The organism is Paenibacillus sp. NPDC101420, assembly GCF_050277435.1.
Lineage (GTDB): Bacteria > Bacillota > Bacilli > Paenibacillales > Paenibacillaceae > Paenibacillus_AQ.
The window spans coordinates 450071-507741 of the sequence record NZ_JBNNSE010000004.1; the positions used below are offsets into that span (position 1 = coordinate 450071).

At 44.9% G+C, this 57671-nt stretch carries 56 protein-coding genes and 1 pseudogene (2 of these 57 running past the window's edge); 45 read left to right on the forward strand and 12 right to left on the reverse strand.

All coding sequences use genetic code 11. From position 1 onward, the window contains the following. The 7 genes from ACQKMP_RS19905 to ACQKMP_RS19935 form a co-directional block, all read left to right on the forward strand. A protein-coding gene (locus tag ACQKMP_RS19905) for a MerR family transcriptional regulator (protein WP_042184564.1) crosses the window boundary here: on the forward strand, positions 1-5 show its 3' portion. The gene continues 388 nt to the left of window position 1, outside the view; the window shows 5 of its 393 coding nt (coding positions 389-393); its start codon lies beyond the left edge, outside the window; its stop codon occupies positions 3-5. A 38-nt stretch (positions 6-43) separates the two neighbouring features. Continuing rightward, positions 44-370 carry a thioredoxin family protein gene (locus tag ACQKMP_RS19910; RefSeq protein ID WP_427470572.1) on the forward strand — a complete coding sequence of 109 codons (327 nt, stop codon included), beginning with the start codon at positions 44-46 and terminating at the stop codon, positions 368-370. 214 nt (positions 371-584) lie between these two features. Then, on the forward strand, positions 585-1460 hold the full coding sequence (gene sigJ / locus ACQKMP_RS19915; protein WP_076285911.1) for an RNA polymerase sigma factor SigJ: 876 nt from the start codon (positions 585-587) through the stop codon (positions 1458-1460). 85 nt (positions 1461-1545) lie between these two features. Further along, the gene (locus ACQKMP_RS19920; RefSeq protein ID WP_427470574.1) at positions 1546-1983 is read left to right on the forward strand and encodes a carboxymuconolactone decarboxylase family protein; all 438 of its coding nucleotides are present in this window, start codon (positions 1546-1548) and stop codon (positions 1981-1983) included. 181 nt (positions 1984-2164) lie between these two features. Beyond that, entirely contained in the window at positions 2165-3907 is a 1743-nt protein-coding gene (locus ACQKMP_RS19925; RefSeq protein ID WP_042184572.1) for a spore germination protein, read from the forward strand. A 27-nt stretch (positions 3908-3934) separates the two neighbouring features. After that, positions 3935-5026, forward strand: coding sequence for a GerAB/ArcD/ProY family transporter (locus ACQKMP_RS19930; RefSeq protein ID WP_042184574.1), 1092 nt, complete (start codon positions 3935-3937; stop codon positions 5024-5026). Continuing rightward, the gene (locus ACQKMP_RS19935) at positions 5023-6234 is read left to right on the forward strand and encodes a Ger(x)C family spore germination protein (RefSeq protein WP_339244568.1); all 1212 of its coding nucleotides are present in this window, start codon (positions 5023-5025) and stop codon (positions 6232-6234) included. The genes ACQKMP_RS19930 and ACQKMP_RS19935 overlap by 4 nt, the downstream gene beginning before the upstream one ends. 22 nt (positions 6235-6256) lie before the next feature. Here ACQKMP_RS19935 and ACQKMP_RS19940 read toward each other — a convergent pair whose 3' ends face one another. Continuing rightward, entirely contained in the window at positions 6257-7141 is an 885-nt protein-coding gene (locus ACQKMP_RS19940) for a CHAD domain-containing protein (RefSeq protein WP_339244571.1), read from the reverse strand. Between the two features lie 178 nt (positions 7142-7319). Here ACQKMP_RS19940 and ACQKMP_RS19945 point away from each other — a divergent pair, with 178 nt between their 5' ends. Next, entirely contained in the window at positions 7320-8249 is a 930-nt protein-coding gene (locus ACQKMP_RS19945) for a lipoate--protein ligase family protein (protein ID WP_427470577.1), read from the forward strand. A gap of 72 nt (positions 8250-8321) precedes the next feature. Here the strand turns inward: ACQKMP_RS19945 and ACQKMP_RS19950 are convergent, their stop codons facing one another. Next, the gene (locus ACQKMP_RS19950; RefSeq protein ID WP_042184580.1) at positions 8322-9101 is read right to left on the reverse strand and encodes a carbon-nitrogen family hydrolase; all 780 of its coding nucleotides are present in this window, start codon (positions 9099-9101) and stop codon (positions 8322-8324) included. A 163-nt stretch (positions 9102-9264) separates the two neighbouring features. On the opposite strand from ACQKMP_RS19950, the gene ACQKMP_RS19955 reads away from it, so the two are divergent. The 8 genes from ACQKMP_RS19955 to ACQKMP_RS19990 all read left to right on the forward strand — a co-directional run bounded on the left by ACQKMP_RS19955 (position 9265) and on the right by ACQKMP_RS19990 (position 16083). Further along, entirely contained in the window at positions 9265-9693 is a 429-nt protein-coding gene (locus tag ACQKMP_RS19955) for a MarR family winged helix-turn-helix transcriptional regulator (RefSeq protein ID WP_042184581.1), read from the forward strand. Between the two features lie 36 nt (positions 9694-9729). Next, positions 9730-10371: a nitroreductase family protein gene (locus ACQKMP_RS19960; RefSeq protein WP_042184583.1), complete on the forward strand. Its 642-nt coding sequence runs from the start codon at positions 9730-9732 to the stop codon at positions 10369-10371. 27 nt (positions 10372-10398) lie between these two features. Then, positions 10399-10692: a putative quinol monooxygenase gene (locus ACQKMP_RS19965; RefSeq protein WP_042184585.1), complete on the forward strand. Its 294-nt coding sequence runs from the start codon at positions 10399-10401 to the stop codon at positions 10690-10692. Between the two features lie 173 nt (positions 10693-10865). Then, a complete protein-coding gene (locus ACQKMP_RS19970) occupies positions 10866-12434 on the forward strand; it encodes a phospholipase D-like domain-containing protein (RefSeq protein ID WP_427470580.1) in 1569 nt (522 codons plus the stop codon). Positions 12435-12495: 61 nt separating this feature from the next. Continuing rightward, complete coding sequence (locus ACQKMP_RS19975) at positions 12496-12873, forward strand: hypothetical protein (protein ID WP_427470582.1); 378 nt, start codon at positions 12496-12498, stop codon at positions 12871-12873. 72 nt (positions 12874-12945) lie between these two features. Beyond that, positions 12946-13272, forward strand: coding sequence for an ArsR/SmtB family transcription factor (locus ACQKMP_RS19980; RefSeq protein ID WP_042123860.1), 327 nt, complete (start codon positions 12946-12948; stop codon positions 13270-13272). A 99-nt stretch (positions 13273-13371) separates the two neighbouring features. Continuing rightward, a complete protein-coding gene (locus ACQKMP_RS19985; protein WP_076285901.1) occupies positions 13372-15150 on the forward strand; it encodes a SulP family inorganic anion transporter in 1779 nt (592 codons plus the stop codon). A gap of 231 nt (positions 15151-15381) precedes the next feature. Then, positions 15382-16083, forward strand: coding sequence for a DUF1361 domain-containing protein (locus ACQKMP_RS19990; RefSeq protein ID WP_076285900.1), 702 nt, complete (start codon positions 15382-15384; stop codon positions 16081-16083). On the opposite strand, the gene ACQKMP_RS19995 is transcribed toward ACQKMP_RS19990, so the two are convergent. Continuing rightward, on the reverse strand, positions 16080-16397 hold the full coding sequence (locus ACQKMP_RS19995; RefSeq protein WP_042184593.1) for an MGMT family protein: 318 nt from the start codon (positions 16395-16397) through the stop codon (positions 16080-16082). The two genes, ACQKMP_RS19990 and ACQKMP_RS19995, sit on opposite strands and share 4 nt — an antisense overlap. A 219-nt stretch (positions 16398-16616) precedes the next feature. Between ACQKMP_RS19995 and ACQKMP_RS20000 the strand changes: the two genes are divergently transcribed. The 10 genes from ACQKMP_RS20000 to galU all read left to right on the forward strand — a co-directional run bounded on the left by ACQKMP_RS20000 (position 16617) and on the right by galU (position 27504). Then, positions 16617-18167, forward strand: a complete 1551-nt coding sequence (locus tag ACQKMP_RS20000; RefSeq protein ID WP_427470585.1) for a spore germination protein — start codon at positions 16617-16619, stop codon at positions 18165-18167. After that, complete coding sequence (locus ACQKMP_RS20005; RefSeq protein WP_427470587.1) at positions 18164-19318, forward strand: Ger(x)C family spore germination protein; 1155 nt, start codon at positions 18164-18166, stop codon at positions 19316-19318. Before ACQKMP_RS20000 ends, ACQKMP_RS20005 begins: the two co-directional genes overlap by 4 nt. Before the next feature lie 239 nt (positions 19319-19557). Continuing rightward, positions 19558-20664, forward strand: coding sequence for an endospore germination permease (locus ACQKMP_RS20010; protein ID WP_339244589.1), 1107 nt, complete (start codon positions 19558-19560; stop codon positions 20662-20664). 126 nt (positions 20665-20790) lie between these two features. Continuing rightward, positions 20791-21417, forward strand: a complete 627-nt coding sequence (locus ACQKMP_RS20015; RefSeq protein ID WP_339244592.1) for a hypothetical protein — start codon at positions 20791-20793, stop codon at positions 21415-21417. A 19-nt stretch (positions 21418-21436) separates the two neighbouring features. Then, a complete protein-coding gene (locus ACQKMP_RS20020) occupies positions 21437-21733 on the forward strand; it encodes an antibiotic biosynthesis monooxygenase family protein (protein ID WP_427470589.1) in 297 nt (98 codons plus the stop codon). A gap of 14 nt (positions 21734-21747) precedes the next feature. Beyond that, positions 21748-22566, forward strand: coding sequence for a phosphotransferase family protein (locus tag ACQKMP_RS20025; RefSeq protein WP_427470591.1), 819 nt, complete (start codon positions 21748-21750; stop codon positions 22564-22566). A 28-nt stretch (positions 22567-22594) separates the two neighbouring features. Continuing rightward, positions 22595-23140: a DUF1697 domain-containing protein gene (locus ACQKMP_RS20030; RefSeq protein ID WP_427470593.1), complete on the forward strand. Its 546-nt coding sequence runs from the start codon at positions 22595-22597 to the stop codon at positions 23138-23140. Between the two features lie 219 nt (positions 23141-23359). Continuing rightward, on the forward strand, positions 23360-25513 hold the full coding sequence (locus ACQKMP_RS20035) for a glycosyltransferase family 39 protein (RefSeq protein WP_427470595.1): 2154 nt from the start codon (positions 23360-23362) through the stop codon (positions 25511-25513). 78 nt (positions 25514-25591) lie between these two features. Further along, positions 25592-26572 carry a glycosyltransferase family 2 protein gene (locus ACQKMP_RS20040; RefSeq protein ID WP_042184612.1) on the forward strand — a complete coding sequence of 327 codons (981 nt, stop codon included), beginning with the start codon at positions 25592-25594 and terminating at the stop codon, positions 26570-26572. A gap of 20 nt (positions 26573-26592) precedes the next feature. After that, the gene (galU, locus tag ACQKMP_RS20045; protein ID WP_427470597.1) at positions 26593-27504 is read left to right on the forward strand and encodes a UTP--glucose-1-phosphate uridylyltransferase GalU; all 912 of its coding nucleotides are present in this window, start codon (positions 26593-26595) and stop codon (positions 27502-27504) included. A gap of 374 nt (positions 27505-27878) precedes the next feature. Here the strand turns inward: galU and ACQKMP_RS20050 are convergent, their stop codons facing one another. The 3 genes from ACQKMP_RS20050 to ACQKMP_RS20060 form a co-directional block, all read right to left on the reverse strand. Then, the gene (locus ACQKMP_RS20050) at positions 27879-28445 is read right to left on the reverse strand and encodes an FAD-dependent oxidoreductase (protein WP_042184618.1); all 567 of its coding nucleotides are present in this window, start codon (positions 28443-28445) and stop codon (positions 27879-27881) included. Positions 28446-28592: 147 nt separating this feature from the next. Continuing rightward, entirely contained in the window at positions 28593-30176 is a 1584-nt protein-coding gene (locus ACQKMP_RS20055; RefSeq protein ID WP_427470599.1) for a sensor histidine kinase, read from the reverse strand. Next, positions 30173-30856, reverse strand: coding sequence for a response regulator transcription factor (locus tag ACQKMP_RS20060; protein WP_076116779.1), 684 nt, complete (start codon positions 30854-30856; stop codon positions 30173-30175). Before ACQKMP_RS20060 ends, ACQKMP_RS20055 begins: the two co-directional genes overlap by 4 nt. Positions 30857-31319: 463 nt before the next feature. Here ACQKMP_RS20060 and ACQKMP_RS20065 point away from each other — a divergent pair, with 463 nt between their 5' ends. The 3 genes from ACQKMP_RS20065 (at position 31320) to ACQKMP_RS20075 (ending at position 36239) form a co-directional block, all read left to right on the forward strand. Next, the gene (locus tag ACQKMP_RS20065; RefSeq protein WP_042184623.1) at positions 31320-32483 is read left to right on the forward strand and encodes a glucose-1-phosphate adenylyltransferase; all 1164 of its coding nucleotides are present in this window, start codon (positions 31320-31322) and stop codon (positions 32481-32483) included. Positions 32484-32605: 122 nt separating this feature from the next. Beyond that, complete coding sequence (gene glgD / locus ACQKMP_RS20070) at positions 32606-33709, forward strand: glucose-1-phosphate adenylyltransferase subunit GlgD (protein ID WP_042184625.1); 1104 nt, start codon at positions 32606-32608, stop codon at positions 33707-33709. A 97-nt stretch (positions 33710-33806) separates the two neighbouring features. Next, positions 33807-36239 carry a glycogen/starch/alpha-glucan phosphorylase gene (locus ACQKMP_RS20075; RefSeq protein WP_427470602.1) on the forward strand — a complete coding sequence of 811 codons (2433 nt, stop codon included), beginning with the start codon at positions 33807-33809 and terminating at the stop codon, positions 36237-36239. A gap of 88 nt (positions 36240-36327) precedes the next feature. Here the strand turns inward: ACQKMP_RS20075 and ACQKMP_RS20080 are convergent, their stop codons facing one another. Further along, positions 36328-36807 (reverse strand): GAF domain-containing protein, encoded by a 480-nt coding sequence (locus ACQKMP_RS20080; RefSeq protein WP_042184630.1) that lies wholly within the window; start codon positions 36805-36807, stop codon positions 36328-36330. 227 nt (positions 36808-37034) lie between these two features. On the opposite strand from ACQKMP_RS20080, the gene ACQKMP_RS20085 reads away from it, so the two are divergent. The 3 genes from ACQKMP_RS20085 (at position 37035) to ACQKMP_RS20095 (ending at position 39594) form a co-directional block, all read left to right on the forward strand. Next, entirely contained in the window at positions 37035-37316 is a 282-nt protein-coding gene (locus tag ACQKMP_RS20085) for a hypothetical protein (protein ID WP_427470604.1), read from the forward strand. Between the two features lie 184 nt (positions 37317-37500). Then, a complete protein-coding gene (locus ACQKMP_RS20090) occupies positions 37501-38061 on the forward strand; it encodes a GNAT family N-acetyltransferase (RefSeq protein ID WP_427470606.1) in 561 nt (186 codons plus the stop codon). A 24-nt stretch (positions 38062-38085) separates the two neighbouring features. After that, on the forward strand, positions 38086-39594 hold the full coding sequence (locus tag ACQKMP_RS20095) for an MDR family MFS transporter (RefSeq protein WP_042184634.1): 1509 nt from the start codon (positions 38086-38088) through the stop codon (positions 39592-39594). A gap of 114 nt (positions 39595-39708) precedes the next feature. Here the strand turns inward: ACQKMP_RS20095 and ACQKMP_RS20100 are convergent, their stop codons facing one another. Continuing rightward, the gene (locus ACQKMP_RS20100; RefSeq protein ID WP_042123913.1) at positions 39709-40176 is read right to left on the reverse strand and encodes a MarR family winged helix-turn-helix transcriptional regulator; all 468 of its coding nucleotides are present in this window, start codon (positions 40174-40176) and stop codon (positions 39709-39711) included. Between the two features lie 343 nt (positions 40177-40519). On the opposite strand from ACQKMP_RS20100, the gene ACQKMP_RS20105 reads away from it, so the two are divergent. The 3 genes from ACQKMP_RS20105 (at position 40520) to ACQKMP_RS20115 (ending at position 44064) form a co-directional block, all read left to right on the forward strand. Next, positions 40520-41863 carry an MFS transporter gene (locus tag ACQKMP_RS20105; RefSeq protein WP_427470608.1) on the forward strand — a complete coding sequence of 448 codons (1344 nt, stop codon included), beginning with the start codon at positions 40520-40522 and terminating at the stop codon, positions 41861-41863. A 201-nt stretch (positions 41864-42064) separates the two neighbouring features. Continuing rightward, the gene (locus ACQKMP_RS20110; protein ID WP_042184638.1) at positions 42065-42805 is read left to right on the forward strand and encodes an ABC transporter ATP-binding protein; all 741 of its coding nucleotides are present in this window, start codon (positions 42065-42067) and stop codon (positions 42803-42805) included. Further along, positions 42784-44064 (forward strand): ABC transporter permease, encoded by a 1281-nt coding sequence (locus ACQKMP_RS20115; protein ID WP_427470610.1) that lies wholly within the window; start codon positions 42784-42786, stop codon positions 44062-44064. Before ACQKMP_RS20110 ends, ACQKMP_RS20115 begins: the two co-directional genes overlap by 22 nt. 68 nt (positions 44065-44132) lie before the next feature. On the opposite strand, the gene ACQKMP_RS20120 is transcribed toward ACQKMP_RS20115, so the two are convergent. After that, positions 44133-45401, reverse strand: a complete 1269-nt coding sequence (locus ACQKMP_RS20120) for an NAD(P)/FAD-dependent oxidoreductase (RefSeq protein ID WP_427470612.1) — start codon at positions 45399-45401, stop codon at positions 44133-44135. Between the two features lie 277 nt (positions 45402-45678). Here ACQKMP_RS20120 and ACQKMP_RS20125 point away from each other — a divergent pair, with 277 nt between their 5' ends. From ACQKMP_RS20125 to nadE, 3 genes are all read left to right on the forward strand, one after another. After that, a complete protein-coding gene (locus ACQKMP_RS20125) occupies positions 45679-47301 on the forward strand; it encodes a two-component system sensor histidine kinase NtrB (RefSeq protein ID WP_339244620.1) in 1623 nt (540 codons plus the stop codon). Positions 47302-47417: 116 nt separating this feature from the next. Continuing rightward, the gene (locus ACQKMP_RS20130) at positions 47418-47852 is read left to right on the forward strand and encodes a BrxA/BrxB family bacilliredoxin (protein WP_042184644.1); all 435 of its coding nucleotides are present in this window, start codon (positions 47418-47420) and stop codon (positions 47850-47852) included. 168 nt (positions 47853-48020) lie between these two features. Beyond that, on the forward strand, positions 48021-48830 hold the full coding sequence (nadE, locus tag ACQKMP_RS20135; protein WP_042184646.1) for an ammonia-dependent NAD(+) synthetase: 810 nt from the start codon (positions 48021-48023) through the stop codon (positions 48828-48830). Positions 48831-48916: 86 nt separating this feature from the next. Here the strand turns inward: nadE and ACQKMP_RS20140 are convergent, their stop codons facing one another. After that, positions 48917-49738, reverse strand: coding sequence for an alpha/beta hydrolase (locus tag ACQKMP_RS20140; RefSeq protein ID WP_042184648.1), 822 nt, complete (start codon positions 49736-49738; stop codon positions 48917-48919). 207 nt (positions 49739-49945) lie between these two features. On the opposite strand from ACQKMP_RS20140, the gene acpS reads away from it, so the two are divergent. Both acpS and mutY read left to right on the forward strand, forming a co-directional pair. Then, positions 49946-50347 carry a holo-ACP synthase gene (gene acpS / locus ACQKMP_RS20145; protein WP_339244623.1) on the forward strand — a complete coding sequence of 134 codons (402 nt, stop codon included), beginning with the start codon at positions 49946-49948 and terminating at the stop codon, positions 50345-50347. 37 nt (positions 50348-50384) lie between these two features. Next, on the forward strand, positions 50385-51767 hold the full coding sequence (gene mutY / locus ACQKMP_RS20150) for an A/G-specific adenine glycosylase (RefSeq protein WP_427470616.1): 1383 nt from the start codon (positions 50385-50387) through the stop codon (positions 51765-51767). A 409-nt stretch (positions 51768-52176) separates the two neighbouring features. On the opposite strand, the gene ACQKMP_RS20155 is transcribed toward mutY, so the two are convergent. Further along, positions 52177-52785 (reverse strand): superoxide dismutase, encoded by a 609-nt coding sequence (locus ACQKMP_RS20155; protein WP_042184652.1) that lies wholly within the window; start codon positions 52783-52785, stop codon positions 52177-52179. 479 nt (positions 52786-53264) lie between these two features. On the opposite strand from ACQKMP_RS20155, the gene ACQKMP_RS20160 reads away from it, so the two are divergent. The 5 genes and pseudogenes from ACQKMP_RS20160 (at position 53265) to folE (ending at position 56737) form a co-directional block, all read left to right on the forward strand. Beyond that, a complete protein-coding gene (locus ACQKMP_RS20160) occupies positions 53265-53684 on the forward strand; it encodes a GNAT family N-acetyltransferase (RefSeq protein ID WP_036676822.1) in 420 nt (139 codons plus the stop codon). Positions 53685-53874: 190 nt separating this feature from the next. After that, a complete protein-coding gene (gene lepB, locus ACQKMP_RS20165) occupies positions 53875-54483 on the forward strand; it encodes a signal peptidase I (RefSeq protein ID WP_042184655.1) in 609 nt (202 codons plus the stop codon). Positions 54484-54519: 36 nt separating this feature from the next. Then, positions 54520-55710 (forward strand): annotated as a pseudogene (gene queG, locus ACQKMP_RS20170) (tRNA epoxyqueuosine(34) reductase QueG); the annotation flags it as partial. Between the two features lie 136 nt (positions 55711-55846). After that, positions 55847-56098, forward strand: a complete 252-nt coding sequence (locus tag ACQKMP_RS20175) for a YneF family protein (protein WP_042123938.1) — start codon at positions 55847-55849, stop codon at positions 56096-56098. Positions 56099-56143: 45 nt separating this feature from the next. Next, positions 56144-56737: a GTP cyclohydrolase I FolE gene (folE, locus tag ACQKMP_RS20180; RefSeq protein ID WP_427470619.1), complete on the forward strand. Its 594-nt coding sequence runs from the start codon at positions 56144-56146 to the stop codon at positions 56735-56737. 121 nt (positions 56738-56858) lie between these two features. On the opposite strand, the gene ACQKMP_RS20185 is transcribed toward folE, so the two are convergent. Continuing rightward, positions 56859-57671, reverse strand: partial view of a Fe-Mn family superoxide dismutase gene (locus ACQKMP_RS20185; RefSeq protein ID WP_094877189.1) — the 3' portion only. It continues 366 nt past the right edge of the window; the window shows 813 of its 1179 coding nt (coding positions 367-1179); its start codon lies off the right edge, out of view; the stop codon is at positions 56859-56861.

Here is a 57671-nt window from a genome sequence, read left to right on the forward strand (position 1 = left end):
AGTAGGTACTGCTGGAGTTGAAAACTATGAGGAGGAATGACAAATGGCTATTACAAATGCAGATAGCGCTGATCGGGTACGAGCAGAGATTCGCGGTGGTGGAACGGTATTGGTAGATTACGGTGCGCCATGGTGTCCCCCTTGCAAGGTGCTGCTGCCTCTTTTGGAAGATCTTCATCAGGAATATGGAGACGATGTCTCTATTGTGAAGGTGAATTGTGACGAGTTGCCGGATCTGGCTGGTGAAGCTGGTGTTATGGGGATGCCTACAGTCATTGTATATAAAGATGGGCAGCCAATGGAAAAGTTGGTTGGCTTACGTCCGATAGCAGCCTACCAAGGGATATTGAACAAGGTTATTCTAGCATAGCGAATTGGAATTTAGTTGTATTTTGATGCTATATTAATTTCAAGCTGAGAAGGCATTAAGAAGCCTCATCCGGATATTTCCTGCGTGCACTCGATAGGCTAGACGTGAAGCCCTAGGAGAGCGTCTATATTGTTGATCATCCGCTGATCGATGTAGACGCCGCGGTGAGCCGTGATGGTATGAAAGGCACAGCTTTGGAAGGAGTCTAGCCCGTATGGATTTTCAGGTCGCATATACCAACTATCACTCTCTGCTGAAAGCAATCGCTTACCGTATGACCGGCTCTATAGCAGATGCAGAGGACCTCGTTCAAGACGTATTCATCGAGTACAGCAAGCTACAAACAATAGATATCACCCATCCGAAAGCTTACTTAATCCGTATGACAACAAATCGTTGCATCAACTATATGCAATCCGCCCGTATAAGGAGAGAGCAATATGTCGGCACATGGCTGCCGGAGCCACTCGTCAGCTTTACGAATGGAGGCGGAGATAATCCTGCTGATCTCTTCGATCACGATGAAAATGTATCCTACGCCCTGCTCGTCATGCTGGAACATTTGTCGGCTGTCGAGAGAGCCGTCTTCATCTTGCGCCAATCCTTCGCTTTCGAATATAGCGAACTTGCCGATGTATTAGGAAAATCAGAAGCCAACTGTCGAAAAATATTTAGCCGCGCTAATGATAAGCTGCATCAACAATCGCCAGTTCTGCCAGGCAACACGGCTCAGGCAACACCTCTTGCGACAGCATTCCTCGCAGCTGCGCGAGGCGGCAACGTCGATGCGCTTGTCAGCCTGCTGACCGAGGACGCGCTGCTTACGTCGGACGGCGGCGGTAAAGTTCGCGCAGCGATCTTCACTATTACGGGCAGGGATCGTGTTCAAGCTTTCATTGGAGGCGTCATTACGAAGGGCTTCCTCGGAGATTCGCAAAGGATGGTGCTACTTAACGGCCAGCTGGGCATCGTCATCTATCGGGATGGCCGACCGCTTAAAGCGATCAGCTTCCAGCTTGATGCGGCCGGGGAGCGGATCGAGCATATTTATATCGTACTCAATCCCGATAAATTACAACGAATGGGGTAACCTGTCACAAACGGAGCTTTTGCATTGTCTTATTAGTGAAACAATCAAAAGATAACCGGTCTACAGCCGGAGAGGAGCTATCCCCATGGAACAAAGAATGGATCTGGCCGGTGAAATTCCAGCCGCATACAAAGCGATGATGGGTCTTGAAGCGTTCGTACAATCGACAGGCGTGGAAAAGTCGTTATTGGAGTTAATCAAAATCAGAGCGTCACAAATTAATGGCTGCGCCTTCTGCATCGATATGCATACGAAGGATGCCCGCAAGGCAGGCGAGTCGGAACAGCGCATCTACATGCTGAACGCATGGCGTGAAGCGCCGTTCTACAGCGACGAGGAGCGTGTAGTGCTTGCGCTGACCGAGTCGGTTACACTCGTGACACAAGGACATGTACCGGACGATGTCTATTCGGAAGCGGAGCGCCATTTCGATACTAAGCGACTTGGCGAGATCATCATGGCAATTGTTACAATCAATGCATGGAATCGCATCGCGATCACCACTCGCATGATGCCGCAATAAACTTTAATTACGTCAGCCGAACGTCCAAGGCTAGCATCCGACACTTTACAGATACAATAGAGGTATAAGAACATATGAAGTTTAACTTAGGGAGACCCCATACTATGGGGTCTTTTTTGTATGCATGAATTATCCATCTTCGGTAAAAAATACGGTCACAGCTATAAAGGAGGTGTTAGGGGTGTGGAATGAGGTAATAGAATTAATTCCAAGTTGGGGTGTGGTTTTCCAAGGGATTATGATTTTCTGTGTCCCTTTCTTCCTGCTTCGTACAATAAGCTGGGCTAAAGCTAAAGAAGACAGGATAACGACTAGAGCGGAAAAAGCTACTGGCAGCAAAGGTGGAGGTGTTTCTTCCGTAGAAAACTCTGGAGAAACAGGCATTTTAGAAGGGCCGGTGAAGCAGTCCAGCTCGAATGTAGTAACTAAGGATAAGGGGAAGAGAATAACTTATAGTGGCCATTTTGAGGATGATTTGCAGAAATTCAGAGAGATCAGCGCCGATATGCATGATGTGAATGTAAGGGAGTTGCGAATCGGAAGCATTAAGACAAGGGCAGCACTTTTGTACGTAGACGGTCTAACGGACAAAGACAAAATGGATCAGAATATTTTAAAACCGTTAATGAATGCATATCAGCCGTTTATGAACATGAATAACAAAGCGGAAGCGAAAGATCTACAAGATATTCTCATCCACGAGATCCTGCTTATCTCGGAAGTTGAGCTTACGGATAATGCATACCTCTCCCTTCAGAAGGTGTTATTTGGATCTGCCGTACTGCTCGTGGAGGGGATATCAGAAGTTTTTGTGCTTAGTAGTCCAAAGGGGGCTACAAGAGGGATTCAAGAGCCAGAATCTGAAGCAGTCTTACGGGGCTCACGGAGCGGATTTAATGAGACTTTAAGCGACAACACGGCAATGCTGCGTAGACACGGGCAGAGTACGGAGCTAGCGATGATTTCTTTTACTCTAGGAAAGAGAATGCAGAAGGAACTCATCTTAACCTATATCAAGGATATTGCGAATGATGAGCTTGTAGAAGAGGTTAAACGAAGAATTAAAACGATAGATATAGATGATGTTCAAGAATCTGGTTATGTCGAACAATTGATTGAAGATAATAGTTATAGTCCCTTCCAGCAGATTCAGAATACAGAAAGACCGGACCGCGTAATGGCAGCACTCCTGGAAGGAAGAGTAGCTATCTTAATTGATGGTACTCCCTTCGCGTTGATTATGCCGGTTACCTTCGGGATGTTACTGCAATCTCCAGAGGATTATAACGATCGCTGGATGGTAGGGTCGCTGCTACGTCTGTTACGTTTTTTTGCGGCAACGATATCACTGTTTGCGCCGGCACTATATATCTCCTTTCTCTCGTTCCAACCCGGATTGATTCCAACGAAGCTGGCCATTTCCATTATTGCCTCCAGGCAAGGCGTTCCCTTCACTGTATTAATCGAAGCATTGATTATGGAAACCTCGATTGAAATTTTACGGGAGGCTGGACTTCGTTTGCCTAAACCTATCGGTCCGGCGATGGGGATTGTCGGCGGTTTGATTATCGGCCAGGCCGCGGTAGAAGCAGGAATCGTGAGTCCAATCCTAGTCATTGTAGTATCAATTACTGCTGTTTCTTCCTTCTCTATGCCAATGTATAGTGCTGGGATGACGCTTCGTATGCTCCGGTTTGCGGCTATGTTTTTTGCAGCAATCTTTGGATTATACGGAGTGGTACTTTTTTTTCTTTTGCTTAGTAGTCATTTAATTAAGCTGAAGAGTTTTGGTGTTCCCTATCTTGGTCTGGCAGTCCCGAATAGAACATTCAATTGGAAAGATTTTATATTCCGTATGCCTTTGCAATTTTTAACCGGGCGGCCTACATTGTTGAAACCCAAGGACCCTTTGCGTAAAGGGTGAAAAGTCTAGGTGAAGGAGGAAGAGAACATGAGCGCCGAGGTAAAGGATCGAATAACTGCTGTTCAAGCGACGATCATTCTAGCCAATTATACGATTGCGGCAGGGGTACTTACGCTTCCTCGGACCATTGTAGAGGCCAGTGGTAGTCCAGATGTATGGATAAGTATTTTTTTAGGGGGATTAATCTCCTTTCTGTTAGGCTTGATCATTGTGAAACTTAGTCAAAGGTTTCCAGGCCAAACTTTTTTTCAATATATCGGGAAGATCATCGGCAAACCACTCGGAGTGGTTCTCTCAATAGGAGTCATTGGGTATTTTCTCAGTATTGCCGGCTTTGAGATACGTTCGGTGCAGGAAGTGACCTCTTTTTTTCTACTGGAAGGAACACCTCCTTGGGCGATAGTGGCTGCTTTTATATGGATCGCCTTCTATTTATGCAGAGGAGGAATTAATGCGATCACTAGCATGTGCAGACTTATTGTTCCGATTACCTGGACAGTGTTTCTGGGGGTTTGTCTGCTAAGTTTCGAAGTTTTTGACCTCAATAATCTACTTCCAGTACTGGGAGAGGGAATGGAACCCGTATGGAAAGGGATCAGGCCAACCATTCTGACCTTTACAGCTGGTGAAGCGATGCTGTTCGTTGTTGCTTTTATGGACAAGCCCCAAAAAGCAGTAAAGGTAATTATAGCCGGAACCTGTATATCGACGATATTTTATGTCCTGGCAGTTGTAGCAACCATAGGTGCCTTTTCTATAGATGGAGTTCTCACAAGAACCTGGCCGTTTCTCGATCTTGTACGTAGCTTTGAGGTGAACTATCTCATCTTTGAAAGGTTTGAGTCGTTGTTGCTGGTGATCTGGATTATGCAGATCTTTTGTACCTTTTGTGTTGCGATTTATGCAGCGGCGTTAGGTTTGTCTCAAATCATTCATAGAAGCTTCAAAAGCTGTTTATTGGCATTACTTCCGGTTGTTTATATAGTTTCTAGGATTCCTCCTAATGTGAATGCTTTGTTTGCTTTAGGATCAGGCATTGGTGATTGTATGCTTATTTTATTCGGAGTGCTTCCTTTACCATTATTAATCATCACATACTTCCGGAGGGCTGCTTCATGAAAAAATGGAGGTTGTGGATCGTACTCACTGTACTATGTTCTCTGTTATCAGGCTGCTGGAGCAGCGTACCGATCGAGGAATTAAACATGCAGATTGGTGTTGCACTAGACAGTGCGGAGGAGTCAGGAGGCGAGGGAGTAGCTAATCCGGAAGGTGGGAGCCATAAGAAGCCTGAAAAAATAATAAGTACCTATCAATTTACGATTCCACAAGGATCGGGAGGCGCCGTCATGAAGTCTTCTGCCAGTTCCTCTTCCTCCTCCTTTAAGAATTACTATAATATGAGTGAAACTAGCGATTCTATCTTTGAAGCGATGCGGCAGCTTTCACTGCGTACTAGACGCACTCCGATTGGTCATCATTTAAAGGTTATTGTGATTAGTGAAAAACTCGCGCGTTCCAATAACCTTACTAAAATCATAGATTTCTTTACGCGGGATAATGATATTCGTCCGAGTGTTATGTTATTTGTCAGCAAGGGAATGGCCAAGGATGTATTGGAAAATGCGCTGCCGGGTCAGACTCCTGCCTTTGTACTTGAAGGGATATTCAATAACAGAGACCGGAATATGGGGATATGGGAGCCGGTATCTCTGGCTAAAGTAGTTGGCCCGTTGCAAGGAAAGAAAAGCTTCTTATTGCAAAATGTTATCCCTATTGATCAGGAGACAAAGCTATCGGGAGCAGGTGTAATCAACGGGGAAACGGGGAAGCTTGTTGGGTTTTTGGATGAGTCGGAGCTGGAAGGGATGGCTTGGTTGACCGGAAGGGGGCTAGGGGGAGTGCTTAAGACGTATAATCCGGATACCAATGACCTCTTAACCTATGAGGTTAAAACCATGCATAGCAAGATCAAAGCCAATGTGAATAATGGTCAGATCTCTTTTAACGTGAAAATAACATCTACAGGTAGATATGCTGAGGTCTTTGCCGAGAAATCGAAGAAATTACACGACGGAATTGTAAAGAAGGATAAAGCCTTGCTGCAGAAGCGTGTCCTAGAAATGGTGCAAACTACTGTAACAAAGATGCAGAAGGAGCTGCATACCGAAGCTGCCGGTTTCGGCACCAGTCTACATAATCAGCATCCAGCCGTATGGCGGAGCGTCAAGGATAACTGGGACGAAACCTTCAGCCAAATTCCGATTACCTATGAAGTAAATGTGAATATAGAAGAATATGGCGCATCAGATACAACAGCTGAATAGAGACATTGTAAAAGGTTCAGAGTTACTTCATTTGATGTGTGAGCGGTATGACATCATTTTGGTGCAGCGCAACGAGTACTTCGGTTTTTAATTGCTCAGTAAAGTTATTCCATGTTTTTTTGCCGACATTCAGCTCTTCCCGCCCAATAGCATTTAGTGTTTCCAGCCAAAGGCGTTTATCGTTTATCAGCCCGAGCTGATCTTGGATCTGCTTATATATTTCCTCATGGGCATGAAATTTTTGATTTAACGCAAAAGAGGCTGCACTAGCGGTATATCGCAGTTCCTTAGCAGCCATCCTCAGCTCATGCAGTGAGTCGAAGGCTGCTTCTGATTCGGCATCTTGTCCACGAAATATAGCCTTGCAAGCTTTTTTCTTCTGCTCGTAAGCTACCTCAAGTTCGCGAATGACAACGTTGGCATCTTTTTTCGCTACCAGGGCCTCAAGCTGTTCACTAAGGAAGGCTTTCCACTTCTCATCCAGATCTTCATTGATTAGCTTAGGCAGCTCATCGGCCAGCTTCTTACGATAAGTTTTGCGCTTGTCCTTTTGATGGTCGATCACTGCCTTCAACAACTCTGCGGTCTTTATATCGCCGTTTTCCTTGGCTTGTTTGCGTTTAGTCTTGAACGATTCAATCAGAACGTCTGCATCTCTGACCTTGCCTAATCTCTTTTGGGCTCTTTCAAATAGAGGGTATAGTCCTAGAGTATGACCAGGGTCGAGAATGGATAGCAGTGTTAACAGCTTGCGGCAGTTCACTCTTGCTTGGTGAATGTCCTCGTCATCGAATTTGCTAAGTGCATCATGGCAGTAATCCCAGAAATCAATATACAGCAGGTTAAGTGCCTGTTCCCATTGTCTTGTCTTGGTTAACTGTCGTTCCTTCATCACTTCCACTGTCATGCGGCATCACTCCTTAACGTTGTGTATAGCATGAACCTAAGGCTACCCCCTATTCGAGCTGGGGTATGTTCGTATACTATAAGGATAGCGTTATCATAACCTCATTTCAATTCTGATTTCGCACTAGCGAGGCAGATTGATTACAATATTACGGATAATACGGGAAAGAGGGGAATCGGTGGATACTCGGGAATACGATGCAATGATCAATGGATCTGTTGATAGAAGTAAAGAAGTCATCGGACTTCCTGCAGAAATGGGACTTTTCCAGCATCTAATCTTAAAGGATGACAGGATAGATGAGAAAGCAGGGGGCATCGGGGAGATGTTGATCCCGTTCGCCTTTGAAGAGACCCTTTGTAGGGATGTCGGAGCGGGACTTGTTCCTCCTAGTCTGCACCTATGGAGTCATTCCGGTGGTGTTGTGCTCGGCCTACGGGACAGCAAGCTTCCGTACGCGGCTCAAGCGATGGCTAAGTTGGAGCAGCAAGGAATTCGTACAGCGGTAAGACATTCCGGTGGTGCTGCGGTGCCTCTGGATGATGGAATTGTTAATGTTTCGCTAGTTCTCCCCAAAGGACGCGGAAAGCTGGACTTTCATGATGACTTTAGGCTTCTGGCTTCTCTGATCACTGAGGCAGTTGCTATGAGTCATCCACAGGCTGCAGCTCAAATTGAGGCTGGTGAAATTGTTGGTTCTTACTGCCCGGGAGACTTCGATTTGGCGATCGGTGGGCGGAAATTTTGCGGCATTGCTCAGCGCAGACAAAATAATGCCTATTTCGTACATGCATTTGTAGTGGTTTCAGGTTCGGGACAGGAACGTGGTGAACTCATTCATAAATTCTATGAGCAAGCCTCTGGAGGAGACTCAGCATTATCTTATCCGCGGGTTCGTCCAGAGACGATCGCTGGGCTTGGCGAACTAGGCGGACCGAATGCGACTGAAGTATTTGCCGAAGGCATTAGACAAGCATTAGCCCACCGTGGAGTGGTGCTTAAATCCTCTGACAGGCTACAGCAGGAGACCGGATATTTCCTAGACTATGAAGATCCGCGTGTTCTGGATGCTGCGCGAGTCCTGCATGAACGTTATGCCCAAGGATAAATGGATATTGCGCATCGTTAAGAAAGGACGAAACAGAAGTCTGGCGAGAGGCCAGCATCTGTTACGTCCTTTTTAATCATATAAGTCCGGACGTCTGTCTGAAAAAATCGGGATTTGTGCTCGAATTTCACGCACCATATGTAAATCGATATCCCCCGTTAGGATTTCTTCCCCTTCAGAAGCTTCACATAAAATATCTCCCCAAGGATCAATTATCATAGAATGCCCAGCAAAGGTATTGTTAGGATCGCTTCCTGCACGGTTACAGGCTACTACATAACATTGGTTCTCGATCGCTCGGCTGATCAGTAGTGCACGCCAATGTGACAGCCTGGATAATGGCCATTCTGCACTGATAAACAAGATTTCTGCACCTTGTGCGGTATGAGCACGAACCCACTCTGGAAATCGGATATCATAACAGATTAATCCGGCACATAACGTGCCCTCCAATGTGAAGAGGCCTTTGTCTTCTCCAGGCTGCAAATATAGATGTTCATCCATTAGCTGAAACAAATGTAGCTTACTGTATTCGCCAACGAGTTCTCCAGTTCGATTAAATACAAACATACGATTAGTTACACCGGAGGCGTTCCTGCTAGCGACTGAACCAGCGACGATATTGATGTTGTATTGTCTGGCTAATCTGGAGATGAATTCCTTGGTAATTTCCCCTTCTGGATCACCAATATCCTCTAGTCGGGTCAGATCATAGCCAGTGGTCCAAAGCTCAGGGAGAATAAGACAGTCGGGGACTGTGGCGGCAGCTACACTAATTTTATTTGCTACAGCAGCATAATTCATATCGGGTTTGCCAAATGCTATATCCAGCTGAATCAGGGAGATTCTCATAGGATTCCTCCTTTTTGTTCAAGACTATAGCACCATAAGAGGATAAGCAATGTTGATTTTTAAAAAATGATTTGATATATTAGTTGACGGGTCAATGATTATCGGTTAGTATAATTTTATACAAAACAATTGTGAACAATTAAATTTATTAAGGAGGTATATTTTGACGGAGCACTATCCTGAGGAAGACCGCATATTTGAACTGCTGCAGGCATTAAACAAGGGAATCTGTCCGAAATTCGAACGATGTGCTGGCATTAGTCCCACACGGCTTCGCCTCCTGCATGAACTATTCCAGGTGGATGAAGTCAGCCAAATTACGCTGCAAAAGGGCATGGATATAGATGCGGCCGCCGTCACTCGGCACTTGAAAGGGATGGAAGAGAGTGGTACGATCACTCGCCGCAACAACCCAGCAGATAACAGGGTTACATTGGTCTCATTAACGGATCAAGGGCGGGAAAGAATGATTCAATATGGCGAAGAGAAGAGACGATTTGTCGCTACTCTGCTTACTGGATTTAACGATCAGGAGCGAAAAGTGCTCATAGATATGCTTAATCGTCTGCAATCTAATATCAATCTGTTGTAACTACCAAAATCACACACTCAAAGGAGAAATACACATATGAACGCTACACAAACACAAACCAATGATTTTAAAGAAATTATTACGGGTCGCCGCTCTATCCGCAAATATGATCCATCCGTTAAGATCAGCAAAGAAGAGATGACTCAGATTCTTACGGAAGCGACTCTTGCACCTTCTTCTGTAAATATGCAGCCTTGGCGGTTTCTTGTTATTGAAAGTGACGAAGCAAAAGCTACTTTAGCTCCTCTTGCTCGCTTTAATGGCGTACAAGTTGAAACCTCTGCAGCTATGATTGCCATCTTCGGTGATTTGAACAATTTCGACTATGCAGAGGAGATTTATGGCACAGCTGTTGAACGTGGACTAATGCCTGCTGAAGTAAAAGAAAACCAATTAACTAGATTATCTGCTCACTTTGCTACCTTGCCACGTGAAGTTAACAAAGATACTGTGCTTATTGATGGTGCTCTTGTTGCAATGCAATTGATGCTGGTTGCCCGTGCACATGGATACGATACAAACCCAATCGGCGGTTATGAAAAAGATCAAATCGCAGAAGCGTTTGGCATGGAAAAAGATCGTTATGTTCCTGTAATGTTGCTTTCCATCGGTAAGGCTGTTGATGCAGGTTACCCATCTGTCCGTTTGCCTATCGATAAAATTGCTGAGTGGAAATAATACTTTATACCTTAGGAGGAAAATACAATGATCATTATCCATGCAGTACTTAAAGTGAATCCAGAACGTCGCGAGCAGTTTTTAGCGGAGTCCAAAACACTTCTCACAGCTACTCACGCTGAAGAAGGAAATCTCTCTTACGAGCTGTATGAGAATGCTGGAGAAGCAAACTCATTTATTATGGTGGAGACTTGGCGCGACGCTGAAGCCGTATCCAGCCACAATACGAGCGCTCATTTTACTGCGTTCTCAGCTAAAGCTGGTGAATTCTTGGCTGCGCCACTAGACGTAAAAGTATTTAGCGCAGAGCAAGTGAAATAAGTTATCTCGATTCTTAGTGAATCCTGGTTGATCTTAAACAGGGATGTTCCATAGCCATAATGGCTGCGGGGCATTCCTGTTTTTTATGTTCCCCGTTTATAAGGAGGAGTTCAAGGGTATCTATCCTTACCTTGATACATGTGCAATCACAATAAAGATAGGGGATCTTACATATGGAAACACAGAAAAATATGATCGATATGGTGAACTATTATTTATCAGGCGGTTCACTTGCCCGCATTATGGGCGAAGCAGGAGAAGAGGCGGAGCACAGGCTGATGGGGATCGATCTGGAGGCGGCTAGAGCATACCGACAGTCCATTGGCGGAGTCATTACGGAGGGTCAGCAGCTATTTCAGGTTCCTGGCTTTAGCCCAAGATTGCTGGGGCAACTTACTGAAGTATTAGACAGATTAGATTCAGACAAGCTAAAAGCTCTGGCCCCACAAACCACATGGAATAACCAAGTAGATCCTTACGTGAATGGACCCGAGTGCCTAGGGATGATACTAGAAGAAATAAAGAAGGCACAGCATTATATTCACCTGTCCGTGATGCTCTTCTTTAATGACCGTTCAGGCAATCTGGTTGCAGATGAATTATTTCACGCCCTTAAACGGGGGGTGAAGGTACGGATCATGGTCAATTACGTGCTGACAGCTTTAGGGTATGAGAACAATCTGGCGTTTGGTCAATTTTCCAAGATTTCTGAAAGGCTCGAGAATGCAGGAGCTAAGCTGTTGAATACCTTCAATTCTTATTATACAGCCGTAGAATGGCGTGTGAAGCGGAAGGCGCTGAAGCAACAAGGCGTACCGGAAAGTATCCTGTTCTTACAGGATAAAGTACAAGAGGACGTTGAAATCACTGGGCTGAATGTCATTGATCATCGGAAGTTTATGGTCATTGATGGGGTAACCTCTATTATTGGCAGCCTGAATATTGGAGATCAATACACGTACGTGACGCCTGTTCAGGCATCTTCTTCGATCAGTATAGAAGGACATCTACAGGGGATTCCTAGTAAAAAAGAGGAGTGGCATGATGGCTGCTTCCGGATCCGTGGCGCGGCGGCGCAGCCTTTAAATGCTAAGTTTCATTCCCGTTGGTTACTTCTGGGAGGTGATCATTTTGACGTGGATGATGCCTTCTACCATCCGAATGTAAATTATCATTTTGGGGAGGAAGAATGTACACTGTTTGCAAGCTTTCCGGGTAATCCAGTTAACTTAATTCAGCAATACTATTTGAATTTAATTACCTATGCGACTGAGGAGACGGTGATTGTAAATCCTTATTTGATTGATCAAGAGTTTTGGGATCGGCTGGGGGAGCTGGGGCCAGACTGTTCCTGTCATCTGAGCATCTGCAATCCGCTGAAGGTTAATGATCATCCTACCAATACTGCGGCGGTACGAGGCAATATGTATAAGCCGTTTCTCAATGGGGTTTCCTTTTATGATTACAGCTTCACAGGTCGTTTTTCACATTGGAAAATAACCTATGACCATAGATCACGGGCGGTATTTCATGGCTCCTACAACATCAATGAGAGAAGCGCCTGCCACGATTTCGAGCTGGGAATACTGGTGAAAGGGGAGGCATTCGCAGCGCGGATAAAGTCTATGATCGATTATGATCTGGGTGTCTCAAGGAGAATTACGAAGAAAAGTGAGTTCTTTAAGCATCCTTGGCTGCATCCTAGTATGTATCTGAATAAAGTTACTCAGAATTACACTTGATAATATCGGTTCATTGTCATGTATAATGATCGTTATAAATTATCAAGGTGGAATCATAGCTATGAAAATCAAAATTACAAAGAATGGCATAAAAAAGGATGAGGTATTCTTTCGCACAGAGTTTGGCGAGGGTCGGGGGATCTGGTGCGGTGCTCCTGTGGAGCCAGATATGGAAACAGATGTGGAATTCGAGCTTTCGGAGCTGCTGATGAGATGGGTGGACATTCTGCCTGCACCTGCTAGTGAGTTCAATACTAGGTTAGAGGGAGATAAGGTTGTTTTTACCGGTGTGCTGGAGAATATTGAAGAGGACGGAACAGGATTTTTGCGAATAGGTGAAAGTTTAGTGATGTTCGAGTGTCTCGGTGAGCCTATGGCGCTTGGTGTGTTTGTAGAAGTACAGGTTCGTAATGTGAGTATCTACCCTTTGAGTATTTGACGCTTATCAGGGACTAAGATAACATACAAAGATAGCATTAGATTCAGAAGTAAGTATGAGGAGTAGAAGTCTATGAACACCGAAATTCAGCAATTTAAGACCGAATTCTTCAAGGCGCTGGCTCATCCGATGCGAATTCGTATACTGGAACTGCTCAGCGAAGGTGAGAAGAATGTGAATGAGCTACAAGCCATTCTAGGATCAGAAGGCTCTGCTGTATCCCAGCAGCTAGCTGTTTTACGCGCCAAGAATGTAGTAGCCAGTGTAAAAGAAGGCACCACTGTGATCTATTCGTTACGTGATCCTCTAATTAAAGATCTTCTGGTCGTAGCCAAACAAATATTTGATAACCATCTGGTGAATACCATTTCATTGCTCGAAGGTATGCGCGGAGAATAAAGGAATAACATTATTTTGGCGTTGACAACAGTTGCGTCCTAGAGTAATGTTCTTCTTATATTCAAATAATCAGATATTTAAAGAAAAGAAGGTTTGATCATGACAGGGTGGGGCCGATATAAAGGCTACAACATGAATGCATTTCGCAAGGATTTGATTTCGGGAACAATCGTTGGTGTTATTGCCATTCCTTTGGGGATGGCATTTGCTATTGCATCCGGTGTAAAACCGGAGTATGGCATTTACACGACAATCGTTGCCGGAATATGTATTTCATTGTTCGGAGGATCAAAATTTCAAATTGGTGGGCCAACAGGTGCTTTTATTCCTATCTTGTTTGCCATTGCGATGGAGTATGGCTATGAGAACTTGCTTATCGCTGGGATGATGGCAGGGGTTATTCTAGTTCTCATGGGATTATTAAAGTTGGGTGTATTGATTAAGTTTATTCCGAGGCCAGTAACGATTGGTTTCACAGCAGGGATAGCGGTCATTATCTTCACCGGGCAGATTGCTAATTTCCTTGGACTAAGGAATATAGAACGGCATGAGAGCTTTGTAAATAATATGAAAGAAATAGGGCTTCATCTATCGACGATGAATGGATACAGTATTCTGACCGCCGTGATTTGTCTTGCCGTCGTTATCCTAGCGATTCGATTCGCTCCGAAGGTGCCTGGATCATTGGTAGGTCTTCTGTGCGCGACTGTGGTTGCTGCGTTATTCTTTAGCGGCAAAGTGACTACGATTGGCTCTGCTTATGGAGAAATCCCTAATACCTTACCGAGCTTTCGATTTCCGGACATTACTTGGGAACGAATTACCCTGCTAATTCGTCCGGCATTTATCATTGCAATGCTAGGTGCTATAGAGTCATTGTTATCCGCTGTTGTAGCGGATGGAATGACAGGCAGCCGCCATAATAGTAACCGAGAGCTGATCGGTCAGGGAATCGCAAATATTGCTGCTCCATTGTTCGGGGGCATACCAGCGACAGGAGCAATTGCTAGAACAGCGACGAACATCAAGAGTGGCGCTGTTTCTCCCATCTCGGGGATCGTTCACGGTGTTGTGGTGTTTCTAATTCTCCTGTTGCTCGCACCCTATGCTTCCAGTATTCCTTTAGCTGCGATGGCACCGATCTTAATGGTAGTAGCTTGGAATATGAGTGAGCGCAAAGAGTTCCTTCATCTGCTTAAGATCAAGACCGGCGATTCCTTGGTGTTATTCATCACCTTCTTGTTAACGATATTTGCAGATTTAACGCTGGCTGTAGAGGTGGGATTAATTCTTGCGGTTATTTTGTTTGTGAAACGAATGGGAGAGGTTCATTTGGTAGCCAAAGTGCTGCCTGATCCGAAGTCCGTTAAGGTAGAGGCACATATGGTTACGGAGAGTCATGACTGTCCGCAAATTGGAATTTACACGGTGGAAGGTCCGCTGTTTTTTGGCGCTGCTTATCGATTCGATGACACTATGCCAAGCTATGGTTCAGATCAACCTAGAATTATATTAATGCGGATGGGGAAAGTACCCTTCATGGATACCACTGGAGAATCCAATTTAGCAGAGCTTGTGCGGCATTTACAAGCTGTTGGAGGGAAACTTATGATTTCAGGTATTCAGCCACAGCCGCTTGAGCTACTCAAGAGAACTGGACTGTATAGTACCATAGGTGAGGCTCAGTTTTATCCGCACACCGGGGAAGCCATTAATGACGCACTTAACAGCATCGATTACAACAAGTGTATTGGATGTAGCCATGCCGCTTTTAGGGAGTGTACAGCGTTCTCCTGTCTGGAAGAGGCGGGAAGTGTGCGCGGTCTGAAAGGGCGCAAGAAACCTGTAATTGCACCTGAACTAAATAGTGGTCTTTGAGTGAAATAGATAAGAGTCAGCCCGGACGTTTCTGCGTCCGGGTTTTTCTGTTCAAATATATGAATTTAAGTTTCACATTATATATTATCCTTATATTTCTCGCTTAAACGCTGATCGTCCTAATAAGGGCGATAAAGGCGTTTAAGCTTGAGATTGGACTTGGGAATGCCAAATTTGTACAATTGGGTATAAGTTAAATGTAAACTATCTCGATAAGGAGAATATAAGCTCATGAAGGAATTGCATTATCCGAAGGTGTTTATGCTCTTGGCAGGTCTGTCTGTGGCGACATTGGCCGTATATCGTGTAGTGTCACTACAGACGGATTCGTTTTATGCATTTTTACTCTGGAATTTATTCCTGGCTTGGATTCCGTTCCTGTTCTCTATGGCTGCTTATGAACTGGATAAAAGGAAGATAGGCGGCTTGCTGCTTGTTCCGCTAGGCGTCGCTTGGCTGCTGTTCTTTCCGAACGCGCCTTATCTCATGACGGATCTGGTGCATCTGACGATAAGAAAAAGCAGATATATCGTGGATGGCACCATTCAGAATCGGTATTGGTATGATCTGGTTACCCTCTTATTGTTCACTTGGAGCGGCTGGTTGACTGGTTTCTTCTCTTTATACCAGTTCCAGACGGTTGTTTATCGCAAAAGCAGCCTGCTGTTCTCTTGGATATTCGTATTCGCAGCATGTGTACTTGGGGGGTATGGTGTCCTGCTTGGCCGAGTCTACAGGCTGAATAGCTGGGATGTACTGACGGACCGGCATCAGTTGTACCAACTGGTTATGGACAGCTTGAATCGACAGTCGGTATTTTTCAGCTTGTTCATTGCGTTTGTATTGCTGGTTATCTACGCTACGATGTACTGTTTGCTGAATGGTCTTGGAACCAGTGAAAGAGGAAGGGGCGCTAAGCGCATACGTGGTTAATCCATAAATTCCGGATCAAATTGGTATTGCTTCAGATCTACCACACCTTTTTCATTAAAAATAATCCCTTCCTCCTGTAAATAAAGCTTCTGGAGGGAGTTGGATTCATCTTCAGTCAAGGCGATCATTCCTTTGGCGTTGATAACCCGATGCCAGGGAAGCTTATATTTTCTACTCATGGAGTGAAGGATACGAACTACCTGCCTTGCGCCTCTTGGGCTTCCTGCCGCACGAGCAACGCCTCCGTAAGTCATTACTTTTCCTTCAGGTATAGATTGTATGATACGAATCACTTGTTCTGTAAATGGTGTCATAGGGAGCTCCTATCTCTTATTTTCATCAAATTATACCAGATGATCACTACAATCATAAACATTCAACATGCCGCTGCTAAAGCGGCTTTTTTATTTTAACAGAAGGATTTTACTTTCCTTTGTGAAGAAGTTGATCCCTTTTAAGTATAATTTTGGCGGATAGTATTTAGTGAGATGGGGGATAATTTCTAGGAAACTATTGTGACAGGAGTGACTACTGTGGAGAAACAGACAGCAGATGGTAACCGCAAAGATTCCCTAAAAAATACGACGTCTGGACAGACTCCGAGTACGTCACTAGATGAAATGATGAAGCTGTTTCGACAAATCTTCAAGGATGATGGAACACTAAGAATAAGGGTGATAAATAATATCCATAGTGACGGCATCCGCTGCGGATTAGTCTATGTAGACGGAATGGTAAACAGGGAAATGATCCAGTACGGGGTGATAAAGCCTCTAATGGATTTTGATTTTACAGCAATGGATAGCGGGAATACAGCTGAAATGATGGAGAAAATTCGGACGCTGGTTATTAACATTAGCGATGTGGTTTGCTCTACGAGTTTGGATGAGATGGTTAGCGCGGTCGTAGCTGGAAAAACATTGTTTCTGATGGATGGCTTTGCGGGTGCGCTTAACATTAGTGCGCAGGGGTGGGAAACGAAGGCTATCGCGGAGCCTGTGACGGAAAAAAGCGTAAAGGGTCCGCGAGAAGGTTTTACAGAGTCGCTGCTTGTAAACTTGACGCTCATTCGCCGAAGAGTGCAAAGTCCGGACTTAAAGATTATTTATGGTCAAGTCGGGACTCGCTCCAAAACACAAACTTGTATTTGTTATATCGAAGGTTTGGCCTCACCGGATGTTGTTAAAGAGCTGCAAAACCGAATTCAACAGGTGGACATAGATGTTGTATTGGATACGTCTATTCTTTCGGAGCTTATTCGAGATGAACCCTTTTCACCCTTTGAAATGACGGGAAGCACAGAACGTCCTGATTCTGTAGTAAGCAAAATTATGGAGGGTAGAGTTGCCTTATTAATGGAAGGCAGTCCTTATGCAATGACAGTGCCCTATTTGTTTGTGGAGAATTTTCAGGCCAGTGCTGATTATTATATTAACTATTACTTTGGTTCGTTTAACCGAATGATAAGGGTACTTGGAGCCTTTTTGTCTATTAGTATTCCTGCTTTGTACGTAGCGTTGGTTACCTATAGTCAGGAAATGCTGCCTACCATGTTGTTACTTAGTATTTCAACGTCGAGAGTAGCCGTTCCTTTTCCAACTGTGGTGGAGGTCTTGTTCATGCTAACGATATTTGAAATTCTGCGAGAGGCAGGAGAACGAATACCGACCTACATTGGTCAGGCGATTAGCATCGTAGGTGCGCTTGTACTGGGTCAGGCGGCTGTGGAAGCGAGAATCGTTAGCGCTCCTATGATTATTGTAGTGGGTTTAACAGGAATTATGGCTTTGCTTAACCCAAGACTGACAGGTCCTCTAATCGTAGTAAGGTCGCTTTTGCTGTTCGTAACCTTTTTTCTGGGATTATATGGGTATTTTTTGGGTGTGATCGGTTTAGTGATTCATTTGATGAGTTTACGTTCCTTTGGGGTTCAGTACATGCTTGGAGTAGGTTCTATTCATCCGCAGGACATTAAGGATACAGCTATAAGGGCGCCATGGTGGCATATGTATTTACGTCCGGCGATGATTGGAGCGCGTAACCGAAAGAGAAAAGCGACCAATAAAGTAAGGAATCGGTCATGAAAAAATTCAAAAAAGGGTTGCTAGCTTGTATATCGCTATTACTTCTGGTAAGTACCTTGGGTTGTTGGGATTACGCCGAAATTGAAGATAGGGCAGTTGTAGCAGGTGTGGGCATCGATAAGGATTCTGACGGGAAGCTACTAGCAACGGTCGAAATTGTGGATACGAAAGAGGGGATGAAATCTAGTCAAGCGGGTTATAAGATGGTTAGTCTTTCAGGAAAAACGATGTTTGATATTGTAAGAAGCATGATTTCAATCACGGGAAAGAAACTATTTTGGAGTCATTCCAAGGCGATCATCCTCAGCGAGGAGATAGCGAAGGAAGGGGTTGTAAAAGTGATTGATTGGTACAACAGAGATACAGAAACTCGATCGGATGTATACGTGTTTGTTTCTAAAGAGAAGACGGCTCAGGAAGTAATTAATTTAAATAGCTCAACAGAAACTATTATGTCTTATGGTCTTGCTCAGCAGATGGCAATTGAACAAAATGTTAGTACGGCCCCGGTTGTGGAGATTTGGGACTTCATTGAAAAGCTGGAGACGCCCGGGGATTGTGCTATAGCTCCTCTTATTTATATCCACGAAAAAAATGGTCAGAAAAATCCGCGTGTTAGTGGAACTGCTATATTCAAAATGGACAAAATGATTGGCAAACTGAGTGGCGAAGAGACCAAGTACATGTTGTTTATTAAAGATGAGATAAAGGGTGGGGTGTTAACCGTGAATAACGAAAAGGGAGCCCCCGACTTCACACTTGAGATTTTTTCCAATAAAACAAAAGTAAAGCCTGTTTGGGTAAACGGTAAGCTTCAATTACAGATAAATATGGTCACACATACCGGGCTTGATGAGGTAATGACTACTGAAGGATTCACTAGTCTGAATAGTAAGAATGTTATAGAGAAGCGTGCCGCTAAGGAATTACAGAAGCATATTCTCTCTGTAATTAAAAAGTTGCAGCAAGAATATCATTCCGATATTTTTGGATTCGGAGAGATTATCTTTGAGAATATGCCTAAGACCTGGACCGAGCTAGATAAAGATTGGGAGCGGGAATTCTCTGATCTAGATGTGGTTGTAAATTCAACAGTAATTATTGAGAGCAGTGCTCAAAACTCAAGATCTATCCAGATCCATCAAGAATAGGTGATAAAATTGGCTGTTATCGTTGTTTTGATCTACTTTTTTGTTGTATTGATGGATCCTTACGGATTGTTAAAGCAAGGGATGAAACGGGATTTTTATGTGTGTTGTACACTATGTCTGTTTTCTTTCTGTATTGCTTTTGCATTGGCCATGAAATGGCAGCTTCCTAGTCCTTCACCTTTAATTGTAAGCTGGATCAGCAAGTTATTTTAGTTACAAGTCCAAGAGGAGATTTAAGCATGAAAAAAGAGATCATACCCACAGGGCATTCTATAAGTATTGTTGTTCTATTTATTATTGGGACTTCACTATTCATGGGTCTGCCGGGGAAATCGGGCAACAGTAGCTGGATTGCTCTACTTTTTGCCATATCTTTAACGGTTCCCCTGCTGTTTATATACGCCAGATTTCATATGCTTTTTCCGGGTAAGAATCTATTTGATATATTGATCATCGTATTTGGATCTATCTTTGGGAGAGTAGTTTCTTGTATGTATATATGGTACGCGCTGCATATGGGGGCCCTCGTTCTACGGAATTTTGGGGAATTTAGTAAAACGGTTGCCTTGACAGAGACGCCTATGATTGCACCCATGTTATGCGTAGGTCTGTTATGTATTTGGGTGGTTAAGGCAGGAATTGAGGTGATTGGGAGATGTGCTAAGCTATTTCTGCTGCTTCTTTTAGCTGAGGTTCTGTTTATTGAAATTTTAGCCATTCCCAAGCTCAAGTATCACTATTTGAAGCCTTTTCTTGCCAGTGGATGGTCACCAATATTTGCAGATACATTTGGGTCATTTACTTTTCCTTTTGCTGAAATTGTTCTTTTTATGGGAGTGTTCAGTCATTTGCCGGCAAAAGACTCAGCCAAAAAGATTCTGCTAAGCGGATTGCTGATTTCTGGTGGGGTGATTTTGCTCGTTTCTCTGCGGAATTTGCTGATTCTCAATCCTGATATTGTTCAAAGTTTATACTTCCCCTCTTATGTAGCGGTTAGTCGGATTAATATAGGGGATTTTTTGACCCGAATGGAGGCATCATCAGCACTTGGATTTGTCATCACGATATTCATAAAGACTAGCTTATGTTTATATGTGGCTAGTGTTGGAGTCGCTAAATTATTCAAACTGAAGAGCTACCGATCCGTTGTGCTTCAGCTGGGATTGATTATGGTTTATTTCTCTCGATTTATCTTCAAGGATATTATGGAGATGCAGCATTTTGCCTATACTATTTATCCAATATATGCGCTTCCTTTTCAGGTGATTATTCCGTTGATATTGTGGATTTGTGCTGAAATTAAGGTTAGTAAAAGTAAAAATAAGCAGGTGGCATCACAGCAATAGACCTACTTTCGAACATTCCTGATCTCTAGTAAAGATTAGGAATTCTTTGATTTTAAAACTAAACATAAGTTAGCTATAATGATAGATATATATAGAATGGTTGTTTTAGAAAAGAGGGAAACAGGTATGAACGTCAGCAACATCATTATGTCCTCTTATTGGGGTAGAGAGGTTAGACATAAATATATTACTCAAGGATCTAAGGCATTGGCTGTTATTTTTCCAGGTAAAAATTACTCGGCTGAACGCCCCCTGCTAGATTATGCGGCCAAAGCAGCTCGGGAACATAATTGCGATGTCCTGCTGCTTGAATATGGCTACCAGAGTGCTAGAGTAGGTTTTAAGCGTGATGAAATGATTATTCTCATTCAGGAATGTAAGGCGGCCATTGCATCTCTTCCTGAATACAAAAAGATTCTATTCATTAGCAAAAGCGTGGGTTCGGTCATAGCAGGGAGAATTGCAGAAGAGCTAGAAATACAGAAAAAGACGTCTCATCTATATATAACACCATTACCTGAGGCGATCCCTTTGATACAGCAGAGTCGTGGGACTGTAATTTATGGGGGAAGCGACCCTTTATTTAGCGAACAGCTTTCTGGTGAAATTAGTGGGCTTCATCATTTAAAAGTGTATAGAATCGATGATGCTAATCATAGCCTTGAGGTAGAGCAGGTCAACGAGTCACTAGCCATTCTGCTTGTTATTATTAATTTTTATCATGAATTTTTCCGTGATGCTTTAAATACATAACCTTTGGAGGATGCTGATTATGATTTTGGAAGCTGCGATGCTGCAAGTGAAGCCTGGTTTAACTACTGAATTTGAAAAAAGCTTCAAGGAGGCATCAAGCTTAATTTCTTCGATCGATGGCTACATAGGGCATGAATTGCAACATTGCTTGGAGGATAATCATAAGTATCTGCTGCTTGTGAAGTGGAGAACGCTTGAAGATCACACCATAGGATTCAGAGAATCCAGCCAGTATCAGGAATGGAAGGCGCTACTTCACCATTACTACGACCCATTTCCGGTTGTTGAGCATTTTACCCGCATTAATCTGGACTAAATGGAGGCTGCCGAATGAAGGCGAAGCTTGTTGGAAAAGGCAGAACAGCGGAGATCTGGCAGCATGATGATCAGAGGATTCTTAAATTGTACCTAGAGGATGTTTCAGAACAGAATATTAGCCGAGAATATAAGATCAGCCAGTTTGTGCACTCGCAGGGCGTCCGGACACCACAGCCATTTGAACTCATTTCTGAACAATCAAGACAAGGTATTGTATTTCAACAAATTAAAGGTCCCTCCCTGCTAAAGGTGATGGGTGAGAAGCCTTGGAAAGTTAGTAAGTATGCCAGAATGATGGCTAGGCTTCACTACGATTTGCATAAGCTTGAAATTACTGAGGAGATTGGACAGCAGAAGGATATGTTGAAGTGGAATATCATGGGGGCTCCAATGCTTAGTGAAGATGAGAAGTCAGCCATCCTGAGCTATCTGGAGAAGTTACCACAAGGAACCTATTTATGTCATGGAGATTTCCATCCTGACAATGTACTTATGGATGATCAGCTCTGGGTAATCGACTGGATGACAGGTGTGGTGGGAGAACCAGCGGCCGATGCTGCGCGATCTGTAGTAATGTTCAGTATGGGAGCCATGCCCCCTGGAGCCTCTGCCTTATCGAGAATGATGATAGGTTTTATTAGAAAGAAATTAACCAAGGGATATATTCAAGAGTATCTCAGATTATCAGGACATACTTATGAGGACGTAGACCGCTGGATTTTGCCGATCGCTGCCGCGCGTTTGGTGGAGGGGCTTTCGCCTCCAGAGAAGGAGCTGCTGGTAAAAGAAGTTCGTAAACGTCTACAAACCTTAGCCGCAGAGGTAAGCTGATCATGGCACAAAAACGGAGGCGTATTCTATGACTACCTATATTGCGCTGCTGCGTGGAATTAACGTCGGCGGGAACAAAATTATTAAAATGTTGGACCTGAAGGCGATGTTTCAGACTCTTGGATTTGAAAATGTACGAACGTATATTCAGAGCGGAAATGTTGTATTTGAGAGTGATGAAGGTTCGGAGAGTCTGCTTACTGGAGTCATTGAACGTAAGATTCATGAGGTTTTTGGATTCGAGGTCTCTGTTATTATCCGTACCTTAGCAGAAATGGAGAACGTGATCGCTAACGATCCCTTTCAGCTCTCCGAGCCAGAGGAATTCAAAAGATGGTATGTTACTTTTTTACCAGTCGAGCCTTCAGCGGAAGCATTGGATAAACTGCGCACTTATGAGGATGGACCAGATAAAGTGCGTTTTGTCGGCAGAGAGATGTACGTGTTATATGAGGTCAGTGTGAGCCAGTCGCCGCTTTTCAAGGTTCCTTTTGACAGAATATTGGGTATGACGCTTACAGCACGTAATTGGAATACGGTGAATAAGCTCGTTACTATGGGCAGAATGGAATAGTCTATTTTAAAATATTTGCTTGGGTTGGGATTTGAACAGAAAGCCTCCACAGTTGTGGGGCTTTTTTTGCGTTCTGGTGGCCTTGTATATTCAGCAAACATTCAGCTTGGACTCATTGAGAGTTAAGGTAAGGGTGAAATAATACACCTACAGAAAGTTTGAACCGGGGGCACAGAACTGCCGGAATTATAGACGATCAAAGGATAGGAGTGGATGGAGATGAGTAGGTTCAAAAAAATAAGCTCGGATCTTATACTTTGGCTCATTTTATTACTTGCCGCTTTTTTGTATGGTTATGGAGTTTGGAACGACCACTATGTGAATACATACTACACCACCGCGGTGGGAAGTATGCTGCAGAACTTTCATAATTTCTTCTTCGCTTCATTGGATTCCGCGGGTTCAGTAACGGTGGATAAACCACCAGTTACCTTTTGGATTCAGACACTTAGCGCACTTATCTTCGGGCTGCATGGTTGGAGTGTGATTTTGCCACAGGCACTCGGCGGCGTGGGCTCCGTGTTACTTGTATACCTGCTGGTGAAGCCTACCTTTGGCAGAGCGGCAGCACGTATAGCAGCTCTAGTCATGGCGACTACTCCGGTAGCAGCGGCAGTCAGCCGGACGAACAATATTGATGCGCTGCTTGTATTCACCCTTCTGCTCGCGGCATGGTTTCTATTTAAAGGGACGAAGAGCAACAAGCTGGGTAGCCTTCTTACCGCATTTGCGTTAATCGGTGTTGGGTTTAACGAGAAGATGCTGCAGGCGTACATGGTTCTACCGGCTTTTTATTTCTTTTATGTCTTAGCTGCCAAAGTGAATTGGAAGCGGAAGACGGGAGTATTGGCAGCCTCCACAGCAATATTGCTTGTAGTCTCCTTATCCTGGGCAGTGATCGTGGATTCGATTCCCGCCAGCAAACGGCCTTATATCGGCAGCAGTGGTACCAATTCAGTGCTGAATCTTGCTTTTGGCTACAATGGCGTTGCACGATTAACGGGGGATCGTGGGGCAGGTGGTGGTGGCGGTGGAATGCCAGGAATGAATGGCGGTGAGATGCCAAACATGAACGGTGAAATGCCCGCTATGAATGGTGAGATGCCGAACATGAACGGCGAGACGCCAGCTATGAATGGGTCAGGCAGTAATAGTGGTACTGATGGTGGACGTGCAGCATTTTCGGGCCGGCAAGGCACAAATTCGACCTCAAATAGCCAGACTGGTGACGATGATGGAGGTGCACCAGGTCAGCCTCCTAGTGGAACAGACAGTCAAGGCCGGCAATTTGGTGGCGACGACGGCGGGCGAGGAAATCGCGGCGGCATGAATGGCGGTGGAAGCGGAGGCGGAATGTTCAATACAGGAACAGCAGGCCCACTGCGCTTGTTCCAATCAGAGCTGTCAGGTCAAGCTAGCTGGATGCTGCCTTTCGTATTGCTAGGCATCATTGGATTATTCGCCAATCTGCGGAGAAAGAACTTTACCCAGGCTCATAAAGAAGCTCTCTTCTGGTTAGCGTGGTTAGTGCCCATTATGGGGTTCTTCAGTATCGCAGGGTTCTTCCATCAATATTATCTGGTGATGATGGCTCCGCCAGTTGCAGCGCTAGTCGGTGCAGGATGGTCAAAGCTGTGGACGCTATATCGCGAGCACTCTGGTTGGCTGTCTTGGCTATTGCCAGCCGCAACGCTGGTTACAGCAGGTTTCCAGTGGTACATTGTTCATCCTTATAACGATACGATCGGCAGTGGCTGGTCCATTGGGATTTTAGCTGCAGGCATTGTGGTTTCGCTGGTACTGGTAGTTCTTAAAGGCAAGAAGAAATCCTTTATATATACGACAGGCATTGCAGCCGTATTAGTATTGTTAATTGGGCCGCTTTACTGGGCAGCTACCCCCATTACTTATGGCTTGAACAGTCAAACCCCTGAGGCGGGCCCGACTAGTAGTGAGGGTAGAGGGGGAATGGGAGGCAGTCCAAGCAATTTTGGACGTAATAGCGCCGCAAGTGCGAATGAGAGTCTGTTGTCCTATTTGGAGGAGAACAATACTGGAGAGCCTTATCTTTTTGCTACATTGGATTATGGCACAGCAGCTCCTTATATCGTTGACAAGGGTGCATCGGTTGTTATTTTGAACGGATTTTCTAACTCAGACACTGTGTATACCCCAGATACCCTAAAGGCGTTTGTAGAGAGCGGAAAGGTGAAGTACTTCCTGATCAATAGCGGTGGTATGGGTAGTGGACGCGGGGGAAGCTCCGAGTTGACGACTTGGATCACAGAGAATGGTACAGAAGTTCCAGCAGCCGATTGGGCAGGAAGCGATGGAGGAAACAGCGGGACATTATACAAAGTTACTGTAAACTAGGCGAATGTTAATCCTATGAGGCGTGTTATGAGATAGATCAGGCACGCTTCATTATTCAAATTTAAGGAGGAGCTGCTCATGAGTACCAACGTGCGCTATTCCATTATTATACCGATGTTTAACGAAGAGGCGGTCATTCAAGAGACGTATCGACGTATCAAAAAAGTAATGGGTTTAACTAATGAAGTGTATGAGCTGATCTTTGTGAATGACGGCAGCACAGATAATTGCGCCCAGATGATTGAGGAATATAGCTACTGGGATGAAAGTGTGAAGCTGATCGACTTGTCTCGTAACTTTGGACATCAGATCGCTATTACTGCCGGAATGGATTACGCCCTAGGGGATGCAGTTGTCATTATTGATGCCGATTTGCAAGATCCGCCAGAACTGATTCTGGACATGATTGCGGAATGGAAGCAGGGGTATGAAGTTGTATATGCCAAAAGGATAAAGCGAAACGGAGAATCCTTATTCAAAAAGTGGACGGCCAGTCTCTTTTATAGAGTACTTCGTTATTCAACCGATATATCTATCCCTGTCGATACAGGAGATTTTCGCCTCATCGATCGTAAAGTCTGTGAGGAGCTCAAACGCCTGCCGGAGAAAAATCGGTTCGTACGCGGGCTAGTCAGCTGGGTCGGTTTTCGGCAAAAAGCCATTGAATATGAACGCGATGAACGTCTGGCTGGAGAAACTAAATATCCGCTGAAACGGATGATCAAGCTCTCTCTGGATGGAATTACTTCCTTCTCTTATAAGCCGCTGAAGCTGGCAGGATACCTTGGCGCACTGCTGTCGGCCTCCGGCTTTCTATATCTGATGTATGTGCTATATCTGGTGATTTTTACGGATTCAGTCGTTAAGGGCTGGGCATCGATGATCGGAATCACACTGACCTTTAATGGCTTTGTGCTCATTATGTTAGGGATTCTGGGTGAGTATGTCGGTCGGATTTATGATGAGACCAAGGGACGTCCGCTCTATATTGTTCAAGAGTTCTATGAAGGTAAGAAACAACAGGATGTTCGTGAACAGCAAGTTCTACATCGTCAATAAATGCAAGGGAGGGATTCGTTGTGAAGATTAGAAAAGCGGTTATTCCCGCCGCGGGTTTAGGCACTCGTTTCCTGCCTGCAACTAAGGCTCAGCCCAAGGAAATGCTGCCCATTGTGGATAAGCCGGCGATTCAATATATCGTAGAAGAAGCTGTTCGATCCGGCATTGAAAGCATCATTATCGTGACGGGTCGCAACAAGAAGTCGATTGAAGATCATTTCGATAAATCAGTGGAACTGGAACAGACGCTTTTGGAAAAAGGAAAAGAGGAGCTGCTTCGTGAAGTCCAAGCGATTAGCGAACTGGCCAGCATTCATTACATTAGGCAAAAAGAGCCGCTAGGACTAGGTCACGCCATCCTTTGTGCGGAACAGTTCGTTGGCGATGAGCCCTTCGCTGTTCTGCTCGGTGACGATATCATGGTCTCGGAGGACCCGGCGCTGCTGCAAATGATGCGATTATATGAACAAGAGGAGAAGACCATCGTCGGTGTTCAGCCGGTACCACGGCAGGATGTTCATAAATACGGAATTATTTCATCAAGCGGTTCTCTACAAGGCGTCCATGAAGTTAAAGGTTTGGTGGAGAAGCCCTCCCCGGATACGGCACCTTCAGAGCATGCGATTATGGGACGTTACATTTTGGAGTCTTCGATATTTTCAGTGCTGGCTAACCTTGAACGGGGAGCAGGTGGTGAATATCAACTGACTGATGCATTGCATGAGGTATGCCGTAATGAAGGTTTGCTGGCCCTGGATTTGATCGGCAAACGTTATGATATTGGTGATAAATTCGGCTACATTCAGGCTACGCTGGAGGTCGGATTGATGCGGGAGGAGTTGCGTCCATTACTGGTTCCGTATTTGCAGAAACTGGCTGCTAGTCTGAAGGAAAGTGAAGAAGTGGGGGCGTTACCTTGGGGTACACGCTAGTGATTGAAGGAGACTGTTTCAAACGATCCTAACATCGTCTTCGGCGGCGGTGGGATGATGTTTGGGGCAGTTTTTTTGCGCGTGGGGCGTTTACAGGGCAGTTGGGGATGAACAAATAAGTGTACTTTATACAATTAAAAAGCGCATCAGACTGCTATGGATCGACTTAGTTGCACTTGATACACTTATTTCTTCAAAATCCAATGGAAATACTCTTTCCATCTGTTTTTAGTTGCATCAACTACACTTAAAAGAGTCATAGAGGGGCTAAAATATGAAATACCTGCACCAAGTGCAGTTATTTTTTGCGATATAAAAAATCCGGAGGACAGATTCCTAAGAATCGTCTCCGGATCTATATTTTCAGTCATTGATTAAGCCTTTAGTACATCATGATCCACGTAACGCGCACCATTTAACTCGCTAATCACATTAATGGCTACCTTCGCGCCATCGCCTGCCGTAATAATGGCATGTACACTTACTCCGGCAACGGTACCTGCAGCCCAAATGCCTTCAATATTTGTTTTGCCTTCTGGATTAACAGCGACAACTGTCTTGATTCTTGGCTCTGTACCATCCTTAGTTTCCACGCCTGCTTTGGCGGCTAGATCGGTAAGGGCGCCTGTTGCAAGAATAACATGTTTGGCTTCATAAATGATTCCATCTTCGGTCTCAATGACAAATCCGTTGCCGCTGGAAGTGAGGTTAATAGCTTGTTCTGCTACCAGCTCAGCGCCGAATTTGACGGCTTGCTTATGTCCGGTTTCTACGAGATCAGGACCGCCTACTTCGGAAATTCCATAAAAGTTCTCAAACCATCCTCTACGGGTCATGCCTTTATCATTGTCGATCAGCAGCGTTTTTTTGCCCGCCTTGGCGGCGAACAGGGCTGCGCTTGCACCGGCAGGACCGGCTCCAATTACGGCGATTTCGTACATTTTTTGACCTCCTAAAAGTTTTGTGAAGCGTGGCTCCTTAGAATGGACAACATAGCAAAACTACTTCGTAAGCATAGGCTTAAGTTTTGTGAAGCAAAACTGGCATCATAGACATAGGCTTAAGTCTATCATCTATTATAACGGTTGTTACTCTCTCTTGGCTAATCCTTCCTCGCAAGGAAGGGTAACCCTAAACGTTGTTCCCTCACCGAGAGTGCTGCTTACACTAATCTTGCCGTGATGTGCCTCCACGATAGACTTGGTAATAGAAAGGCCGAGTCCAGATCCACCATATTTTCGTGTGCGAGAGGAATCGCTGCGGTAGAAGCGATCAAAGATATGTGGGATATGCTCTGGAGAAATCCCGCAGCCGTTGTCTTGCACCGTTAAAATGGCCTCATTTCCTCTAGCATGTAAAGAGAGATGAATGGTGCCAGATTCTGTATCCGTATGCTGAACTGCATTGTGGAACAGATTCAGAATTACCTGTTTGATTTTATTGGGTTCATATTTACCATGGATGCCATACGAGATATCAAAAGTAACTTTGCGCTGATCCGCTAACAAGAGCAGATGCGGCTTCATTTCGGAAATGACCTCACCGAGCAACAGATCCGTCATCCGCAGTTGAGGGGCGCCGTCCATCCGAGCGAGCAGCAGCAAATCCTCCACCAGCTTATTGATCCGTTTCGATTCGCCATGCATGCTTCGCAATGAATTGTATAACTGTTCTTTGTTGTCCGCAGCGCCACGCAGTAAGACCTCCAAAAAACCGTGGATTGAGGTCAGCGGCGTTCGCAGCTCGTGAGAAGCATCGGCAGCGAAGCGGCGCATCTGTTCCTTGGCTTCCCGTTCATTATGAAAGGATATTTCGAGACGCTCGAGCATACCATTGAATGAATGGGCCAGCTTGTCGATCTCAGTCTGGCCTTGGTTAATTGGAAATCGGATATCCAGATTACCGGCATCAATGATCTCGGCGGACTCTCCCATATTTGAAAGAGGGACCAGCGTCTTTCGAAGGGCAGGCAAGTATAGGAAGAAGCCAGCCAATAAAGCAATCACTGACAAACCTGCGTAGATCATCAATTGCTGTAAGATTACATCCGTAAGAGGTCCGGTATTCACGCTCATTTGGAGAAGCAATCGAGTATTTCCAGGTCTATAGAGATTCACGAATATAGCCAGATGTTCAGTGCCGTCATCGGCCTCTATGAGCTTGTAATTTCCTGTTGCTCTATCCGTGGTATGAATGAGCAGATTATTGTATTGCTCATTCGTTAATCTAGGCGCGGCTGAATCAGATAAAGTCATTTGCTGTAAGTCCCTGAAGGTGCCATCTGAGCTATAAATAGCGAGGGTTGTATGGGCATCCAGCAGGAGTGGACGCCTATTCTCACCGGTTCTTTGACCATTTGGGATTTTATTCTCGCCGTTTCTTTCCCCCGGCAAATTGCCGTTATACTCGGTGTTTCCCTCATTCGGAGTTGTGGTGTCCTCGTCATAGGAATTGAAAAAGTTGAAAAACATCTCACGGGGAACTGAACGTATTTGCGCTTCCATAGACTCTGCTCTATTGCTATATATGAAATCCCGCATGAGTATATATTGTAATACTCCGATTAGAAGAAGCAATCCTGATAGAATGAGCAGCGAAATGGCTAGCAGCTGTTTGCGTAGAGAACGTGGTGCGGGCAGCTTACGAAACCATGTAGAGAAGCGCGTACTCATAGATCTACCCGGTAGCCTGCTCCCCGCAGGGTACGGATAATACGGTGCTCCTTATCCCCGAGCTTCTCGCGAAGCGAACGGATATAGACCTCAACGATATTTTCCTCACCACCAAAGTCATAGCCCCACACTTTATCAAGAATCATGGGTTTACTTAGTACAAGGCCGTGATTAATAACGAGATACTGTAATAACTCGTATTCCGTGGGTGAGAGTTCAAGGACTTCTTCCTTGAAGCGAATTTCTTTTCTACGGCTATCAATTCGGAATGGACCGCAGCGTACCTCGCCGAGCAGACCTGGAAACTGATTGCGTAGCCGCGCTTGAATTCGGGCAAGCAATTCGTCGAAGCTGAAGGGCTTGACCATATAATCGTCAGCACCAATAGTGAGACCCTTGACTCGATCGTCCACTTCATCCTTTGCAGTTAGCATGATAACGGCTAGTTCCGTCTCTTCCGAGCGAAGGTAATGACATAACTCGAATCCATCCATGCCAGGCATCATGACATCTAGGATGGCTACATGTGGCTTGAACTCAGCAGCGACCGAGATGGCTGTGATTCCGTCGGGTGCGGTTCTGACTTCAAATCCTTCGTTAAGGAGCCCCAACTCTAGAAATTGTAATATATGAGGCTCATCATCTACGAGCAGTAGTCGAACGCCTTGAGCTGCTTTCATCATAGGTACCTCCAAATCAGTGATAGATAGCTACATTATGACATATTCGGTTGAATGTTTGCTGAAGATGAGTCCCTTTGCTTTACGATTAAAGGAGCCTTTTCTTATTTCATGATGATTCAAAGCGGTTAATTTAGTTATAAGTAATATTAATGTGTTTAATAACAAACAAGGTTAAAAAATTCGGATTTTCGAAAATGTGATAAAGGGTTTTGACGGCGGATATAGAACACTTTACAATAAGGATAATCTCCTGATTTTGGTGAAAGTTACCCATTTTAGGAAAGATAATCCGACCGTGTTACATTTCCTTCCACGTTTTTCTCATCTTTGTCCATCTTCCTATCAAGGCTCATTTCTTTCAAGTGTATTTCTTGTTCATTCATTTCTTTTTGGAACTTCTGTTCATTCAACCTGTGCTTGCTGAACTTCATATTACCCATAAGTCAAGGGAGGCTTTTCCATGAAGAAAAAGGAAATGGTAGCCATGCTATTGGCTGGAGGCCAAGGCAAAAGATTGAAAGGTTTAACCAAATCGCTTGCCAAGCCCGCTGTTTATTTTGGAGGGACCTATCGGATCATCGACTTCCCTTTAAGTAACTGCTCCAATTCAGGTATTGATACAGTTGGTGTGCTGACTCAATATGAGCCACTCATACTGCATTCTTACATCGGAGTAGGCAGCGATTGGGATTTGAACCGTAAGAACGGTGGGGTATTCGTGTTGCCACCGCATGAACGTGAGAATGGAAGCAGCTGGTATCGGGGAACAGCCGATGCGATTTATCGGAATCTTAAGTTTGTGGATCAGTTTGATCCAGAGCATGTTCTTATTCTGTCCGGTGATCACATTTATAAAATGGATTATCACGCTATGCTTCAATACCACAAGGAAAGAAACGCTGATTGCACAATTTCTGTCATTGACGTTCCGCTGGAGGAAGCAAGCCGATTTGGAATTTTGAATACGGAGGACGATCTAAAAATTTACGAATTTGAGGAAAAGCCCGCTCAGCCAAAAAGCACATTAGCTTCTATGGGTGTGTATATCTTCAAATGGGAGGTTCTCCGCAAGCATTTACTAGAGGACGGGGAGAATGTAGGATCATCCCACGATTTCGGCAAGGATATCATTCCTTTGATGCTGGAGGACGGAAACTCCTTATTTGCGTACCCTTTTGAAGGATACTGGAGAGATGTAGGTACAGTAACTAGCTTATGGGAAGCAAATATGGATTTGCTAAGCGATACTCCGCCACTTAATCTAAATGATCCCAGCTGGCGCATTTTTACACGTAATCCGAATCAACCTGCCCAATATGTTGCCCCTGGGGCGAAAGTGTCAGGCTGCATTATTAATGAAGGCTGCATAGTGCACGGAGAAGTGAATCATTCGGTTCTCTTTTATGGGGTAGAAGTGGGTGAAGGAAGTGTAATTACGGACTCCGTGATTATGCCTAAGGTCAAGATTGGCAAGAACGTACGCATTCATAAAGCGATTATTAGTGAGAATACGGTAATCGACGATTATATGGAAATAGGCATCGAACGGGAGAACGAGAACGAAATTCTGCTGATCGACAATAAAAGCAAAAAACGTAAATCAGCTGTGGCCAAAACCATATAATCAAGCTAAAACGCCTTCGGCGTCCTTCTAGGGACGGTAAGCGTTTATGCGAGATTTATAAGGATAAAGTATATCGTGAAACTTATACTTTCTTATAAATTATAAGAGGACGGTGGATTCCGATGAAGCAACTCATGGGTGTAATTAATCTGGATCATGAACTCGACAAACTAAATGAACTCACTTATTTCCGCTGTGGTGCAGCCGTACCTTTTGCCAGTCGTTATCGGTTGATTGATTTCGTGCTTTCTAATATGATGCGTGCAGACCTGGAGAGCGTTGGCCTGTTCGTCCGCCGTAAATACCGTTCTCTAATGGACCATTTGGGTGACGGGAAATCGTGGGATATGAACCGCAAGCATGGGGGATTATTCATTTTGCCTCCAGACTGGAACGATCCAACGGATACTTCTCTCGGGGACTTACAGCATTATCATAACAATCTGGATCTTTTTAAACGGGGATCTGCTAAATATATCGTGTTTTCCGGCAGCCAGCATATCAATACGATCGATCTTCAGGATTTGTACAGTTATCATCTGGAGAAGGGTGCCGACGTTACAGTAGTGTATAAAAAGATTGAAGAACTGCAGCCAGAACATGATCTATGCCAGCGTATTGAAGTAGACGAAGAGAATAAGGTGACTAATATCCATCATGAGAAAGACCATCCTAATTTATATCTGGATATCTTCATTATGGAGAAAAAACTGTTCTTGGAGCAGGTGGAGCATTGCATTGCGCATGGAGAGAGTTATTTTTTCCGAGATGTAGTTCAGAAGAACCGACACAAATTTAATATCGCCGCATACGAATATCATGGCTATCATGCCGTAATTAATTCATTAGAGAGTTATTATAAGAACAGTTTGGAACTGCTCCAGCAGGAGAATTACTTCAGTTTGTTCAAAGAAAGCCCGGTACAGACGAAGATTAAATACGAGGCTCCAACCCGATACTTGGAAAGTGCTAATGTCAGTAATTCGTTGGTGGCTAATGGCTGCATTATAGCTGGAACGGTAGAGAATAGCGTGATCTTTCGGGGGGTTCAGGTACGTAAGGGAGCGAAGATCATCAACTCAGTAATTATGCAAAAGTGCGTCATCGAAGAAAATGCGGTCATTGAGAATGTAATCATGGATAAAGACGTACATTTGAGTAAGAATCGAATTCTTGTTGGAGATAGCAAACGTCCATTCGTCATCGCCAAGAGCAGCAAGATCTAACGACTGGATTAGATGAACAAAGCAGTATTAACCTATCTGATCTAATGGCACAGTCTGCTGCACTTCTAATAAAAGCATTTGTCAGGAGGAACTACTGTTGTTTAACGATAAAGAATCTTTCAAACAGGTATTCCGTGAGACCCTCATTGGTAAATTAGGTAAACCGCTTGAGGAAGCCTCGAATGCCGATGTCTATAAAATACTGGGCAACATGATTCGTGAGAACGCCGGGAAAAATTGGGCGGAAACGAACCAGAAATATAAGCTCGATAAAGATAAGCAGGTTTACTATTTTTCAATGGAGTTCTTGATCGGTAGGCTTCTGGGGAACAATCTGTTGAATATGGGTGTACTGGAAGTAGTACGTGAAGGTTTAGCGGACCTTGGCTTTTGTTTGCAGGATATAGAGGAGGAGGAATCGGACGCTGGGTTAGGGAATGGAGGTCTCGGTCGTTTGGCCGCCTGCTTCCTGGACTCACTCGCTTCCCTGCAATATGCGGGACATGGCTGTGGTATACGGTATAAATATGGCCTGTTCGAGCAGAAGATCGTTGATGGGTATCAAGTGGAACTTCCTGATTACTGGCTGCAGAATGATAATGTATGGGAAGTGCGCCGCGAAGACAAGCAGGTTGAAGTTAGGTTCTGGGGGAATATTGAGACCCGCGAAGAGAACGGACGACTCGTATTCGATCATACGCAATATGAGGCTGTTCGAGCAGTGCCTTACGATGTCCCTATCATTGGTGCTGATCGCCGGCATGTGAATACACTGCGTAACTGGAGTGCAGAATCCATCACCCAGCCCTCTAGAACCTTTGGTTCTTTTGCCGGGACGGACTATCATAAGTTTCTGGAGTATAAGCGTTCTGTAGAATCCATTTCGGAGTTCCTTTACCCAGATGACTCTCAATACGAAGGTAAGCTGCTTCGCCTGAAGCAACAGTATTTCCTCTGTAGCGCGGGGCTGCAAAGTATTCTGCGTACCTATGCCAAGCTTGGGATTCCTATAGAATCGCTGCCAGACAAGGTTGCTCTTCATATTAATGATACACATCCAACGTTGGTGATTCCTGAATTGATGAGGATTCTGATGGATGTACATGGTTTAGGATGGGATGAGGCATGGAGTATCACCACGCGTATGGTCTCTTACACTAATCACACTATTCTGAGCGAGGCGCTTGAGAAATGGCCTATTCAAATGGTTAGGGAGCTACTGCCACGTATTTTTCTTATCATTGAAGAGATCAATGCGCGTTTCTGTGGTGAGCTTATGAGTCGTTATCCGGGGGATCAGGATCGAATTGCGCAGATGGCGATAATTCATGATGATCAGGTTCGAATGGCTCATCTGGCGATTGTAGCGAGCCATAGTGTCAATGGAGTAGCGGCGCTGCATACAGAAATATTAATGAAGCGCGAGATGCGACTTTTTAATGAAATGTATCCACACCGTTTCAATAATAAGACGAACGGAATTACACATCGGCGATGGTTACTGCATGCCAATCCAGATCTGGCTAATTTAATCAATCAATCGATAGGGACCCGTTGGGTGAGCCATCCTCAAGAAATGATTGGCTTGATTAAATATTGTGAGGATGCTTCCTTCCAGGAACAAGTAGCCAGTATTAAGCGCCAGAATAAGCTTCGTCTTGCAGAGTACATCTACAGTAAGCATTCAGTACATGTCGATCCTGACTCTATCTTTGATGTACAGGTGAAACGTCTACATGCCTACAAGCGCCAGTTGCTTAATATTTTGCATATTCTGCATTTGTACAATCAAATCAAAGATAATCCTTCGATGGATATGGTTCCACGCACGTTTATATTCGGAGCAAAGGCAGCGCCGAGTTATCATCTGGCGAAGCGGATTATCAAACTGATTAATACAGTTGCGGAGGTAGTCAATAAAGATCCGGATGTTAAAGGGAAGATTCGTATCTTTTTCCTTGAAAATTATTCGGTATCTCTAGCAGAAAAGATCATTCCTGCAGCGGACATCAGTGAGCAGATTTCTACAGCCAGCAAAGAAGCATCCGGTACCGGGAATATGAAGTTTATGATGAACGGTGCATTGACGGTAGGGACGATGGATGGCGCAAATGTAGAAATGCATGAAATGGTGGGAGACAACAATATGTTCCTGTTCGGACTTCGTGCTGAGCAGGTCATGGATTACTACCAGCATGGCGGTTATCATGCGCGTGATATTTACAACGGGGATAGTCGTGTGAAAGAAGTGCTGGATCAGTTAATCAAACCAGGACCTATATGTTGTCACGCTACGGAGTTTGAGAGCATTTTCCACTCTCTTCTGGATAATAACGATGAGTTTTTTGTCCTGAAGGATTTCGCTAGTTACGTTGAGACGCACGTCGAAATTGATCGGGCATATCGCAACCGGCAAGAATGGCTGAAGAAGTCCATTATTAATATTGGTCATTCCGGTAAATTCTCCAGCGATAACACAATTAGTCGCTATGCAGCTGAGATTTGGAACATTAGTCCGGTTCGACTGTAGGATCAACATAAAAAGGCTGTCTTATAAGTAGGTAACCCTTACAAATAAGACAGCCTTTTTTCTTATGGGATATAAAACGAAGAAATTTTTAGATAGCTTCCGATACTAAAGCTGCGAACCGCTCCAGAAACCGGCGTTCTTCATCATCAAAGCGATCCTTGAGCGGACTGTCGATATCAAGTACGCCAAGCAAGCGATCATCCTTTATTAAAGGAACAACAATCTCGCTGTTGGAGGCTGCATCACAGGCGATATGACCTGGGAATGCATGCACATCACCTACTACAAGTGTGCGCCGCTCGGCGGCTGCCGTTCCGCACACCCCGCGAGATAGCGGAATTCGAATGCATGCAGGGAGGCCTTGAAAAGGTCCAAGTACTAGCTCCTTGCCGTCAAATAAATAAAAACCGGCCCAATTCGTATCCGGTAGAGCGTGTTTAAGTAGTGCCGAAGCATTAGCCAGATTGGCTGTAGCACTTGGTTCGTCCTTTATCAATGCTTCGAGTTGGATTAGAACGGCTTCAAACTGCTCGCTGCGCGTTCCATCATATGGCATAGCTTGAAACATGAAGCATCACCTTCCTGTACTTTAAATTCAATATGAAACCATAACTGTAACTAACAACATAGTACAGCTATGAGGGGTACGTCAAGACACAACATTGTTTTGTAATATTTTGGGATGGGCTATGATCCCTCTGTAGCACTGAACCCTTGTGATGATGTTTCCAATGAACTGTCATAGGGTAATGCAAGAGTAAATACCGAAGGCTTTGTTGCCAGAAGGAGTGGAATATGCGCGCTGATGTACAGAACTTGTTCATAGGAATTCACATGCTTTATTGTGCTCATGATAAAGATGTGACGATCTCGGAGATGCTGCTCGGACTGGAAGACATGGGGTATCGTGTAGGAGAACGCGAAGTGAAACAGGAATTGGAAAAGCTGACGCTGGACAACTTTCTGACTGCACATAGTGAAGGGTACAGTATTACTGGCACGGGTATTGAAGAGTTCAAGGATATTCGAGCCAAACTTCAGGTGCTGTGTAATGAAGTTATTCAGGGAGCAGAATGAAATCATTTAAAGCAAAGTTCCATAAAAGTGTCTGTATCAAGGGAGAATTACCCTTCTGATGCAGGCGCTTTTTACGTGAGAGGATACAATTTGTTCTTTTCAAAGTTAAAGAAATTAGAACTTTTAGCTTAAGGATATACTCTTGAATGATGTATAATTGATAAGTTGAAGGGGGAGCGGAGAATTGTATCTATGCAATGGAGTGACACCTACACTGATCGGTAGAAGATTAAAATTATGTGCTATGACTACTGAACATGCTTCAGCGTTATTTCAGGTTTGGTCACATCCGGAAGTTTCTCTCTGGCTGGGTGCACCGGCATTATCCTCTATAGAAGAGACGAAGCAGCTTATCGACCTTCTATCGCAGATGGCTCAGGAAGAGGAGAGCTTACGTTGGAGTATTATTGGACCTGGGGAGGAAGTCATAGGTAGCTGTGGATATAACCATTGGCAGCTTCAGGGAGCTTACCGTGGTGAAATAGGCTGTGATCTGTCGCCTGCCTTTTGGGGGCTTGGATATATGAAGGAAGCGCTTGGGCTTGTACTCGAATTTGGTTTCAATATTATGGGCTTGAATCGGATTGAAGCGCTCTGTCATCCTGATAATATCCGTGCGGAGAGGCTGGTTCATACGCTTGGATTTCAGAAGGAAGGCGTATTGCGTCAATACAGGCAGATCGCTTCCGGCTTTCAGGATACTGCTCTCCATGCTCTACTGCGCGAGGAGTGGCAATCCACTTAATACATAAAGAGAGGGTTTGGAACATTGAAGTCAACAGGGGATTTAGAACGTAAGCTTATATTAACAGGGGTACTGCTGGCCACGTTTCTGGCGGCTATTGAGGGAACTGTAACAGGACCAGCCGGACCGGCGATTGTAGGCGACTTTCAGGGAATGCAGTGGCTGAGCTGGATATTTACTTCATATTTACTGGCAATGGCTATTACTACACCTATTTTCGGCAAAATCAGTGATCTGTTCGGACGCAAGCCTGTATTCATGTGGGGAGCGGCTGTTTTTTTACTAGGCTCATTATTATGCGGCATATCTCAAAGTATGGAACAGCTGATCCTGTTTCGCGCGATACAGGGGATCGGTGCGGGTGCACTTATTCCAATGACCTTTACCATTATCGGTGATATTTACAGCATTGAAGAAAGAGCAAAGACACAAGGGTTGCTAAGCTCTGTATGGGGGATTTCCTCTTTGGTAGGGCCACTGCTTGGTGGCTATGTGGTAGATTACTTAAGCTGGCGCTGGGTATTTGTATTCAATCTGCCATTTGGCGTGTTGGCAATGGTATTTATTGCGCGCTACCTGAAGGAAGAAAAGGTGCGTCGGAAGACACAGATCGATGTGCCAGGCGTCCTTCTGTTCGCGGCAGGTATGGGTGCTCTACTCTTTGGACTCTCCACGGGAGGGCAGAACCTGGCATGGACCTCTCCTTTACTACTCGCAACACTGGGTGCAGCGGTTATCCTGTTAATCCTATTTTTGCTTGTGGAGCGCCGTGCACCAGAGCCTATGCTTCCGCTGAACCTATTCTCAAATCGTAATATCGCAGTATCAACGGGTGCCAACCTGCTTGTAAGCACATTAATTATTGGACTTTCTACGTATATCCCTTTATGGGTTCAGGGCGTTTCTGGAAAAAGCGCTGCGATCTCAGGCTTGCTGCTTGCGCCAATGTCTGTAGGCTGGATGTTTGGGTCAATCGCAGGCGGACGGATGATTCTGCGAGCGGGTTCTCGCCGAACGGCAATGCTTGGATTAATGATGATTGCTGCCGGAGCTATTGGTCTGGTTTTCTTGACTGGAGAGTCTTCACAGGTAATCCTCTTATGCTTGATGCTGGTCTGTGGGGTAGGCTTCGGATACTCCTCTACGGTCTTCACGATTATCGCTCAGTCGTCGGTTGCGTATGATCAACGCGGTGCGTCCACAGCACTTAATGCATTTACAAGGTCCCTAGGTCAGACCATTGGGGTGGCTATTTTCGGTTCCTGGCTGAACTTGAATATTGATCAGCTGTTGCGAAAACAACCGGATTCAAACGTTACAGGTGATGATATTAATAAGCTGCTAGGCTCGCATACAGGCACTAACCTCTCCGGCGAAGTATCAAACAGTTTACGTGGTGCACTAGAAGGGGGACTTCATTCACTATTTATTGTGATGGCAGTTTTCGCAGTCTTGTCACTAGTTATATCTTGGGGTTTGCGCAAGGGTGTACCTTCGGTAGAGGATGCTACGTCGTCTTTGAAAAAGGCATAACTCATTCTCTAAATCACATAAAGAAGCCCGACCGGGTATTTACCGGTCGGGCTTCTTCGTGCAATAACAGCTTGTCTAACACATATGAAGTAAAAAGCAGCCTAGCCTCTAGCTCTACTTACGGGGAAGAGGGGAAAGCTTCTCAGCTTGCAGACCCATCTTCTTGAGCAGAGTGATCATTTGTTCCTTCTCTTCATCATTCAGTCCGCTGAAAGCAAGATGAAGACGCTCTGAGTATTTCGGATACATCTCATTCATGAGACGTTCGCCTTCCGCGGTCAACTCTGCGAAAATCACACGACGATCACTTGGACAAGGCTTACGTTGCAAATAGCCGCGTTCTTCGAGCTTGTCGATAACGTAAGTCACGTTGCCGCTCTGTAGCAGTAGTTTGGCACCAATTTGTTGAATGGGCTGTGGTCCCTTATAGTACAACACTTCCATGACGGCAAAGGCAGTAGGGTTAAAACCTTCAATTTTGCTGCCGGTAACAGCATGCTCATTAATACTCTTGAATGATTTGGCAAATACCCGGTACAAATGTAGTGTTAATTGTGTATCACGTTCATAAGATTGTATCATGCTTCTCCACCCTCTATCGTTAATCATGTGAACTCGTCGCACGTCTGTAATCATATTAATTAGTGCACGGTTTACCTGTGCAACGAACTTTGAGATAACAATAGAATACGTGAAAGATCGAATGAAGAACATGTGATTTGTCACAATGAGCAACTTTTAATTATTAAAAATCAAACAATTTTTTGAAGATGCTGAAATTGAATGTTTTTTTACTTCAGTCTCTGAAAGGATATCAATTTCATCCCCCGGTTCAGTGTTATTTACGCCTCCAGACGGATGTATGACAATCCCCAATATTTTACTATTATTTCATTGAGAAATAGTAACGGGGAGTGAAGGAAGGATGGAGGAACATCATATTGATGGTTTAAAAGAAAGTAAGCTAACCGCAAATAAACCATTCATGCTGCTTATTGCGGCACAGCTTGTATCGAATGTAGGAGACTGGTTGCATATACTAGCGCTACTGACAATGGTAGGGTTTAAATGGAATGCCACACCGTGGGAAATTACGGCTATATCTTTATGTATGGCAGTTCCTTTGCTCTTAGGAGGACCGGTTGCAGGTTATTTAAGTGATCGTTTTAACCGCAAGGCACTAATGATTGGTTCGGACATAGCCCGTGCAGCGGTTGTTATTTGCTTGGTATTTGCAGGCTCGCTGTGGCAGGTTTATGTGCTGCTGCTGGCTAAGGGATGTATGGATGTGCTGTTCTCTCCGGCCAAAAGCGGAAAGATTAAGGAACTTGTTCCTGCGGCTCAGATGGATAAAGCAATGGCGCTTAGCTCATCTATAGAGCAGATAACTAAAATTGTGGGTCCAGCTCTTGGTGGATTGCTAGTTGCAGCCTTCGGCATATCTGTTTGTTATATGATCGATTCTGCTACATTCGTTTTATCGGCGATTATTTTGCTTGGATTACCGCGTACAGCTGTGATAAAGAAGGAAGATACGGAAGCAAGCGGGGGGGATACGGAGGTGCGTAAATCCTTCCGCCAAGAAATGTCGGCAGGTCTGCATGTGATTGCAGGAATGCCTGTAGTGCTGTGTGGCATTGTTATGCTAGTACTGGTGCTGCTAATGCTACAGATCGGAGACTCTCAGATTGTAACGTTATTCCGGGAGATTCCAGGTGTGAACGGAGATCTGCTGGGGTGGTGTGTAGCAGCCAGTGGCTTTGGAACCTTGCTATCTGCGCTGCTTGTAAGCCGATTAGGCAGTGGTAAGCATCCGCTTATTTTTATGGGATTAGGGGCTGTAATCATGGGCGTTGTCTTCTCAAGTGCAGGGATCGTAACTGCTCATGGTCAAGCCGGAATCTGGATGAACATTGCTTTGTTTGGGTCCTTCATGTTTGCTGGTGTGGGTGCAGGACTAGCGTTTATCCCCTTCAATTCAATGCTCCAGCAGCGGACACCTGCAGAATACACGGGTCGTGTATTTGGAACCATAGGCAGCCTGACAAGCGCAGCTGTTATTCTAGGACCTGTAGCCGGGGGAGCCTTAGTGACAGCATCGGGGCCGGTATCTGCCTTTATTCTATCTGGTTTGCTTACAGGATTGCTAGGACTAGGGCTGTTAATGCTGCGTGGTAAAATCGAGCGCAGGGATGAAGCGGCGATCAAGAAGCAGGAAGGAATAGCTGCGACGAATAACATGGACCTTGTAGGACAGACCTCCCTTTGATGGGAGGTTTCTTTTATTCGCTATTGCGCAGGGCTTAAGTTATTATTGTGAAAAAAGCAGCTTGATTATTTTCAGGAAAAATATATAGTACGATTAGATAAGTTGCGATTGCCTCTGTTGATCATTTGAATATCATTCATATACGCAATAGGGAATGCAATTTATAATAGTATTTATTAGAAGTACTAGGAGATGGAGAGTATGGAAAAAGAAGAAACTACAGTGGATACCGAGAGCTATGACGACATTGTGCTCGATGTTGAGATCGATGAAGCTGGCTATGAAGCGGGAGATCCTTGCATATTCGATATTTCTTTTCAAGTGAAGCGAGGTCAACTGCTCGGACTGATCGGACCTAATGGTGCTGGGAAAAGTACAACCATTAAGACCCTGCTTGGTTTGTTGAAGAATACCAAGGCTAAAGTGTCATTTAGTGGAGTTAATAAATCTTACGCTTATGTTCCGGAGCAACCTGTGTTTTATGAGGATTTGACATTGTGGGAGCACTTGGATTTAGCGGCCGCTGCCTATGGACTGAAGTACGAACAGTTCGAAGAAACTGCAGAAAGACTGTTGAAGCAGTTTGGTATGGGCCATGTGCGCAATGATCTTCCAGCTGGATTCTCTAAGGGCATGAAACAAAAAATGATGCTAATGCTTGGCTTCTTGGTACAACCGGATGTTTATATTGTGGACGAGCCATTTATTGGTTTAGACCCCCGCGCCACTAAAGATTTCCTGCGGTTGCTAGAAGCGGAGCGGAAGCGCGGAGCTGGTGTATTAATGTCTACGCATGTACTGGATACAGCAGAGAAGATATGCGATGATTTCGTATTGATCTCCGGGGGAAAGGTTGCCGCCTCAGGAACACTCGAAGATATACGTGATTATGCTGGACTGCCGGAGGCGTCGTTGTTTGATTGCTTCGACGAATTAACATGAGTAAGCAGGGACAGCGGGCGTTTGCTTTTTCTAACGCTAAACAACTATTCAGACGGCGGCTATTCTCTCATTGGCGTGAGCAATCCGCTATTATCCGTACGGCGGCTGATTGGACCGTTCTTTTATATATTCTTATTCCCGGGGGATTATTGGGAGGGCGTTTGTATTATGGGTTCTGGAATGAGGCGCTACCGGCTTGGAGTGTGAATTTGCCGTTTATGCTCATTCCTTCATTATTAGTGCTCTTGATCTGTAATGGGGGCTTGGTGCTATTATTGCAGGAAGGCGATCTATTATTTCTTAGACAACGGCAACGATGGATGAATACGATCCTATTTCGCGGGTTGCTCTACAGCCTGATTGTAACCTCGCTGAAGTTCTGTGTAGCTTTTGCACTGTTACTGCCTTTTCTGATTCGGGGATTTGAGATGACGTCATCGGAGGTATGGGCGCTTTTCGCTCTGACCTTGGCGTGCAGTTGGTGTGTTAAGTTACTTGGACATCTTGTAAAAGTACAGAAGCAAGGTTGGCGTCGCTGGTTATGGCTATTTTTGGCGATCTCCGTCCCGAACGCTATTTATTTCAGAGTAGCTAGCCTTTGGAATGATCGCCCGCTTATCATATTGCTGAGTGCGGTTGTATTCACAGTCGTTGCAATATTTGCTTTCCGGTGGCGCTTATTGATGCGTGGGACATTTATGAACGATGTACGCGAGGACTACAAGCAGCGAATGAAGATAGCGGCCATACTGCTCCGCCATGTTCTGGATAAACCTCGCCCGACTCGCCATAAGCCATGGATTTTCCGGAAGTCGCAGCCTTTGCTTAAATCAAAGACTGCCGAGAGCCGTTTCTCTGCGGCAGCGATTAAGGCACTCGTACGGAATCCAGCCCATTTGAAGCTTTACTTGGCTTTCACTGCCGTGTCCGCGGTAGCGATCCTTATCATTCCATCGGGATTTAAATGGCTAGGATTTGTAGTATTAACATCGCTTATGACTTTTTGGCTGTTTTCGTTCTGGTCTTTGTTTGTTGGAGATGATTACATTGGGATACTTCCATTTACGAAAGAACAAAAGGCTGAAGCGGGTATGCATGCGGTCCCTATTTTATTACTTCCCTTTACAATGATTACCTCCGCACTAATCTGTCTCTCTTTATATGGATGGTGGGGGATCATCTTGTTCGTACCGGTTGGATACATGGTTGGACTCTTTATCAGCAGAATATTTGGTACGTTCCGATTGGGCAAAGATTGATAGATAGATAAAAAAAACAGCGTGACTTGAGAAGCCTTTCAAGTCACGCTGTTTTTAGTTGCAACGCATTAACTAAGGCGAAGGTCAGCGGCATGTTTGCCTGCTGTATATCCAGTAGAGAACGCTGCTGTTATATTGTAGCCACCAGTGTAGCCATGGATATCGAGTACCTCTCCACAGAAGAATAACCCTTGCATAAGCTTAGATTCCATTCTTTTGGGATCGATCTCTTTCAGATTTACGCCGCCACCCGTAACAAAGGCTTCGGACAGGGAGCGGGTACCATGAACATTAACGGGCATCCTTTTCAAGATACCTGCTAGCGCATGCAATCCATTCTTGGATACATGATGACCCGTAATATCTCCATCCAGGTCAGCTTTAGCTAACAAGAGGGGAATGAGACGTTCTGGCAGCAGCCCCTTTAGTGAATTGCGGATCGCTTTCTTCGGCTCCTGGTCCAGCTTGTCCTGCAGCGATGATTCCACTTCTTGCAAGTTCAGATCAGGGAAGAGATCGATGGACATCTCAACCGTGTCATTCCCTGATTTACGCTGGACCTGTCTCAGAAATTGACTGCAGCGCAGCGCAATTGGCCCTGATAATCCAAAATGGGTGAAGATCATATCTCCGCGATGAGAAATGACCTTCTTTTCTTTTGGATTCCATACAGTAAGTGCCACATCGCGTAGCGACAATCCTTGCAGCTCACCGGATTTAATCCACTCTTCCCGTGAAATAATCGGTACCTCTGTCGGAAACAGCTCAGTAATGGTGTGGCCTGCGGCTTCAGCCCATGGGTACCCATCTCCAGTAGAGCCGGTCTGAGGAACGGACTTTCCTCCGGTGGCGATGATTACGGCAGCACTGGAAATCGTTTTGCCCGAGCCCAACTGAACGCCCTTAACGGCCCCTTCTTCATATATTACATGTGAAACAGGACTATCCGTCATAATCTGCACACCTAGACCCCGTACTTTGTTAATTAAGGCGGAGACGACGCTGGAGGCCTTATCGGAGACGGGAAACATCCGTCCGTTGTCTTCTTCCTTTAATGCAATGCCTAAGCCTTCAAAAAAGGCAATGATATCTTGATTATTAAAATGGTCGAAGGCGCTATACAAAAACCGCCCGTTTCCCGGGATATGGGAGATTAACTCATCTCTCTCCTTGACGTTCGTTACATTGCAGCGTCCGCCACCAGATATCCCGAGCTTTCGTCCTAGCTTAGCTCCCTTGTCGATCAGTAGTACGGATGCCCCGTGTTCTGCTGCGGCCACGCTTGCCATTAATCCCGAAGGGCCGCCACCTATGACGATCACATCGAAGTTGCTCATGAAATTTTACTCCTTTACATGTTAAGACACGGGTGTTACTTCGTGTTTTCCTAACGGAATCATACCATTCTGACTGTCATGTAACCAGTCTTGTTCGCTCACTTGGTTATAATCGTTGTCAGGAGAGTAATCCTGTGCTTTAATCTAGTCATGTAGGGCAATTTGTCCATTTTGGGGTGTGATTGTAATTATTGGCGCAATTAAGGATATATTATTGCAAATATCGGCAGCATGCTCCTTTCTTTTTCTGATTCAGTGGTGGGTGGACCGAGGGCTTGTGGCTCGAAAAAAAGGTAGTTTCCCGGATAATCAAACTTTTTTGGTTTTGGCGTGTGCGTTAAGTCTTATGCTATGCTCTCTTCTTTCGACGACTTTATTCGGTATTGCTTATTTGAATTTAGGAATGATTCCTGCTTATATCGGTATTTTATATGGAACTGTACGTTCAGGCATTCTGCTGTCCATCTTTTTGCTTGTCTGTAATATATTCATTGCAGAGCCAGCAGGAATAAGTAATATGATATTAAATTCAGGAATATTATTATATCCGTTGCTGTTTGGGCTGGCTAAGCCTTTTAAGAAAGGCACAGTGGTAGAGAAGATAGGTATGTTATGGATGGTTCTTTGTCCGAATATGTTGTTCATTGCACTTGTGCCTATTATAGGTGGAAAAAATATATATGAGGCTCATTCTGGCGAGTCACTTTTGATTACTTTGTATCTATTTTTCAGCATCGCACTAGGCGGTATTTTTGTTTATTTTGTTGAAATGGTCTGGAGTAGTTGGCGGGCTAAAATACATATGGAAAGTATAAGTGATAATTTCCAGTGGGAGTCTGAGAAGCTGCAGCAGATTACAAATGTAGTACCTCTGAGTATTATGTCCCTGGATGATCACGGAGTTGTGACCGACCTCAATGATTGTATGTTGGGAATGGCACGAATTCATTATCCCAATTTGAAAAGGGAAGATATTATTGGCAAGCCGGTTAGGGAATTTTTTAATGGTTCAGCGGATGTTGATGCATATATGAGGGTACGGGATAACATTCAGCATAAACGGCGTTCCCATGAGCGAATGATTCATGGAACGCGGATCTATCAAATTTATTCAGCACCACTAATGCATAAGAACTCAGGATTAACGAGTGGAGTGGTACTCATTGCACAGGATATTACGGATGAAGTGAAACTCCGCTCAGAGCTGGATCATGTGGAACGATTGAGCTTAGTAGGGCAGATGGCTGCCGGAATTACCCATGAGATTCGTAATCCTATGGCGGTAGTTCGCGGATTTTTACAGCTAATGAGAGAAAAGAGCTCGGATGATTTGGATTCTTATTATCAGATCGTATTGGAGGAGCTGGATCGGGCGAATAGCATTATTAATGATTTCCTATCGCTGGCACAAAGCCGGATATCCGATAAGGAGAAAGTGCTATTACACCGAGTTATAGAAGAAGTCAGTCCGCTGCTGTGGGCGGATGCTAATCTTCGTGGTCAAAGTGTTGAGCTAAAGCTGAACGCATCCATCCATGAATTGGAGTTAAACGTTCGGGAAATCAAGCAGCTTATCCTTAATTTAGGCCGCAACGGCATGGAGGCTATGGGATCCAAGGGGATTCTGACACTGGAAACACATAGTACTCAGGAACAAGTGGAGCTAATTGTAAGGGATAGAGGAATCGGTATGTCGGACAGTCAACGAGAGAAGCTGTTTTCCCCTTTCTTCACAACAAAAAGGGAGGGAACGGGTCTAGGGTTATCCTTGTGTCTCAGTATTGTGGAACGGCATAACGGTAAAATAACTGTAGATTCTGTAGAAGGAGAGGGTACAGTATTTACCATCTCATTCCCTTTAGTAAAGGATGAATATAGTGAAGCCATGCTTACGGATTAAATCAGGTTACTGTAGCATCTCTTGCTTTCACAGAGTATGAATGTATAATAAAGTTAGTAAGTACTGCTGTAATGTTATCTGACAAAACAGTAATCAGTGAAGGAGAGTGCAGAGAAATGTCCATGTCTTTTAATCAATATATGAGAGATTCGATTCAGCCTATGCGTGATGACCTTACAAGCATTGGGTTTCAGGAGCTTATGACTCCAGAAGAGGTGGAAGCCACTCTTCCTACCGCAAAAGGTACGGCGCTTGTAGTCGTGAATTCGGTCTGTGGTTGTGCCGCTGGACAATGCCGTCCTGGTGTAGCTCAGGCATTGCAAAATGAGATCGCTCCGGATCACTTGTTCACAGTGTTTGCAGGTCAAGAGAAAGAAGCTACTGCTAAAGCGCGTGAATATTTTGCTCCTTATCCGCCATCTTCCCCTTCCATCGCATTGATGAAGGATGGAGAGCTCGTTCATTTTATTGAACGCCATAGTGTTGAAAATCGTTCGGCTGCTGAAATTGCTGCTGAGTTGAAAGAAGTTTTTGATCGTTTTTGCAAGTAAAAAAGTTATTCCATATAATCTCGCATTAGTCGGTAATTCGGCTGTTGCGGGATTTTTCAAAATATAAGAGCGATAATGGGATAGAATATACTTAGAAGCATAGAGCTTCACTTGGTATGGATATTTTGATGGATATGGAACCATTTCTGATGGAACGGGGTGTGGTTTGTGAGTTTGCAGGAAGAAATTATTGCAGATCTTGGTGTGAAGCCAACGATTGATGTAGAAGCAGAGGTACGCAAACGGGTTGATTTCTTAAAGTCGTACGTGCTGAAGGCAGGTGCCAAAGGATTATTGATCGCCATTAGCGGCGGGGTGGACAGCGCGGTAGCTGCGGGTCTGTGTAAGCAGGCTACGGACGAGCTGTCGGCTCAAGAAGGCACAGAGTATATTACGCTTGGCGTATACCAGCCATATGGTGTTCAAGAGGATATCCAGCACAGCTATGATGTCGCAAAAGCTTTTAATCTGACCCATACCGTGGAGACAAACATTGAGGAAGCTGTAAATGAGATTGCGCTTGAAGTTGAGCATAGCCTGAAGTCCTTGGGCCAACATCGTCATATGACCCATCAAGGCAAGGGGAATGTTAAAGCGAGAACACGTATGGTTATGCAATATGCGCTCTCTTTTGAGAACAATCTGATTGTAGTAGGAACGGATCATGCTTCAGAAGCCATTACGGGTTTCTACACCAAGTGGGGGGATGGCGCTGTAGATATTACACCTCTATCCACACTTAACAAACGTCAGGTTCGTCAATTAGCTGCTCATATTGGTGTGCCTGCGGATATTGTTACTAAAGCACCTACGGCAGGCTTATGGCCGGGGCAGACGGATGAAACCGAGCTGGGCATTACTTATGATGATAATAGCGATTATTTGGAAGGCAAACAGGTTAACCCTGAGGTAGCGGAGAAACTCGAGAATTATTACCGGAGAACGGCGCATAAGCGCAATGTCATTCCTGGAATTTAGAATAGGTAGAAGTAGAAACCGCCACGGGTCTGCGTTGTAGCAGCTCTCGTGGCGGTTTTTTGTAAGATGGATAAGCTACATGAATCTTAGTTAGCCAGCGTTTGATCGATAAAATTAGTGGTCGAAGCAATCGCAAGCTCCAATTGTGGGGTAGTGCCGGCAAAAGGATGCACAGTACCGAAGGTATGATTACCCTCAGGAATATGAACCCAGTTAATATCGGGTCGGAGCTCAGTGAGCTGCTCAGATCCTTGCCGGAGGTGCGCTCCATCCAGACTGCCTTGAATAAGAACAACTGGGAAGGACGCTGTCTTCATGCGTTCAAGGATATTATAACGTTCTTGTTGGTTCTCCATATCTTCTAAAATAACAGCATCCAGCGGCATTTGTTGGCCTGTGCGTGCATTAAGGACATGGGTTCGTCCTGTTTGCTTCATCTCCTGCTTTTGTTCTTCCGTCAACAAATCGAGCTTCGTAACCCCGTTCCAGGAGATGACCCCGCTAACTTCACTCGGATGATCAAGCGTGTAGACTAGACAAATGCCCCCTCCAAGACTATGTCCTAGAAGGAATAAGGGCAAGCTGCCGAATTTCGGGTGCTGGCTAAGGTAGGACAACAGTATTTCCATGTCCTTCAGCTCGCGACGAAAGGTGTTGCGGGCGAATTTTTCAAGCTCGGTAAAATGCAGCAGATCCTCTCCGATTCCAGCATGAGAGAAGTTGAAGGTGATCACTTCATGATCTTGGCTGAGAGTAGTGGCTATGTAAGGAAACATCCCCCAATCTTTGAAGCCCTTGTAGCCGTGTGCAATAACGATAAGGCTCTTAGGTGCTTCTTGGGCAGGAAAGTGTGAGCAGCGGAGAACAGCGTCTTCACCAGCGGGTATTTCGAAATTACGATGCTGCATAGGGTAATCCCCTCTCTCTATATATAAATGAAGTAAATCAGCTAGTCCATCACGAAAGCGGCTAGATAGACTTCCAAAGCATTTTCTTTTAAGATAGCAGAAAGAATCTTATAGGACTATAATTTAAAATTGAAATGAATGACCTGTATAATGATCATACCATTATTGAAGTAGTATAGGATACACGTCCATAAGGAGCGTGAAATTTTGATTTACGGAATCGGACATGATGTGTTAGAAATTGAGCGAATCTCAGAGGTAATACGCAGGGGACAGGGCAAGAAATTCAACCAGCGCATCCTAACGGAGCAAGAGTACCAGCTTGCTGAGCAACGAGGTGGAAGGTTGGCTGAGTTCGTAGCCGGGCGTTTTGCTGCCAAGGAAGCTGTTGTGAAGGCTTTAGGTTGTGGCATTGGTAATGTGGTTGGTTTTCAGGATATTGAGATATTACCTGGCCGCAAAGGTAAGCCGGAAGTAACCTTATCATGCGAAGCCTGGAGCAGACTAGATCTACCTGAAGGACAGAAGTATACCATTCATCTTACGATAACGCATGGCCGTGATTTGGCTTCAGCTTTTGCGGTGGTGGTGGAGGAGCTAGGTTCATGAATTGAACCGTGATTATAGAAGGGCAAGGAGAGTTACAATGAAACAACAAGAACGACAGGATTTGCAGGAACGAGAAGAAGGACGAGAGTTAAAAAAAGGACAAGATCTGCAAGATCAAGATGAACGACCAAAACAGCTGGATTTTAAAGAAGGACAAGATAAACAAGATCAGGAGCTGCGGGAGGCCAAGCAATATTTCAGTTATCATTTGCTGGAGTGGTATCAAGGGCAGAAGCGGGATTTGCCTTGGCGCAGGCACCGCAATCCTTATTATATTTGGATTTCTGAAATCATGCTGCAGCAGACAAGGGTAGATACTGTAATCCCTTATTTTAATCGTTTTATTGAACGCTTTCCGACGGTGGAGTCACTCGCTGACGCCCCTGAAGAAGACGTGCTTAAGTGTTGGGAAGGCTTAGGGTATTATTCCCGCGCACGTAATATACAGCATGCAGCCAAGCAGGTAAAGGAGCTTTATGGTGGACAGGTGCCGAATGACCGTGATGCGGTGTTCAGCTTAAAGGGAGTGGGTCCTTACACAGCAGGGGCTATTCTCAGCATCGCGTTTAATCGGCCAGAACCAGCGGTAGATGGTAATGTAATGCGGGTGTTGTCCCGATACTTCCTCATCGAGGATGATATCGCTAAGGGACCCACCCGTGTGAAAATGGAGCGCCTGGCGGCTGAGCTGATCCCGGAGGGGGAAGCTGCCTCATTTAATCAGGCGCTTATGGAGCTCGGGGCGCTCGTATGCACCCCGAAATCACCGAGCTGCTTAACCTGCCCGGTGATGGAGCATTGCGCTGCGCGCCTGGCGGGCTGCGAGACTTCGCTGCCCGTCAAGACCAAGGCCAAGCCGCCGCGCCCAGAGGAGCGGCTGGCGGCCTTAATCGAGGGCCGCGGTACCCACGCGGGCCAAGTGCTCATCCGGCAGCGGCCACAAAGCGGGCTGTTAGCCCGCATGTGGGAGCTGCCGCACTGGCAGGCGCCGCCAGCGGAAAGCGGCGCTAAGAACGCGCGGCTGCCGGAGGCCGCGGCGCTGGACCGGCTGCGCCGGTCACTGCGGCAGGCCGGGATCTCCGCCCGGCCTGAGGAGCACTGGATGGCTGCTGAGCATATTTTCAGCCATATTGTGTGGACCCTGCAGGTGTATCGCTGCAGGGAGGAGGATGCCCTTCCGCTGCCAATAGCGGCAGAAGGACGGGCAGCCTACACCGCGGATGCAGGCCTGTTCCCAGAGATGGACAGCAGCGTGCCCGTCGAGAAATTTGAGGACGGTAATGCTAGTCCAGAGGATGGCGGAGCCGTGCGCTGGATCAGTCGTGAGGACATGGCTAATTATGCGTTCCCTAATGTCTTCTTGAAGCTGCTGAACCTTTATTTCGATGAGCAGGAAGAGCTGGCGAAGTCGGGGAAGTAGAGAATGTTTGATGTAGAAGTATGGAATGTACTATGCTTACATCTAATTGCTTCTGTTGTTTTATGACCTCAAGAGTGATCAAAATTGTTTTTAGGGAATTATTCCCTGAAATCATGCCCTTTCCGCCTATTTTTAATCATTTTAGGGAAAACCTCCCTAAAAATTCGGTGAATATCTTATTTATGCTCCAGAACCGCTAGTTTTTAGGGAGGTTTTCCCTTATTACTAGTGTTTATGGAGAATATCGCTGAATTTTAGGGGGTTTTTCCCTAATTATAGTAAGACGAAGGCTATTTGGGGACTCTGCCCAGTAGAGCAACATAAAAAAAGGTATCCCGCAGCCTATTAGGCCAGGGGATACCTTTTTAAATTGGCTATTAAGCTATAAGCTCAAGCCGATTTTAATTCCTTATTTCGCGCTTTCGTAACGTTTGCCAACTTCTTCCCAGTTTACTACGTTCCAGAACGCTTTGATGTAATCAGGGCGTTTGTTTTGGTAGTTCAGGTAGTAAGCGTGCTCCCATACATCAAGTCCGAGGATTGGAGTAGCGCCTTCACTGATTGGGTTGTCTTGGTTAGGTGTGCTTGTTACTGCCAGTTTGCCATCTTTAACAACTAGCCAAGCCCAGCCACTGCCGAAACGAGTAGTTGCTGCTGCTGCGAAATCTTCTTTGAATTTTTCGAATCCGCCCAGTTCGCTGTCAATAGCTGCTGCAAGTGCGCCAGTTGGTGCGCCGCCGCCGTTTGGTCCGATAACTTCCCAGAACAAGGTGTGGTTAGCGTGTCCGCCACCATTGTTACGAACAGCAGTGCGGATAGCTTCTGGTACAGCGTTCAGATCTGTAAGAAGTTCTTCGATGCTTTTGCTTTGCAATTCAGGTGCCTTTTCCAAAGCTGCGTTCAGATTAGTCACATATGTGTTATGGTGTCTATCATGGTGAATTTCCATCGTCAAAGCGTCGATGTGTGGTTCGAGTGCGTTGTTTGCATAAGGAAGTGCTGGTAATTGAAATGCCATGGAAAAATCCCTCCTGAGTATATTAGAATTTGTATAGATAAAGAACTTCGGCGGTTTATCGTCAAAATTCTTTATTGTTGATATGTACTATAGGGTATCTCCCAATAGGATACTTTAATTAAACAGTATCTGGATCAATAATGCAACACTAAACAAACATAAATGTTTATAAAGTATGATGGGAGTGTAAACAGAATCATCAATTGTATTTAAAATGTTAAAATAAAGAGCCGTCACCCCATAGACATAACTCTTTATAATTACCCTTATAATGAAACAATGAATCTTAGTCAAAATGTAAACGCTTGATATTAAGCGCTTTCAAAAGAAAAATGATGATATCACGAGAAAAGTGTGCTTTAATAGATTTAAAAGCAGGTATTCCTCGGTATTTGATGCTTTTTTTTATTTTCTCAATGTTAAGGGAACCCCTTCTTTTTGTTAAATTCATAAGCCATAGACAAGGGAGATTTTAAAGAATGCACGTTCGTTCCTTTCAATTAAGCGACGTTAGCCCTGTGACTGATTTGCTGCAAACCGCATTATCGGAAGAATGTTTCGAGAACACTATCGAGCCTTTCTCCAGGCAGCTTTCATGGGATTCAGATCTCATTGTAGTTGCGGAAGATGAAGAAGAAATTGTTGGAGCACTGATTGGTACGATTGAGAAAAACCACGGTTGTTATTTCCGGATTGCTGTACATCCTGATTATCGCCGCAGAGGAGTCGGTAGAAGTCTGGTATCGGCTATGGAATCCAGGTTTCAAGCTCGTAAGGTTAGTGGTATCTACGTAGCCGTCGATGAGCATAATTCTTTTGCATTGCCATTGTATGAAGCTATGGGATATAGCGAGAATCAAATTTTTAAATCTGTCCGGAAGCTGAGCATTGTTGGGTAATTTTGATCACTCAGATGCGTAAGCGGAAACATTTACTAAATAAAGAACTATAGTTGATGATATAGTCTGTTTCATTCATACTCAAGCGTATTTTCCAGAAGTCCATTACTAATGGCTGGGAGATATGCTTTTTTATTGTTATAATATCTGCAAGTATAGACATCAATAATTGAGAATAAGAGGTGACATATTGAGTCAGGAGTCCCAAGTAGAGTTCATGCGTAATCGGAAGCAAAGACATAGATCGTCCAGATCAAACAAAGGCTTTGGTGGTCGTTTGGCCGCGGAATTGAAGGATTGGTTGCTTACAGCGGTAGTTGTCTTTGCGGTAATGTCGGTTCTTAATATTTTTGTGTTCAATATATCAACGGTTAAAGGTCAGTCTATGCAGCCAACGCTTGTGGAAGGTGAGAGGCTCTTTATTAATAAGCTTTCATTGATGTTTGTAAACCCAAAACACGGGGATGTCGTCATTCTTCATGATCCTAGCACTGGACCAAGTCGGAAGGACTTTTTAGTAAAACGAGTCATTGGCATACCTGGAGATATCATAGAAGTGAAGGATCACCAGTTATATGTGAATGGAAAAATAGTGAATGAGCCGTATATAGATACCGAGATTGAAGACCCGGATTTCGCGGCGTTAACTGTGGAGAGCGGAAACTATTTTGTCATGGGAGATAACCGTCATGCTTCAGCAAGCAAAGATAGTCGTTATTTCGGCTCCATCCCACAGGACATGATTGTAGGCAGGGCGGATTATATCTGGTGGCCGCTGTCTAAACTGAAAGGGTTATAAGAATTTTATCGATAACATGAAAAGGAGAAGGCGGAAATGAACAATACATTTCAGTCACCGTATGCACCCCCGCCTTCCAAGTGGGCACAGCTTAAAGCGGAGATTCAGGAGGCTGCGACGTCACTCGGTATTGATGATATCGGGTTTACTACAGCAGAGCCTTTTTTATATCTGAAAAATATTCTGCAAGACCACCGAGACAAAGGATATGAATCTGGTTTCGAGGAACCGGATCTGGATAAAAGGACAATCCCTGCTCTGAGCTCTGGGGACAAGCCCTTATCTATTATTTCAATTGCTGTGGCCTATCCTTCCAAAATGGAGAATCCTCCGAAATCTGAGCCAGGCGCACGAAGAGGTATTCTCGCCCGAGCATCATGGGGCAGGGATTATCATCATGTGCTGAGGGAGGCCTTAAGTAAGCTAGAGGACTTTATTCATGAACGTGTACCGGAGGCTGTGCTGGAAAGTATGGTCGATACCGGTGTACTGGTAGATAGAGCGGTAGCGGAAAGAGCGGGGATAGGCTTCAGCGGCAAAAACTGTTCTATCATCTCACCCAAATGGGGATCCTGGATTTATCTAGGGGAGATGGTTACGAACATTCCTTTTGCTCCGGATGAGCCTGTTGAGGAAGGCTGCGGGGAGTGTACCAAGTGTATTGATGCTTGTCCAACCGGTGCACTGGTGGGGCCGGGTCAGCTTAACGCGCAGGCTTGTATTTCTTTTCTGACGCAGACTAAAGGATTTCTGAGTGATGAATACATGACCAAGATTGGCAACCGTCTATACGGCTGTGACACCTGCCAGATTGTATGTCCCAAGAATCGAGGGAAGAACTGGAATCATCGCCCTCAGATGCTACCTGATCCTGAGATCGTGAAGCCATTGTTAATGCCAATCCTGGATCTTAGCAACCGTGAATTCAAAGAGAGATTCGGAAATAGCTCTGCTGCCTGGAGAGGCAAAAAGCCGATTCAACGAAATGCGATCATCGCTCTCGGTAATTTCAAGGAAGTAGAAGCGGTGCCAAAGCTAACAGAAATTGTTCTGAAAGAGCCGCGGCCTGAGATGCGAGGCACTGCTGCTTGGGCACTGGGACGCATCGGTGGTGAGGAGGCTCTAGCTGCTGTTGAATCGGCTTTAGAGCGCGAAGAGCATGACACGGTAAAAGAAATGCTGAGCCGGGCACAGGATGTGCTCCTTACTGGGAAGCAGGCACGAGAGGACAACGATGTTTAATGAAGGAAAAAGATCATAGATAGGTTGCATATTCCCAATTGCTGTCCAGTTCTCGAAATGCTATGATAGATTCGCGCGCCATATGGCGATGCAGACAATAGAGTGTAGAGGTGGGCTTTAGATGAATATCGCATTACCTATTATTACATTGGTCGTAGGTCTCATCGGTGGATTTTTTATCGGTGTGTATTATCTGCGCAGACAAATGACAACTATGCAGAATGATCCTGAAATGCTGCAAAAGGTTGCGAAACAAATGGGTTATAACCTGAATGGGAAACAAATGCAACGTGCCCAACAGATGATGAAGAATCAGAACCAGACAGGCGCCCGACCAGGAGCAGCTAAAGGGAATAAACGTAGAAGTAAGTAACCGGGTCCGGATAGAAATTATACGGGTGCGGAAGGGGGAGACATCATGGGGAACATCAATGAATACGTGAACGGTAAAGTATCAGAGAACCGTGAGCAAATCGAGTATCACGTTGAGAAAATATTAGAATTAATCGGTGAAGATACCGGCCGCGAGGGACTGCTTGAAACACCAGCACGTGTTACGCGGATGTACGAGGAGATATTCGGCGGTTATTCGATAGATCCCCGCGAGGCGCTCGGTGTTACTTTTGATGAGTCTCATGAAGAGCTAGTGATCGTGAAGGATATCGTCTATTACAGCCAATGTGAGCATCACATGGCTCCATTCTTCGGTAAAGTGCATATTGGATACATTCCGAGCGGACGGATTGCTGGACTCAGCAAATTAGCTCGCCTAGTTGAAGCAGTGAGTCGGCGTTTGCAGGTTCAAGAGCGCATTACGACGCAAATTGCGGATATTATGACGGAGGTACTAAGCCCTCAAGGCGTTATGGTCGTTGTGGAAGGTGAACATCTTTGTATGTGCGCACGTGGAGTGAAGAAGCCAGGAAGTAAGACGGTAACCATGTCTACTAGAGGGGTCTTCCGGGAGGATGCCGCCGCTCGTGCGGAGTTTCTGAGCTTGATTAAAGAATAGTATATAGAGGTGTCTATACCTCGAAATTAGAAGGACCCATCATTCACTTTTTGTGAACGATGGGTCCTTTTGGGTCAATATAAGCGAATAGAAGTGATGTCTTCTACGAAGTGGTAAGAGATCAGTAAGGCTTCCATGCCAGTTTACTGGCAGCCGCATAACGCTCTGACACATATGGCCAGTTGACGACCTTCCACCAATCGTTAATATAATCCGCACGATTATTCTGATGTTTCAGATAGTAGGCATGTTCCCATACATCCAAGGCCAAGAGCGGAACAACGTCCCATTGCGATAAATTTTGATGTTTTTCCGCAGTGAGAATTTCTAGTCTATGGCTACGTGGACTCCAGACGAGAATGGCCCAGCCGCCACCTTCTACTTTATTCGCAGCTTCGGTGAACTGTTTCTTGAAGCTGTCATAGCTTCCAAAGCTTTGTTCTATAGCTTCTAGTAAAGCACCTGTTGGGCGGCCCCCACCTTGCGGAGACATCACGTTCCAAAAGATCGTGTGAAGATAGTGGCCTGCACCATTAAAGGCTAATTCTCTCTCCCAATGCTTAACGAGATCGAAGTCACCGTTCTTACGGGAATCTGCTAATTTAACTTCAGCCTTGTTTAATCCATCTACATAACTTTGATGGTGCTTATCATGATGAATTCTCATCGTCTTTTCGTCAATATAAGGTTCTAGTGCATTATAGGCGTAAGGCAAGGGAGGTAGCGTATGGCCGCCAATGGGTACTGCGTCGTTTTTATCGCGGATATCAGGAACAGTGTCAGTAAAAGTAGAGAATCCATCATTCCGCATAGTATCGTCTGTATCGATGTTTACGACATAATCCTCTGTGTAATCACGCATGACTTGTGAAAGCTTTCCGGGCGAGCTGAGTGTCTGCAGTACGGCTAAGAAGTATTCTGATTCGCGAATAAT

Coding starts and splice junctions, on each gene's coding strand:
- ACQKMP_RS19910 (WP_427470572.1), top strand. CDS start 44: ATGGCTATTACAAATGCAGATAGCGCTGATCGGGTACGAGCAGAGATT.
- sigJ (WP_076285911.1), top strand. CDS start 585: ATGGATTTTCAGGTCGCATATACCAACTATCACTCTCTGCTGAAAGCA.
- ACQKMP_RS19920 (WP_427470574.1), top strand. CDS start 1,546: ATGGAACAAAGAATGGATCTGGCCGGTGAAATTCCAGCCGCATACAAA.
- ACQKMP_RS19930 (WP_042184574.1), top strand. CDS start 3,935: ATGAGCGCCGAGGTAAAGGATCGAATAACTGCTGTTCAAGCGACGATC.
- ACQKMP_RS19935 (WP_339244568.1), top strand. CDS start 5,023: ATGAAAAAATGGAGGTTGTGGATCGTACTCACTGTACTATGTTCTCTG.
- ACQKMP_RS19940 (WP_339244571.1), bottom strand. CDS start 7,141: ATGACAGTGGAAGTGATGAAGGAACGACAGTTAACCAAGACAAGACAA.
- ACQKMP_RS19950 (WP_042184580.1), bottom strand. CDS start 9,101: ATGAGAATCTCCCTGATTCAGCTGGATATAGCATTTGGCAAACCCGAT.
- ACQKMP_RS19960 (WP_042184583.1), top strand. CDS start 9,730: ATGAACGCTACACAAACACAAACCAATGATTTTAAAGAAATTATTACG.
- ACQKMP_RS19965 (WP_042184585.1), top strand. CDS start 10,399: ATGATCATTATCCATGCAGTACTTAAAGTGAATCCAGAACGTCGCGAG.
- ACQKMP_RS19970 (WP_427470580.1), top strand. CDS start 10,866: ATGGAAACACAGAAAAATATGATCGATATGGTGAACTATTATTTATCA.
- ACQKMP_RS19975 (WP_427470582.1), top strand. CDS start 12,496: ATGAAAATCAAAATTACAAAGAATGGCATAAAAAAGGATGAGGTATTC.
- ACQKMP_RS19980 (WP_042123860.1), top strand. CDS start 12,946: ATGAACACCGAAATTCAGCAATTTAAGACCGAATTCTTCAAGGCGCTG.
- ACQKMP_RS19985 (WP_076285901.1), top strand. CDS start 13,372: ATGACAGGGTGGGGCCGATATAAAGGCTACAACATGAATGCATTTCGC.
- ACQKMP_RS19990 (WP_076285900.1), top strand. CDS start 15,382: ATGAAGGAATTGCATTATCCGAAGGTGTTTATGCTCTTGGCAGGTCTG.
- ACQKMP_RS19995 (WP_042184593.1), bottom strand. CDS start 16,397: ATGACACCATTTACAGAACAAGTGATTCGTATCATACAATCTATACCT.
- ACQKMP_RS20005 (WP_427470587.1), top strand. CDS start 18,164: ATGAAAAAATTCAAAAAAGGGTTGCTAGCTTGTATATCGCTATTACTT.
- ACQKMP_RS20010 (WP_339244589.1), top strand. CDS start 19,558: ATGAAAAAAGAGATCATACCCACAGGGCATTCTATAAGTATTGTTGTT.
- ACQKMP_RS20015 (WP_339244592.1), top strand. CDS start 20,791: ATGAACGTCAGCAACATCATTATGTCCTCTTATTGGGGTAGAGAGGTT.
- ACQKMP_RS20020 (WP_427470589.1), top strand. CDS start 21,437: ATGATTTTGGAAGCTGCGATGCTGCAAGTGAAGCCTGGTTTAACTACT.
- ACQKMP_RS20025 (WP_427470591.1), top strand. CDS start 21,748: ATGAAGGCGAAGCTTGTTGGAAAAGGCAGAACAGCGGAGATCTGGCAG.
- ACQKMP_RS20030 (WP_427470593.1), top strand. CDS start 22,595: ATGACTACCTATATTGCGCTGCTGCGTGGAATTAACGTCGGCGGGAAC.
- ACQKMP_RS20035 (WP_427470595.1), top strand. CDS start 23,360: ATGAGTAGGTTCAAAAAAATAAGCTCGGATCTTATACTTTGGCTCATT.
- ACQKMP_RS20040 (WP_042184612.1), top strand. CDS start 25,592: ATGAGTACCAACGTGCGCTATTCCATTATTATACCGATGTTTAACGAA.
- ACQKMP_RS20050 (WP_042184618.1), bottom strand. CDS start 28,445: ATGTACGAAATCGCCGTAATTGGAGCCGGTCCTGCCGGTGCAAGCGCA.
- ACQKMP_RS20055 (WP_427470599.1), bottom strand. CDS start 30,176: ATGAGTACGCGCTTCTCTACATGGTTTCGTAAGCTGCCCGCACCACGT.
- ACQKMP_RS20060 (WP_076116779.1), bottom strand. CDS start 30,856: ATGAAAGCAGCTCAAGGCGTTCGACTACTGCTCGTAGATGATGAGCCT.
- ACQKMP_RS20065 (WP_042184623.1), top strand. CDS start 31,320: ATGAAGAAAAAGGAAATGGTAGCCATGCTATTGGCTGGAGGCCAAGGC.
- glgD (WP_042184625.1), top strand. CDS start 32,606: ATGAAGCAACTCATGGGTGTAATTAATCTGGATCATGAACTCGACAAA.
- ACQKMP_RS20080 (WP_042184630.1), bottom strand. CDS start 36,807: ATGTTTCAAGCTATGCCATATGATGGAACGCGCAGCGAGCAGTTTGAA.
- ACQKMP_RS20085 (WP_427470604.1), top strand. CDS start 37,035: ATGCGCGCTGATGTACAGAACTTGTTCATAGGAATTCACATGCTTTAT.
- ACQKMP_RS20100 (WP_042123913.1), bottom strand. CDS start 40,176: ATGATACAATCTTATGAACGTGATACACAATTAACACTACATTTGTAC.
- ACQKMP_RS20105 (WP_427470608.1), top strand. CDS start 40,520: ATGGAGGAACATCATATTGATGGTTTAAAAGAAAGTAAGCTAACCGCA.
- ACQKMP_RS20110 (WP_042184638.1), top strand. CDS start 42,065: ATGGAAAAAGAAGAAACTACAGTGGATACCGAGAGCTATGACGACATT.
- ACQKMP_RS20120 (WP_427470612.1), bottom strand. CDS start 45,401: ATGAGCAACTTCGATGTGATCGTCATAGGTGGCGGCCCTTCGGGATTA.
- ACQKMP_RS20130 (WP_042184644.1), top strand. CDS start 47,418: ATGTCCATGTCTTTTAATCAATATATGAGAGATTCGATTCAGCCTATG.
- ACQKMP_RS20140 (WP_042184648.1), bottom strand. CDS start 49,738: ATGCAGCATCGTAATTTCGAAATACCCGCTGGTGAAGACGCTGTTCTC.
- mutY (WP_427470616.1), top strand. CDS start 50,385: ATGAAACAACAAGAACGACAGGATTTGCAGGAACGAGAAGAAGGACGA.
- ACQKMP_RS20155 (WP_042184652.1), bottom strand. CDS start 52,785: ATGGCATTTCAATTACCAGCACTTCCTTATGCAAACAACGCACTCGAA.
- ACQKMP_RS20160 (WP_036676822.1), top strand. CDS start 53,265: ATGCACGTTCGTTCCTTTCAATTAAGCGACGTTAGCCCTGTGACTGAT.
- ACQKMP_RS20175 (WP_042123938.1), top strand. CDS start 55,847: ATGAATATCGCATTACCTATTATTACATTGGTCGTAGGTCTCATCGGT.
- folE (WP_427470619.1), top strand. CDS start 56,144: ATGGGGAACATCAATGAATACGTGAACGGTAAAGTATCAGAGAACCGT.